This window comes from Streptomyces sp. NPDC046465 (assembly GCF_040646035.1).
GTDB lineage: Bacteria > Actinomycetota > Actinomycetes > Streptomycetales > Streptomycetaceae > Streptomyces.
Genome location: NZ_JBEYZK010000005.1, coordinates 1 through 57,416, shown reverse-complemented (window position 1 = coordinate 57,416; position 57,416 = coordinate 1). Strand labels below are relative to the sequence as shown.

Below are 57,416 nucleotides of genomic sequence, written 5' to 3'. Positions count from 1 at the left end.
TGCTTGCGGTGGGCGAGGGCGCGACGATCGCCGCGGCGGCGGGTCTGCCGCTGGTCATCGGGGACATCCGGGGCCGCGAGAAGATGCTGCGCGGCATCGAGCAGTACCGCGGCGGCTTCCGGCCCTCGCCGTGGCTCGCCGAGCCGTACGTCATGATCGCGGGCACCGTCGCGGTCGCAGAGAGCGAGGAGGCGGCCCGTCGGCTCCTCGTGCCGGAGGCCTGGTCCATGGCGTACTCCCGCACGCACGGCACGTTTCCCCCGCTCCCGCCCGCCGAGCGCGTGGAGGCGCTGGCCATGACGGAGAAGGAGCGCGGCTTCTACGAGGCGGGGCTGCGCGGTCATGTGCACGGCACGGAGGAGCAGGTGGCCGACGAGCTGGAGCGGGTGATCAAGGAGAGCGGGGCGCAGGAGGTGCTGGTCACGACCAGTACGTACGACCGGGCCGGGCTCCTCGACTCCTTCCGGCGGCTGGCCCGTACGGCAGGCCTTGCGCCTGAGGGCCACCCCCAGCAGTCCGCCGGGGTCTCACCCTGAACCGTGCCGCCCCGCGGGTGCCGCCCCGCCCTCACGCCGACGCGGGCGCCTCGGCCGACGGCTGCCGTCCGACCGCGGACGCGACCGCCTGCGCCACCCCCGCCGGGCCGGTCACCGGCGTGCTCACGCGCAGCTCGTCGCAGGCGGCACGCCAGATCCGCGAAGGGGGAGCCATGACCGAGTTCGTCGCTTTGACGGCGCGGATGATCCAGACGCGGCCCTCGGGGTCCTGCGCCGCGTACTCCAGCGTCGGCCGCTGCTGCACGGTGTAGAGCACACCACGCTCCCTCAGTTCGATCTCAAGCGCTTCGACCTGGTCGGAGCTGGGGTGGGCCGGGTGCACGGTCATGCGCGTCGGAGCCTTTCGAGGGGAGATGTCCCATGAAACGTAAAAGACGCGCAAAGCGGGAGGTAGAGGCCCAAAGGCCCCTATGCCCCGGCGGAGGTCTCGACACGCGCCCGGAAACGGGAAACCGCAGGTGAGAGCAGTCTGGGCGGAACAGGGCCGTTGTATCGTGAAGTCTGTCCCCGAGCCGCAGCCGCGTACGGAGCCCCCATGCACAGCCCCCACGATCCCTTCGTACGCGTCCGGGGTGCCCGGGAGCACAATCTCCAGGGCGTCGACGTGGACATCCCGCGCGATGTCCTCGCGGTCTTCACGGGCGTCTCCGGATCCGGGAAGTCCTCGCTCGCGTTCGGGACCGTCTACGCCGAGGCCCAGCGGCGCTACTTCGAGTCCGTCGCCCCGTACGCCCGGCGGCTGATCCACCAGGTGGGCGCCCCGAAGGTCGGCGAGATCACCGGGCTGCCGCCCGCGGTATCGCTCCAGCAGCGCCGCTCGGCGCCGACCTCCCGCTCCTCCGTCGGCACGGTCACCACGCTCTCCAACTCCCTGCGGATGCTCTTCTCCCGCGCGGGCAGCTATCCGGCGGGCGCCGAGCGGCTCGACTCGGACGCCTTCTCGCCGAACACGGCGGCCGGCGCGTGCCCCGAGTGCCACGGTCTCGGCCGTGTCCACCGCACGACGGAAGAGCTGCTCGTGCCCGACCCCGCGCTGTCCATCCGCGAGGGCGCCGTCGCCGCCTGGCCCGGCGCCTGGCAGGGCAAGAACCTGCGGGACGTCCTCGACGCCCTGGGCCACGACGTGGACCGGCCCTGGCGCGAGCTGCCGCAGCGGGACCGCGACTGGATCCTGTTCACGGACGAGCAGCCGGTGGTGACCGTGCACCCGGTGCGGGAGGCAGGGCGGATCCACCGCCCCTACCAGGGCACCTACATGAGCGCCCGCCGCTATGTGCTCAAGACCTTCTCGGACTCCAAGAGTCAGACGCTGCGCGCCAAGGCCGAGCGGTTCCTGGCGAGCGCTCCGTGCCCGGCGTGCGGCGGGAGCAGGCTGCGGCCTGAGGCGATGGCGGTCACGTTCGCGGGCCACACCATCGCCGAGCTCGCCGCGCTGCCGCTGTCCGACCTCGCCGACGCCCTCGCGGGCGCCGCGGACACCTCGGAGACGGCCCGCGTCCTGACCGGGGACCTGCTCGCCCGCATCGCGACCGTCACCGAGCTCGGCCTCGGCTATCTCAGCCCGGACCGCGCCACGCCCACCCTGTCGGCGGGCGAACTACAGCGCCTGCGCCTCGCGACCCAGCTGCGCTCGGGGCTCTTCGGCGTGGTGTACGTCCTGGACGAGCCGTCGGCGGGACTGCACCCGGCGGACACGGAAGCCCTGTTGACGGTCCTCGACCGGCTGAAGGCGGCGGGCAACTCCGTCTTCGTCGTGGAGCACCATCTCGATGTCGTGCGCCACGCGGACTGGCTCGTCGACGTCGGCCCGCACGCGGGCGAGCACGGCGGGCGGGTGCTGCACAGCGGTCCGGTGGCGGAGCTCGAAGGGGTCCACGAGTCGGCGACGGCCCGCTTCCTGTTCGACCGGGAGGCCGCCCCGGCGCGTGAGGTGCGCGCCGCGAAGGGCTGGTTGAAGGTCGGCCCGGTCACCCGGCACAACCTCCGCGGAGTGACGGCGGAGATCCCACTCGGCGCCTTCACCGCCGTCACGGGCGTGTCGGGCTCAGGGAAGTCCACGCTCGTCGGCGAGATCACCGAGGACCTCGCGGGCGTCGGCAGGCTGGTCTGCGTCGACCAGAAGCCGATCGGGCGTACGCCCCGCTCCAATCTGGCCACCTACACCGGCCTCTTCGACGTCGTGCGCAAGGTCTTCGCGGCCACGGACACGGCGAAGGAGCGTGGCTACGGCGTGGGCCGCTTCTCCTTCAATGTGGCGGGCGGCCGCTGCGAGACCTGCCAGGGCGAAGGCTTCGTCAGCGTCGAACTGCTCTTCCTGCCGAGCACCTACGCGCCCTGCCCGGACTGCGCGGGCGCCCGCTACAACCCCGCGACGCTCGAAGTGACGTACCGGGGGAGGAACATCGCGGACGTGCTCGATCTGACCGTCGAGGCCGCCGCCGAATTCTTCGCCGACACGCCTCCCGTCGTACGGAGCCTTCGCACGCTCCTCGACGTCGGCCTCGGCTATCTGCGGCTCGGCCAGCCGGCCACGGAGCTGTCGGGCGGCGAGGCCCAACGCATCAAACTGGCCAGCGAGTTGCAGCGGGTCGGGCGGGGCCACACGCTCTACCTCCTCGACGAGCCGACGACCGGCCTGCACCCGGCCGACATCGAGGTCCTCACGCGCCGCCTGCACGAACTGGTCGACGGCGGCAACTCCGTGGTCGTCGTCGAGCACGACATGGCGGTCGCGGCGGGCGCGGACTGGGTCGTCGACCTCGGCCCCGGCGGCGGCGACCGGGGCGGCCTGATCGTGGCGGCAGGCACCCCGGCGGAGGTCGCGGGCGCCGAGGGCAGCCGGACCGCGCCGTATCTGGCCCGCGCGAGGCGCGGCGGCCGCTGATCAGAGGCGCGGCGGTCGCTGATCACCCCCGCCGGTAGGCCTCCCGCAGCCGGGCCTTCGCCAGCTTGCCGGTGGGCGTGCGCGGCAGGCGGTCGGTGAAGTCGACGGTGCGCGGCGCCTTGTAGTGCGCGAGCCGCTCCCGTACGAAGTCGATGAGTTCCCGTTCGAGGCCGGGTCCTGCCGCGATCCCCTCCTCGACCTGGACGACGGCCTTGACCGCCTCGCCCATCTCGGCGTCCGGCACTCCCACGACGGCCACGTCGGCGACGGCGGGATGCAGCACGAGCACGTCCTCGGTCTCCTGCGGGTAGACGTTCACGCCACCCGAGATGATCATGAAGGCCTTGCGGTCGGTGAGGAAGAGGTAGCCGTCCTCGTCGACGTGGCCGATGTCGCCGGTGGTCGTCCAGTTCGGGTGGTCGGGGTGCTGGGCCTCGCGGGTGCGGGCCTCGTCCCCGTGGTAGCGGAAGGGCGGCTCGTCGCGCTCGAAGTAGACCGTCCCGGTCTCGCCCGGCCCCAGGACGCGCCCCTCCTCGTCACAGATCCGCAAGATCCCGAGGAAGCCGTCGCGGCCGACGGAACCGGGCTTGCGCAGCCATTCCTCCGGGGAGATGAACGTGATGCCGTTGCCTTCAGTCGACGAGTAGTACTCGTACAGGATCGGCCCCCACCACTCCATCATCCGCCGCTTCACCTCGACGGGGCAGGGCGCGGCCGCATGGATGGCGGTCCTCATCGACGACAGGTCGTACCGCTCGCGCACCTCGGCGGGCAGTTTCAGCATGCGCACGAACATCGTCGGCACCCACTGGCTGTGCGTCACCCGGTGGCGCTCGACGGCCGCGAGAGCTCCCTCGGCCTCGAAGGCGTCCATCAGGACGACAGTGCCGCCGAGTGCGGTCACCACGGCGCAGAAGCGCAGGGGGGCGGCGTGGTAGATCGGCGCGGGTGAGAGGTAGACGGTGTCCTCGCCGAAGCCGTACATGGTCTGGAAGACGGCGGTGTACGTCGTGGGCCGGTCGCGCACGTCCCCCTCGGGGAGCACGGGCCGCACCCCTTTGGGGCGGCCGGTGGTCCCGGAGGAGTAGAGCATGTCGGCCCCGAGCGGCTGCCGGTCCGGCGGCAGAGCGGGGGCGTCGGCCAGCGCCTTCTCGTACGTCCCGTCGTCGAGCCCGAGCAGGAGCGCGGGCCCACCCGCCAATTCCCTTACTCTCTCGCCCAGTTCTGTCAGCGCACCGGAGACGATCAGTACGCCCGCACCGCAGTCGCGCACGATGTAGGCGGCCTCGTCATCGCTCAGATGGTGGTTGACGGCGGTGAGGTAGAGCCCGGAGCGCATGGCCGCCCAGTAGATCTCCAGGGCGCGCGGGTCGTTGTCGCAGAGCAGGGCGAGATGGTCGCCCCGACGCAGACCCGCGGCCCGCAGATGATCCGCGAGCCGCAGGGAGCGTTCTTCGAGTTGTCCGTAGCTGAGGGCCCGTGTGCCGTCGGCGGTGACGACGGCCGGCCTGTCGGGGTCGTACGCTCCGGGATACATGCCGGGAAGCTACGCGCCCCACAGGGGCGCGGGGAACTGCGCGACCAGCCATAGCCGTCCCGCACACAACCGCGCAGCGGCTACCGGCTGACCTTACGCGTGGCCCTCAACCACTCCTTGTTCATCGCCGCGATGGAGGGCAACGGAATCCCCTTCGGACAGGCAGAGGCGCAGGCGCCAGTAAGCGTGCACCCGCCGAACCCCTCCGCGTCCATCTGCGTGACCATGTCGAGAACCCGTGTCTCCCGCTCGGGAGCCCCCTGCGGCAGCACGTTCAGATGGTTGACCTTGGCCGAGGTGAAGAGCATGGCCGACCCGTTGGGGCAGGCCGCGACGCACGCCCCGCAGCCGATGCATTCGGCGTGCTCGAACGCCGAGTCGGCCTCCGGCTTGGGCACGGGCGTGGCGTGCGCCTCGGGTGCCGCGCCGGTCGGGGCGCTGATGTAGCCGCCTGACTGGATGATCCGGTCGAAGGCCGAGCGGTCGACCACCAGGTCCTTGACGACAGGGAAGGCGGCGGCACGCCACGGCTCGATGTCGATGGTGTCGCCGTCCTCGAAGGACCGCATGTGGAGCTGACAGGTCGTGGTGCGCTCGGGGCCGTGCGCGTCGCCGTTGATGACGAGCGAGCAGGCTCCGCAGATGCCCTCGCGGCAGTCGTGGTCGAAGGCGACCGGGTCGTCACCCTTGACGATGAGTTCTTCGTTGAGGGTGTCGAGCATCTCCAGGAACGACATGTCGGAGGAGATGCCGTCCACTTCGTACGTGGACATCGCGCCGTCGGCTTCGGCGTTCTTCTGGCGCCAGACGCGCAGGGTGAGCTTCATGCGTAGCTCCGCTGAGTGGGGTGGACGTACTCGAAGACGAGGTCTTCTTTATGAAGGACGGGGGCGGCGCCGGTGTCGGTGAACTCCCAGGCGGCCGCGTAGGAGAACTCCTCGTCGACGCGGGCGGCCTCGCCGTCGGGAGTCTGGGACTCCTCGCGGAAGTGGCCGCCGCAGGACTCGGCGCGGTGCAGCGCGTCGAGGCACATCAGCTCGGCGAGTTCGAGGTAGTCGACGATGCGGTTGGCCTTCTCCAGGGACTGGTTGAACTCCTCGCCGGTGCCCGGCACCTTGATGCGGCGCCAGAACTCCTCGCGGATCTGCGGGATGCGCTCCAGGGCCTTGCGCAGTCCGGTCTCCGTACGGGCCATGCCGCAGAACTCCCACATGACTTCGCCGAGTTCGCGGTGGAAGGAGTCGGGGGTGCGGTCGCCGTCGACGGACAGGAGCAGGTTGAGCCGGTCCTCGGTCTCGGCGAGCACTTCCTGCACGGCGGGGTGGTCGTCGCCCACCTCGTCCTTGTGCGGGTGGCGCGCGAGGTAGTCGTTGATGGTGGACGGCAGGACGAAGTAGCCGTCGGCGAGGCCCTGCATGAGGGCGCTGGCGCCGAGCCGGTTGGCGCCGTGGTCGGAGAAGTTGGCCTCGCCGACCGCGAAGAGCCCGGGGACGGTGGTCTGCAGGTCGTAGTCGACCCAGAGGCCGCCCATCGTGTAGTGCACGGCGGGGTAGATCCGCATCGGCACCTCGTACGGGTTCTCCGCGGTGATCCGCTCGTACATGTCGAAGAGGTTGCCGTACTTCTCCTCGACGTTCTTCTTGCCCAGGCGCTGGATGGCGTCGGCGAAGTCGAGGTAGACGCCCTGGCCGCCGGGGCCCACGCCGCGGCCCTCGTCGCACACGTTCTTGGCGGCGCGCGAGGCGATGTCGCGGGGCACGAGGTTGCCGAAGGCGGGGTAGATGCGCTCCAGGTAGTAGTCGCGTTCGTCCTCGGGGATCTGATGCGGCGGACGGTCGTCGCCCTTCGCCTTCGGTACCCAGATCCGGCCGTCGTTGCGCAGCGACTCGCTCATCAGCGTCAGCTTGGACTGGTGGTCGCCGGTGCGCGGGATGCAGGTGGGGTGGATCTGCGTGAAGCAGGGGTTGGCGAAGTACGCGCCGCGCCGATGGGCCCGCCAGACGGCCGTGGCGTTGGAGTTCATGGCGTTGGTCGACAGGTAGAAGACATTGCCGTAGCCGCCGGAGGCGAGGACCACCGCGTCGGCGAAGTAGGTGTCGATCTTGCCGGTGACCAGGTCGCGGGCGACGATGCCGCGGGCCCGCCCGTCGACCACGATGACGTCGAGCATCTCGGTACGGGGATGCATCTCCACGTTCCCGGCGGCGATCTGGCGGCTGAGTGCCTGGTAGGCGCCGAGCAGCAGTTGCTGGCCCGTCTGGCCGCGCGCGTAGAACGTCCTGGAGACCTGCACGCCGCCGAAGGAGCGGGTGTCGAGGAGTCCGCCGTACTCGCGGGCGAAGGGCACGCCCTGGGCGACGCACTGGTCGATGATCTCGACGGAGATCTGTGCGAGGCGGTGCACGTTGGACTCGCGGGCGCGAAAGTCGCCGCCCTTGACGGTGTCGTAGAAGAGACGGTGGACGGAGTCCCCGTCGTTGCGGTAGTTCTTCGCCGCGTTGATGCCGCCCTGCGCGGCGATCGAGTGGGCGCGGCGCGGCGAGTCCTGGTAGCAGAACTGCACGACGTGGTAGCCCTGTTCGGCGAGGGTGGCCCCGGCGGAGCCGCCGGCGAGCCCGGTGCCGACGACGATCACGGTGTGCTTGCGCCGGTTGGCGGGGTTCACCAGCTTCGCCTGGAAGCGGCGGGTGTCCCAGCGTTCGGCGACGGGCCCGGAGGGTGCCTTGTCGTCGACGAGCGGCTCCCCCGTCGCGTACGCGGAGTACTCACTGGAGTAGTTCATGGGTCAGCTCACCAGTCCGGTCATGACGGCCACGGGTACGGAGACGAAGCCCAGGGTCAGCACCACGGCGAAGCCGTTGGCGAGGGGCTTGAGGACGCGGTCGCGGGCTGCGGTGCCCACGCCCAGGGTCTGGGCGGCGCTCCACAGTCCGTGCCGCACGTGGAAGCCGACGGCGACCACGGCGACGATGTAGATGACGTTGCCGTACCAGGTCGAGAAGGTGTCGATGATGTTCTGGTACGGGTGCAGGTGCTCATAGCCGCCCGGGTGCACGGTGCCCGTCGTCAGGTCGAGGATGTGCCAGACGATGAACAGGGCGATGATGATGCCGCCCCAGCGCATGGTGCGGGTGGCGAAGCTCGCCTCGCGCTTCTTGTGCACGTACTTCGTGGGGCGCGCCCGGATGTCGCGGCGGCTCAGCTGGTACGCGGAGGTGGCGTGCGCGACAACCGCGGCGACGAGCACCACGCGGATGAGCCAGAGCGTCCACTCGTAGTGCATGAAGGGCTCGCCGACGGTGCGGAGCCAGTGCGCGTAGTGGTTGATCTCCGCGGGGCCGAAGAAGATCTTCAGGTTCCCGATCATGTGCACGACCAGGTAGAGCAGCATGATCACGCCGCTCACCGCCATGACCGTCTTCTTGCCGATGGTCGAGTCCCACAGCGTGCGGGTCATGGACGGCCGTTTGTCCGTCCGCGTTGCCAGAGCCATGTCAGAGACGCTACGGCCGAAAGTCCCGATCGGTCCAAGAGATGGTTCAGCTCATCTCCATAGCCAGAGCCTATTGACCATCGTATCGTTCGACCATGCAATTCCAGCAGCTGCAGTATTTCGTCGCGGTCGCCGAGGCCCGGCACTTCACCCGGGCCGCGGAAGAGGTGCACGTATCCCAGCCCTCCCTCTCCCAGCAGATCAGGGCCCTCGAGAAGGAACTGGGCGCCGAACTCTTCAGCCGGGCGCGCGGCAACATCACCCTCACCGACGCGGGCGAGGCGCTGCTGCCGCTGGCCCGCCGGATCCTCGCCGACGCCGACACCGCCCGGATCGAGGTGCAGGAACTGGCGCAGCTGCGCCGCGGCCGCATCCGCCTGGGCGCGACGCCGAGCGTGTGCACGGGGCTGCTCCCGGACGTGCTCCGCGCCTTCCACGACCGCCACCCCGGCATCCAGCTCCTCATCGAGGAGGGCGGCTCCCACGACCTCGTACGCGAACTGGCGCGCGGCGCACTGGACCTGGCCCTGGTCGTACTCCCGCTGCCCAGCCCCTCACCGGCCCTGACCACCGTCGAGCTGCTGCGCGAGGACCTGGTCGTGGTGTCGTCACCGGAGTCGCGGAGCCTGGGCCGCTCGGTACGGATCGCGGATCTGCAGGGCGAACGCCTCGTGATGTTCCGGCACGGCTACGACCTGCGGGAGCTCACCGTCAACGCCTGCCGCGCCGAGGGGTTCGAGCCCGAGTTCGCGGTGGAGGGCGGCGAGATGGACGCGGTGCTCGGATTCGTACGGGCCGGGCTCGGGGTGGCGGTCGTGCCGCGCATGGTCGCGGAGCGCTCGGGCGCCGACCTCAGGATGACCCCCCTGGCGACCCCGAGCCTGCACCGCACGATCGCGCTCGCCCACCGCAGCGATGTGGCGCCGCCGCGGGCGGCGCGGGAACTTCAGCGGATGCTCGTCGAGCGCTGAGTCTCCCCGCGGTGGTGGGGTGGTCCTACAGTGGCCCTTCCGGTGGCGGGAGGGTAGGGCGCCCATGCCGATGGTGCGACGCGTGGCCGGTGCGGTGGTGCGTGCCCTCGCGCTCCTCGTGCTGTGTGCGGTGGTGGTGGGGTGCGCGGTGTGGGGAGCGGACCGGTGGGGGGATGCGGCGCGACGGCAGACCCTGGCGGAGTCGCGCGCCGAGGTGGCGGCCCCGGTACCCACGGACGAGTCGGACGCCACCGACTTCCCGAACGGTCCGGAAGACATCGTGCCGCTGCTCCCCGACCGGGACGCCGTCGGAGACATCTCCGTCCGTGTCCGCCGCGTCGGCGCGGGCGACGACTGGCGGATCACGTCCGTGTACCGGTTGAGCCTGAACGCGAAGGACCCGCTCGTCCCGCAGCTCAGGGCCGATCCCGCTCGCATCGCCGAGGTGCTGTACATCGTGCCGGGCGGATACGCGACCGCCGAGCCGGTCGGCCGGCTGGCCGCCCTCCGGCGGGACGGGCCGCGCAATCTGGCCGGGCTCCCCACGTGGTGCACCGTCAGCCAGCCAGCCGGGAACGGGCGCGTGCGCGTCAGCGCGGAACAGCGCACCATCGCCCGCGACGCGCCGCCCGGCGCCTCTCTGGCGCAGTACAACCTCGCCCAGCGGGTCCCGGACGGCGCCGAGGGCATCGTGCCGCGCCTGCCGGGCCGCTGGACCTGGCACCTGGACGTCCCCCGGGAATGGGGACTCAGCGTCGACGGCCGACCGGACCGGCAGACCGCGGGCTCGGTCCGCTTCCACCTCACCCCGAGCCGGGGGACCGCTGCCGTGACCGCCTCATTCCTCGAGGTCGCCGAGGCGGGCCCGGAGGCGTCCACCGACGACACGGCCGTCGCGGGCTCACGGCACCAGGCGCTGCTCTGCCTGCTCGTCCTGTTCCTCGCCGCGGGCGGCACCCTCACCGGACTGCGCCGCGCCCCGGGCGACGCGGCCGGGACCCGGCGGCGCCGGCGGACCGTCGTCCTCGGCACGTGGCTGCTCCTGTCCACGGCGCTGGGGGCCCTGCTGTGGGACCTCTACCAGCCCAACTGGAGCGTGCTCGGCTGGATGACGGCGTCGATCGTGTTCGACAGCGACAACCTGAGGGGGCAGACCCTGCCGATAGAGGCACGGGTCCAGGGCGTGCTCCTGGGTGTCCTGCTCTTCGCCCTCCCCGTCCTCGTCACCGCCGCCGGGTACCGCTCGCGCACCTCGCTGCCGCCCCCCGTGGGCACCGTCCTCGCCGTCGCCGCTCCCGCTCCGGCACTCGTGCTCCTGGCCTGGATCATGGGGGGCCGCGACTGGACAGGGCCGGTCGTCACCTGTCTGGTGTGCGCCTCGCTGGCCGCGGCCGCCACTTTCGGCTTCCTGCAACTCCTCACCTCAGGACAGCAGTTGCGCCCCTGGGCCGCCCTCCTCGCCGTCACGGTCTGGGCCGGGGTCGCCTCGGCCGTCGTACTGCAGGCCCTGCCCCGGAACCTGCAGAGGCCGTTCCCCGACGAGACCCTCACCCACCTCGCCCTGATCGCGAGCTGGGCCGCCGTCTTCGTGGCGCTCATCCCCTGGGTGGCGGCCGTGCTCCTGCTGGGCGGCGGGCCGCTCCCCCCGGCAGCCGCGACGGGGCCGCGCCGCGTCGTAATCGGCGCCGTGCTCCTCACCGCACTGGTGCCCTGGTGGACTCCGCTGCAGGGGCTCCTCGCGGACGGCTCGCCCGCCGTCACAGGTCTGCTGATACAGCTGACGGGCCAGAGCCCCGGCGACCAGATCATCCTCGGCCTCCGCGTCATGGCGCCCGCCCTCCAGACCGGCTGGCTCGCCTGCACCGCCCTCCTGCTGCTCCGCCTGCGCAACACCGGTACAGAATCGGGCACTTGGGCTCCCACCGCACGCGGAAGGTGCGCCGGACTCCTCGTGCTCGCCGCGGCCGCGACCGTCATCGGCGCCCCCGAGGCCTGGATGCCCCACTGGACCACCGCCGCCGCCCTGTGCACGGCCTGGGCAGGCGGTCTCCTGCTGCTGCCGCCGGGCCGTGCCGAGCAGGCCGCACGGCTGCACGCCCTGTCGGGCGCCGACCACGCCCGTCTGGTGACCTCGCTGGCCCGCGCCCTGCTCTTCGCCGAGGGCCGGCACCGCTTCCTGACCTCGTCCCGGGCCACGCTCGCCGACGCCTCACTGCCCGCGGACAGCTGGGAGGAGAAATGGCGCAGCCTCAAAGACCCCACGTCCGAGGACACGGCACGCGAGACCACATCACTGCGGGCCGCCGCACTCGGCGGATCGGCCGGCCGCTCCGCCTGGAGCAACGGCCTCACGGCCGCGGCGGCCACCGCACTGCTCACGCTGCCCTGGACCACCCGGTCCGCCTGGCAGGCGCACGGCTACAGCGGGCTCCCCGAAGCCGTCACCGTCGCGGGCGGGCCGACCTGCGTATGGCTCGCGCACGGCTTCACCTACGGCTATCTGTATCCCTGGCTGCGGGGCAACGGGCCTGTGGCGAAGGCGGGTTGGATGTGGGTCGCGCTGACGCCCGTACAGCTCCTGCTGCTCGTGCCGAAGCTGCAGATACCGTCCGAGCCGAACACCCTGACGGTGTTCCTGCTGCTCGCCCAGAGCGCGGTCATGGCACTCGGCCTCGGCCTTTACTGGGAGATCCGGCTCGTCCGCAGAGCGGATCTCCTCTGGGGGCACATCCGGAACTTCCGGCGGCTCTCCTCGCTCGCCACCCCGGTCAGCGCCGTCCTCGTCGCGGCGATCGCCGCGGCGGTGACCGTCCTCGCGACCGCCTGGGCGAACAACGTCACCGCTCCCGTCGAGACGCCGAGTCCTTCCTCGTCGGCCCCGTCGGCCACACCCGCACCCGACGCTCCCCCGTGAGCCCCTCGGGGCCACGCGCCGTCAGCTGATCGCGTCCGCGAGGGCCAGCTCGTGCAGCTGGTCCGGCGGGCCGGGCCGCGCGTAGTACCAGCCCTGCGCCGTGTCGCAGCCGAGCTCCCGCAGCTGGTCCGCCTGCGCGCCCGTCTCGACGCCCTCGACGGTGACCGCGAGGTCGAGGCTGTGGGCGAGCGCGACGATCCCCTCGACGATCTTCAGGTCGACCGGGTCCGCGGGGAAGTGCTGCATGCCCTGGGTGAACGAGCGGTCCAGCTTGAGCACGCTCACCGGCAGGCGACGCAGATTGGCGAGGTTCGAGTAGCCCGTGCCGAAGTCGTCGAGCGCGATGTCGACGCCCATCTCGGCGAGCCTGCGCAGCGGCTTGAGCAGATCGTCGTCGGCGCCTATCAGCGCGGACTCGGTGACCTCCAGGCAGAGCGCGCCGGGCTCCAGGCCCTCGCGCTCCAGGATGTCGACCGTGTCGGAGACGAGGCCGGGGTGGGTGAGCTGCATGGGCGAGAGGTTGACGTTGACGCGCAGCGGTCCGGCGTCGGTGTGCCGGGCCTCCCACAGGCGGGCCTGGCGTACGGACTCCTCGAGGACCCAGCGGCCGAGCGGCACGATCAGGCCGGTGTGCTCGGCGAGCGGAATGAAGCGGTCCGGGCCGATGACACCGTGCTGCGGGTGCAGCCAGCGCACCAGCGCCTCGGCGCCGCGCACGCTGCCGTCGCCGAGGTGCACCAGCGGCTGGTACTCGATGAAGAACTCGCCGCGCTCCAGGGCGGCGGGCAGCGCGGTGGTCAGCCCGTGCCGGGTGATGGCGCGGGCGTCGGCCTCGGGGTCGGCCAGCTCGTAGCGGTTGCCGCCCGCGGACTTGGCGCGGTACATCGTGATGTCGGCGCTGCGCAGGACCTCCGCGGCGCCGCGCTCGCCCGCCGGGCCCTCCACGATGCCGATGCTGCCGCGCACGGTCAGCTCGCGTCCGTCGACGCGGATCGGGGTGGCGAGCGCGTTCATGATGCGGCCCGCGAGCTCGTCCACCTCCGTCTCGGTGTCGGGGCCTGTGGTGAGCGCCACGAACTCGTCGCCGCCGAGCCGGGCCACCATCTCGCCGGGGGCGGTCGCGCAGGACTGCAGCCGGTCGGCGACCTCGACGAGGAGCCGGTCGCCCGCCGCGTGTCCGAGGCTGTCGTTGACGGTCTTGAAGCCGTCGAGGTCGAGGTAGCAGAGGCCGAACCGGGCGGTGGTGCCCGCCGCGAGGGCCTTGTCCAGGCGCTCGAAGAACAGGGTGCGGTTGGGCAGCCCGGTGAGCGCGTCGTGCGTGGCCTCGTACCGCAGGCGGAGGTTGAGCAGCCGTCGCTCGGTGGTGTCCTCCATCAGCGCGAGCTGGTACTGCGGCTGGCCGTCCGCGTCGCGCAGCAGGGAGACGGTCAGGTTGGTCCACAGGACCGTGCCGTCGGGGCGGTAGAAGGCCTTCTCGACGCGGTAGTGCTCACGGTCGCCGCGTACGAGTTCCTCGTAGAGCTTCCAGACGTGGGGCGAGTCGTCGGGGTGCGTCCACTCCCCCACGTTGCGCCCGCGCAGCTGGTGTTCCAGGCCGCCGAACATGCGGATCAGCGCGTCGTTGACTTCAAGGACCGTGCCGTCGAGGGCCGCGATCCCGATGCCGATCGCGGCGCCGTGGAAGACGGCGCGGAACCGCGCCTCGCTGGCGTGCAGGGCCTCGGCGACGGCGCTGCGCGCGCTCAGCGCGGCCCGGGAGATCGCCTCCTGCTCGGCGAGGGTGCGCTCCCGCAGGGCCTGGGCGAAGCCTGCGGCCATCGCGTGCTGGATGCGTGCGGAGCGGGCGCGCAGCTCTTCCTGGGGGCCGTCGCCGCCGCAGTAAAGGACGAGGTAGGCGTCGACGCAGTCGAGCGTGCGGCTGAGCGCCTCGGGGTCCGTGCAGTGCGTGCCGATGAGCGCGGCGCCGACGGCCTGGCTCTCCGCCGCGTCGAAGATACGTGCCTGCAACGCACCGCTCAACCGCCGCGCGAGCGGCACCAGTTGCTGCTCGAACTCGGGACGGGTCAGCGAGGTCGCCGTCACGGGAAAGATCGCGCGGCTCCAGATGGTGGCGAACCGGCGGATTCTTCCCTCGGGTCCGTCCTGCTCGCCGCTCAACGCTTCCGTCCCACGCCGGCGAATCCCGAGAAGGAGTAGGGATCCTCCTCCTCGGGCGCGGTGTCGGGCCGCCAGTGCGGCATCGGCACCAGACCGGGTTCCACCATGTCGTATCCCTCGAAGAACCGCGCGACCTGGTCGCGCGAGCGCATGATCAGTGGATTGCGGATGTCCTTGTATACACCGACCGTCCGGCCGGCCTGCTCGGGGGGAACCGGGATCCCTTCGTACGAGGCGTGGCTGACGATCACGAGGCTGCCGGACGCGGTTGCGTCCCGCAGTTCGGCAACCGCCGCGTAAGGATCGTACGCGTCCTCGACGAAGTGCAGTACGGCGACGAGGAGAACGGCGACCGGGCGGTCCAGGTCGAGGACGTCGGCGACCTCCGAACTGCCCAGAATGTCCCGGGGCTTGCGCAGGTCCCCGGTGACGGCCGAGGTCCCTTCGGTGCCTTCGAGCACGGCCTGGCTGTGCGCCACGGCGACCGGGTCGTGGTCCACGTAGACGACGCGGGCGTCGGGGCTGGCCTGCCGCGCCACCTCGTGGACGTTGCCGAACGTCGGGATGCCGGAGCCGATGTCGAGGAACTGCGTGACGCCCTGCGCGACGGCGTGCCGCACCGCACGCCGCATGAAGGCCCGGTTCGCCTGCATGATCTTCGGCAGTCCCGGCATGGAGTCCATCGCCCGGCGGGCCGCCTCCCGGTCCACCTCGAAGTTGTGCGAGCCGCCCAGGTAATAGTCGTAGATGCGGGACACGCTGGGCATCGAGATGTCGATGCCGAGCGGGGCCCAGGCGGGACGCTCCATCAAGACTCCAAGGCGTAGGGGGTGGCGCAGGCGATCCGGTGTTCGAGGGTGAGGCTACTGATCGTCCGCCAAGGGAGCGAGTCAAAACGGAAATTGGTCGTCCGTTCTCGGTCACTGCCTTTGGCAAGTGCCTTGTCGCACACCAGGCACCGGCCCGCCCCCTCCCTGTGATATGGGAGGAGACGGGCCGGTCTGTCCGTACGCCCCGCGGACTACTTCGCGGCACCCACCGGCTTCCCCTGCGGGCTCGCGGCATACCAAGTACCGCCCACGCCCTGGCCGTTGGTGTCGCCGGGCTTCTTGTCCCCGGCGAAGGTATACAGCGGCCAGCAGTCGATCGTCTGCTGCTTCGCGCCATCCGGCCGGTTGAAGACGATGAAGCCCTTCTCGAGGATTCCTCGAGTGTCGTTCTTGGCCACCGGCGCCACGACCGGCCACTTGTCGAGGCAGGCGCCGGTGCACGCCGACTTCATCGGCCAGGCCGAGTCCTTCGTGAAGCGGTAGACGGTCATGCCGTTCTTGTCGACGACGATCTCGCCGAGCTTGGCATCCTTGCGGGTGGACAGTCCCGCCCGGTCGACGGGGGCCGGGTCGGCCGCCGCGGGCGCCGCCTTCTTGCCGTCGGGGGCCGCGGCGTACCAAGTGCCGCCCACACCCTGCCCCTTGGCGTCGCCGGGATCGGCGTCCTGCGCGTACCGGTACATCGGCCAGCCGTCGATGGTCAGCTGCTTGGTGCCGTCGGCTGCGGTGACCTCGCCGAGCAGGGACTCGTCGACGCCCGGCGCGGCCTTGGCGCCGTCGGCGACGACGGTGGGCCAGGTCTTCAGGCAGGCGGCGTCGCAGTTGGACTTGGGCGGCTGGGCGGTGTCCTTGTCGAACCGGTAGAGGGTGAAGCCCGCGCTGTCGGTGACGACCTTGCCGAGCTTCTTGCTGTCCCACACCGCGAGCTGGCCCGCGGGCTTCGCCTTGGCCCCGGCGCCCTTGTCCGCGGCATCGGAATCCGATCCGTAACCGTCGTCCGAGCCGTAGTCGCCGTCCTTCGCGGGCGCCTGGTTGCCCACGTTCTGCCCGTTCGGGGACTGGTCACCCTTCTCCTGGCCGCACGCCGCCGTCAGCGCCAGCAGGGCCGCAGCCGTCGCTACGAGCGAGGCGCTCCGCCAGGCCCGGGGGGAAACCCCACTATGATGCCGCATCCTTGACTCCCACTGTCCGCAGAGGTGTTGTGGCGCCCGATCGCGTCACACATGGCCCTAGGTACGGGCGGGAGCGGCCGCCGCGTTCAACCGCGCCGCAAGTTTTTTTGCCGGAGCGGACGCGGCCGGCAGGTGACCGCGCGGCGTCGAACCCCCGACCGGACAGCTCCCTCCTTCGGGTCATTCCTGCGCCTCTCCGGCGTGGCAGGCGAGTTCACTGCCCATGCTCCCCGTCGTGCACGGAACTTCACGGGCCTTGTCACCCTGGGCCATACGCGTGTGGGCGTTCATCGCGCTTGCCCTGCTGCTCGGCGCCTCGTCAGCCGTCGGCGCGGCCTCCGCCGACGACTGCGCGTACGCCTCGATCAGTCAGGACGGCGGCACTTCGGGCGGTGGCGCGGTGGCCGTCGCGGGCGACGGCGACTGCCACGCCGGACCCACGCACCATCCCAAGCCTCCGAAACCGAAGCCGCCGAAACCGACGCCCCCGCCCTCGGCTCCCCCACCACCGCCGCCGCCTCCACCGCCACCGCCGCCACCGCCGCCGCCCGCTCCGGAGCCGCCCGCCCCGGAGCCGCCGCCCGCGCCCGCGCCGCCCGTCCGGCCCGCGCCGCCCCCACCACCGCCGCCCGCGCCGGCCCCCGAACCGCCGAAACCGAAGAAGCCGAAACCTTCCGTCACCCCCCGGCCCACCCCGTCCGTCACCTACCCGGCGTACCACGCCCGGCCGCACCGGCAGCAGCCGCGCGGCGGCCCGTCCCTCGTCTCGCTCACCCTGCTCATCACAGCGCCCGCGGTGCTCGCCGTCGCCGCGCTCCGCCCGCGCTGACCGCCGGAGGTCTTCATGTCGGAATGGCTTGTTCTCACCCTCGCGATGGTCGCGGCATGCGGTGTCGTACTCATCGTGACGCTGCTGCGGCACCGCAGGACCGGCGCGGACTACGACGCGTCCGAGACCCCCGACGTCATCGAGTACATGACGATGATGATCGGCGTCGTGTACGCCATCGTCCTCGGCCTGGCCATCGCGGGCGTCTGGGAGGCGCGGGGCACCGCCCAGGAACACGTGCGGCTCGAGGCCCAGGCGCTGCACGAGGTCTCCGAGCGGGCGCGGGTCTACCCGAACGACGTCCGGGACCGGATCCGCGCCGACGTCCGCACCTATGCCACCCACGTCGTCACCACCGAGTGGGACTCGATGAAGGAGAAGGGCGAACTCACCGATCGCGGAGCGGAGTTGCTGGCCCGCGTGCGGCACGACGTGACCGACTACCAGCCGAAGTCGGACTTCGAGGCGCAGGCCTATCAGCCGCTGGTCGACGCGGTGGCTGCCGCGGACGACGCGCGCAGCGCCCGCGCGGACAGTACGGGGGCGACCATGCCCGGCGTGGTCTGGTTCGGCCTCATCATCGGAGGGCTCATCACCATTGGCATGATCTTCGCCCTGCAGATCCGCCGCACCGTGCGCGAACTGGTCCTCGCGGGCATCTTCTCCGCCCTGTTCGCCTTTCTGCTCTTCCTCATCTGGGACTTCGACGCGCCCTACAGCCGCGGCATCGCCGCGACGGCGGAACCCTTCCGCGCGCTGTTCCCCGGACTGGGGGGCTGACCCGGCCCTTCCCGCGGCGCGGGGAGCCCGTCAGCTCCCCCCGCCCCGGCGGCCGAACCGCAGCCTCCACGGCGTGATCGCCGACTCGGCCTGCACCCGCAGGCTGAGCTTCGACTCGCCGTTGACGCGCTCCTCGAAGGTGATCGGCACCTCGACGATGCGCAGGCCGCGGCGGATCGCGCGGTAGTTCATCTCCACCTGGAACGAGTAGCCGTTGCTCCGCACCGACGGCAGGTCGATCGCCCGCAGCGCGGCTCCCCGCCAGGCCTTGAAACCGGCCGTGGCGTCCTTGACGCCGAGCCGCAGGACCGCGTTGACGTAGAAGTTCGCCCAGGCGGAGAGCGCCTTGCGGTGCCAGGCCCACTCGGTGGCGAGCGCACCGCCCGCCACATAGCGCGAGCCGAGGACGACCGCCACGCCGTCGGCGTTGTCGTCGGCGTCGTTGTCGTCGGCGGTGCCGTCGGGGACGTCGCCGAGAAGCGTGCGCACCATCAGCGGCAGCGCCTGCGCGGGGTGCGAGAGGTCGGCGTCCATCTGCACCACCACGTCCGCGCCGTCGGCGAGGGCGCGCGTCATCCCGGCGACGTAGGCACAGCCGAGGCCGTCCTTCTCGGTGCGGTGCAGGACGGTGACTCGCCCGGCGGACGCCTCCGCGAGCTCGTCCGCGACGGCGCCCGTACCGTCGGGAGAATTGTCGTCGACGACGAGGACGTGCAGGTTCGCCAGGTCCACATCGGCCAGCAGCGCGACGAGGAGGGGCAGGTTCTCCCGTTCGTCGTACGTGGGGACGACCACCACGATCTTCGGGGAGGCCGCGTCGGCAGCCCGGGACGCCTGTTCCACGATCATTCCCCCGTGTGGTTCGCCGTGCGGTCGGCACCACAGTACGGCCAGGGTGCGACGGTTTCCGGCCGGAGCCCGCCCCGATCCCGCCTTGACCGTGAACCGCGCTGCGCCGCGCTGCCGTACGGCGCACCCTGGTGCCATGCCCTGGCAGACACCGATCGTCGTCCACCCGCCCGCCGCCGACGGCGGACGGCGGGTCACCGTGCGCGGGCAGGACGTCGGCGTCGCCCACAGCGACGGGGAGCTGACGGAGCTGCTGCGGCGTGCGGGCATCGGTGCGGCCGACATCGCGCTCGACGATCCGCACCTCGTCGAGTGGCGCGGCACAGCGCACGCGTGGACGGACGCCTGAGGGCACCGCACCCCTCGACGGGGGACGGGTGACGGGTGACGGGCCGGGCGGGCTCCCGCCCCGTGAACAGTTTCGCCCGATTTGCCAGACTCGTCCCCCTTGTTATGGTTTTTTTCGGGCCGTGTCACAGGGGCCGTGTCACTGGGGCCGGGTCACAGGGGCCGTGTCACACGGAACCGAACGGAACGGGGACGCGCGTGGAGCGGGTGCCGATGGCCACCGGGCCGCTGGAGTGGTCACTGGTCGACGGGGCTTTCCCGCTCGCCGTGCGAGTCCTCGGCTGCCTGGCCCTCGCCGCCCTGCTCTTCTCCCGCGACCGCCGCTGGTGGACCCGGCTGCTCCCGCTCGCCGTGGTCACAGCCGCGCTCCTGACCCTCCTGGTCAAGGTCACCGTCGACGACTGGTGGCAACCCTTCCCCGACAAGCTCCCCGATGACGTGGTGGGGTGGATCGGCGTCACCCTCCTCGGGGTGTGCCTCGCCCTCTTCCGGCTGCCGACCCTGCGGTGGCGCGGCCGCGCGGGCGCCCTGCTGTCGGGGCTCCTCGTCGTCGTGCTCGGGCTCTCCGAGGTGAACATCCACTACGACAACTACCCGACCCTGCGGACCATGCTCGGCCCCCAGGACACCGTCAGCCTCAAGGACGCCACCGGCAAGAAGGAGCCGACCCTCGACGTGCCCAAGGGCAAGGCGCTGTCCCAGGTGTGGAAGGCGCCGGCCGGGCTGCCCGCCAAGGGCACCGTGTCGACCGCCTCGATCCCGGGCACGAGGTCCGGGTTCAAGGCCCGCGACGCCTACGTCTACCTGCCCCCGGCCTACCGGGCCTCGCCACGGCCGCCGCTGCCCGTGCTCGTCCTGATGGCCGGTCAGCCGGGCGCCCCGCAGGACTGGATCACCTCGGGTCAGCTGCCGGACATGATGGACGGCTTCGCCGCCCGGCACGCCGGTCTCGCGCCGGTCGTCCTGGTGGTCGACCCGCTGGGCTCCTCCTTCGACAATCCGCTGTGCATGGACTCCAGGCTCGGCAAGGTGCAGACGTATCTCGCCGAGGACGTCCCCGACTGGGCCGCCGGCCATCTCCAGACGGCCACGGACCGGGCGCACTGGTCGGTCTCCGGCCTCTCCAACGGCGGCACATGCGCCCTACAGATGGCGGTCAACGCGCCGCAGCGCTACGGCACCTTCCTGGACATCTCCGGCCAGGACGAGCCGACGCTCGGGAGCCGCGAGAAGACCGTGGACGCGGCGTTCGGCGGGGACGAGGCGGCGTTCGAGAAGGTCAACCCGGTGGACGTGCTGGCGCGGAAGAAGTTTCCCGACACGGCAGGGGCGTTCGTCGCGGGGACCGATGACTCGACGTACCGCCCGCAGGCCCGCACGGTGTACGGAGCGGCGAAGAAGGCCGGGATGACGGCCGAGCTCGTCCAGCTGCCGGGCGGGCACAGCTGGCAGGTGTGGCGCCCCGGCCTGGAGAAGCAGCTTCCGTGGCTGGCGTCGCACATCGGCCTGACGCCGTGACACCCCGACGCCTTGACGCCCTGACGCCCTGACGGCTCCCGCCGTCACGACTTCGCGCGGACACCCCCGCGCCCTGCCACACCCCCGGCCGCCACCCGGACCGCCACGCCGCCGCGTTCGCCCGACCGGCCCACACGATTGCCCCGTTCGCGCGACACGGATCGCGGCACCCTGGGTCCGTACCTAGCGTTTCGGTCATCGAGGTGCATTTCAGGCGTCAGCGGAAGAAGAGTCCGCAGCTGCTCCTCGGAGGACCCGGAGGAACATCATGCGCGCGATACGCGTCGCTTCGGCCGCTCTGCTCACCGCTTCCGCGCTTGCCGTGTCGGTCCCGGCCGCGGCCGCGGCCGCGGCCGTCCTCGACGAGGAGAACGTGACCGCGTTCGGTTTCAGCATCACTCCCACGACGATCGCCGCGGGCGGCCAGATCACCCTGAACGTCGACGGCTGCGACGGCGAAACGAAGGTCACCTCCGGCGTCTTCGACGACACCACCATCCCCAAGGGGCAGCAGTCCGCCACCGCCCAGGTGTTCTGGGACGCCAAACCGGGCGCGATGTACGAGGTGACGTTCACCTGCAACGGCAGCAACCCCGGCAGCGACAAGACCGACCTCACCATCGCCACCGGCCGCCCCGACAACAACAGCCACCACCCCGACCACAACACCCACCGCCCGGACCACGGCGTGCACAAGGGCGTCAAGGCCGGCACCGGCGGCAGCTTCGGCGGGTTCGACGCGCACGAGATCGCCCTCGGCGGCGCCCTGATCCTGGGCACCATCGGCACCGCGTACTACAAGGTGCGCCGCCGCACCGGCGGGGACCACTCCTGACCCACGCCCGGCAGCACTTCGCCCCCGGGACGTCTCCAGGTCCCAGGGACGAAGCGCTGCCACCCGTGGTGCGGAACGGGCACGCCGGGCGCGGAGCGGAAGGGGGTCGCGCCGGCCCGGCAGGACTTCTAGACCCGGTTCTCGGACCGGCGACGCATCCAGAAGACCCCGCCGCCGACCAGCGCGGCGGCGACCAGCGCACCGCCGATCGCCATGTCCGTGCCGGTGGCCCCGGAGTGCGTGCTGCCGCCCAGACCACCGCGGACACCGCCGTGGATGACGGTGAACGCGGCCGGGCGGGTCAGGGTCTTGCCCCCGCAGTGGGCCGTGATGTCGTACGCGCCGGGGCGGGCGTGCTCGTGGACGATCGCTGTGGCGCTCACCGCGCTGCCGCCCGGAATGCCGCGCAGCTCCGTGTCCGGGAAGGCGGGCGACGTGATCTTGCTGCCGGAAGACTGGCAGGACGATCCGTCGACGGTGACCGTCAGGTGGCCCCCTCGCGGGATCACGCTGGGCATCGCCACGATGTTGGTCGGGTCGGCCCAGGCGGACGCGGCCGGGGCGGCGAGCCCGACGACCCCGACGGTCGCGACGGCGACCGCTAGGGAGCGAGTGGTCCGCATACGGGATGTACGCATGGCAATCCTCCGCGGAAGACGCCCCGGGGATACCGTCCCCGGTCCATCGGCGAGAGCGCCTCCCAGACTGACCCTCAGATGTCATGCGCAGGGCCGCATTTCGGCGCTCGGCCGTCCTGGTGAGACGACACGCCGGGACAGGTCCGCGCAACCCGACATCGCCGCAGGTCACGGACCGTCAGAAATTTCCTGCCCGGGGCGACTCGGATGGCGCACCCCGCCCCTCGTGCCACCCGTTCGCTCCCGCCCTTTCGCATGCCGCGCGCCCCGCGCTTAGCGTGCTGGTACGCGCAACGGACGCGGCTCGTACGCCGCGTTGAGAGGGGATAGAGAATGCCTTCGTCCCATCCGGCCGACGATTTCGAGTTCCAGGACGTCCAGGAGGACGAAAAGCCGAAGAAGCGCGCCCCCTGGGGTGTGATGGCGCTTGTCCTGCTGACCGGCCTCGCGCTGATCCGCAATGGTTCCGGGGAATTCGACGTGGGCCCGCCGCAGCCCGCGTCCGCCGCGGCCGCGGACTCCACGCCCGACGCGTTGCCCGGCGCCCCGACCCCCCTGACGTTCTCGCCGGCCGAGCGTGTGCGCATCAAGGGAATCCAGGTGGACGCGCCGGTCATGCAGGTGGGACTGGACGACGAGGGCTGGGTCGACGCCCCGCCGGCCGACGACCCGAACCTCGCGGGCTGGTTCACCGGCGCCGTCTCCCCCGGCGAGGAGGGCACCGCCGTGGTCGTCGGCCACGTGGACAATCAGCAGGGCCCCGCCGTCTTCTACGGCCTGGGATCGCTGAAGAAGGGCAATCAAGTCGAGGTCAGGCGCAAGGACAAGAAGACGGCCATTTTCAAGATCTACGGAATCGAGGTCTTCGACAAGGCGAAATTCCCGGGCGAGCGGGTCTACGGGAACAGCGGAACTCCGGAATTGCGCGTCATCACATGCGGCGGCGGCTTTTCGAAGAAGGCCGGGTACGACGGCAACGTCGTCGTCTTCGCCCGACTGGTCGCCGTGCGCTGAGAGCCACGACTCGGGCACGGGAACCAGCCGGGTGAGCGGTCACGTCAGGTAGTGGCTCGGCAGAGTGATGCGGTAGCCGGAGTCGAGGAGTTCAGGAAGGTAGCTTCGCAGCGCCTCGACGCTGGCCGAGCGGTCGCCCCCCGCGTCGTGCGAGAGCACCACGACGCCCGGCCCCGCGCCCGCGCGCACGCGCCGCTCGATGGTCCGCGCGCCGGGTTCGGTCCAGTCGAGGGTGTCGACGGTCCAGGCCAGCGGCTCCATGCCGAACGCGGCTCCCAGTTGGAAGGCGTTGCGGTTCCACGCGCCGTAGGGGGCCCGGAACCAGGCGGGGTACTCGCCGGTCGCGTCCTCGATGACGTCGCAGGTGCGCTCGATCTCCTCGCGCATCGGCGCCCGGCCGAGGCGGGTCAGCAGCGGATGGCTCCAGGTGTGGTTGCCGATCAGATGCCCGTCGTCGGCCATCTCGCGCAGCAGGTCCTTGTTGTCGACGGCCATCTCTCCGCAGACGAAGAACACCGCGCGGACGTCGTGCTTGCGCAGCGTCCGCAGGATGCGCGGCGTGTAGCGCGGGTCGGGCCCGTCGTCGAAGGTCAGCACCATCGACCGGTCGCGCCCCGGCATGCGCAGGATGGGCGCCTTGCGCACCCGGGGCAGGGCCCGTGCGGCGCGCGGGGGCCCGTATCCCGCCATGGGCTGCAGACGGTACGCGGAGGGCCTGTGGGCCCGAGCGGCCTGCGGGCCCCCGGCGGGCGTGCCCGCGGAGGCGGTGGGCCGCGGGGCGTCGGACCGGCCCGTGTCCGCGCATCCCGAGGCCGCGCCCAGGCCGAGAACCGCGGCGGCACGGAGCAGGACCCGGCGCCCCGGCGTCAGCTGATCATCTTTCATGACCAATCCGTCGCATGGCCGAAGGCCCGCGCGGAACACCAACACCGGGGCGGCCGCCGAAAGCACCCGATCAGACGCGGCGGACGAGGGGGAAGGGCAGCGTCTCCCGGATGGTGAGGCCGGTGAGGAACATGACGAGCCGGTCGACGCCGATGCCGAGGCCGCCGGTGGGCGGCATCGCGTACTCCAGGGCGTCGAGGAAGTCCTCGTCGAGCTCCATGGCCTCGGGGTCTCCCCCGGCGGCGAGCAGCGACTGCGCGGTGAGCCGCCGACGCTGCTCCACGGGGTCGGTCAACTCGCTGTAGGCGGTGCCCAGTTCGGTGCCGAAGGCGACGAGGTCCCAGCGCTCGGCGAGCCGCGGGTCGGTGCGGTGCTGCCGGGTGAGCGGGGAGACGTCGGTCGGGAAGTCCTTGTAGAAGGTGGGCAGCGTCGTCTTCTCCTCGACGAGCCGTTCGTACATCTCCAGGACGACGTCGCCGCGGCCGTCGTCCGCGGTGTACGGGACGGCGGCCCGGTCGCAGTGCCGGTGCAGGGCCCCCAACGGGGTGTCCGCGGCCAGCTCTTCGCCGAGCGCCTCGGAGATCGCGCCGTACACGGTCTTGACCGGCCAGGGCCCGGAGATGTCGTGCTCGACGAGCCTGCCCCCGGCGTCGGCCTTGCGGGCGACGGGGGAGCCGAACGCGGCGGTCGCGGCGCTTTGGATGAGTTCGCGGGTGAGGTCGAGCATGACGTCGTAGTCGGCGAAGGCCTGGTAGGCCTCCAGCATCGTGAACTCGGGGTTGTGCTTGTAGGAGACGCCTTCGTTGCGGAAGGTGCGGCCCATCTCGAAGACCTTCTCCATGCCGCCGACGCAGAGCCGCTTGAGGTACAGCTCGGGGGCGATGCGCAGGTAGAGGTCGAGGTCGTAGGCGTTGATGTGGGTGGTGAAGGGCCGGGCGTTGGCGCCGCCGTGGATCTGCTGGAGCATCGGCGTCTCGACCTCGAGGTAGCCGCGGTCGAGGAGCCCCTGACGCAGGGCCTGTACGGCGGTGGAGCGGGCCCGCACCACATCGCGTGCGCCGGGGCTCGCGACCAGGTCGAGGTAGCGGCGGCGGACCTTGGCCTCGGGGTCGGTCAGGCCGCGGCGCTTGTCGGGCAGCGGGCGCAGGCACTTGCCGGTGAGCCGCCAGTCGGTGACGAAGACGGTGAGTTCGCCGCGGTCGCTGGTGCCGACCGTGCCGGTGGCGGTGATGTGGTCGCCGATGTCGGTGCCCGCGGTGAAGCGGTCCAGGACGACGGGGCCCGAGGCGTCGCGGGAGAGGGCGAGCTGCAGGTCGCCCGACCAGTCGCGCAGTACGGCGAAGACGATGCCGCCGAAGTCGCGCAGGAGCATGACGCGGCCCGCGACGGTGACCCGCAGCCCCGTCGTGTCCCGGGTGACGGCGGCCAGCTCGTGGGTGCGCGGGGGCAGGCCGACCGGGTAGGGGTCGATGCCCTCGGCGCGCAGCCGGTCGAGCTTGTGGTGGCGGACGCGGATCTGTTCCGGCAGCTTCGACATGGGGTCGGCGGCGGCTTCGTCCCGGCCCGCGAGGCCGAGCGCCGCGATCGACGGCAGGCCCTCGGTGGTCGTGGGCTGGCTGACGCCGCGGGGCTTGTGGCCCTTGCCCCACAGCTTGCGCAGGGACGGTACGGAGACGAAGCCCTCGGCGATGCCCGACGCCAGGCTGATGCGGGCGAGGGCGCCGCTGTCGCCGTAGCAGATGAAGCGCGGGTACCACTCGGGGTGGTACTTGGCGTTGGAGCGGTAGAGGGCTTCGAGCTGCCACCACTTGGAGAAGAACAGGAGCAGCTTGCGCCACAGCCGCAGTACAGGTCCCGCGCCGATGCGGCCGCCCTCCTCGAAAACCGAGCGGAACACCGCGAAGTTCAGGGAGATGCGGCGCACCCCGAAGCGGGGCGCCGCGGCGCAGAGCTCGGCGACCATGAACTCCATGACGCCGTTGGGCGCGCTGCGGTCGCGGCGCATCAGGTCCAGGGAGACGCCGTCCCTGCCCCAGGGGACGAGCGAGAGCAGCGCGAGGAGCTTGCCGTCCTCGCCCAGGGCCTCGACCAGGAGGCAGCCGCCGTCCTCGGGGTCGCCGAGCCGGTCGAGCGCCATCGAGAAGCCGCGCTCGGTCTCGGTGTCGCGCCAGGCGTCGGCCCGGTCGATGATCTCCTCCATCTCCTCGTCGGTGAGGGTGGAGTGGCGGCGGACCCGGGCGGTGGCTCCGGTGCGGCGGACCCGGTTCACGGCCTGCCGGGTGACGCGCATGTCGCGGCCGTCCAGGTCGAAGTCGGCGACCTGGAGGATCGCCTCGTCGCCGAGTTGCAGCGCGCCGAGCCCGGCGCGGGCGTAGGCGGTCGCGCCGTCCTCGGACGCGCCCATGACGGCGGGCTGCCAGGCGTACTGCCGGGCCACGGCCAGCCAGGCGCCGATCGCGTGCGGCCAGGCCTCGCGGTCGCCCACGGGATCGCCGCTGGCCAGGCAGACGCCGGTCTCGACGCGGTAGGTGACGGCGGCCTTGCCGCTGGGCGAGAAGACGACGGCCTTGTCGCGCCGGGTGGCGAAGTAACCGAGCGAGTCCTGCGCTCCGTAGGCGCCGAGGAGTGCGCGGATCCGGGGTTCCTCGTCGCCGTGCAGGGCGGCTTCCATGCGCTGGGAGCGGAAGAGGGTGGCGGCCGCGTTCAGCAGGGCGAGGGCGCCGAACAGGCCGAGCCAGAAGTAGAGGCCGCGGGGCGGTGCGCCGTCGAAGTAGTCGTGGCCGTGGATCAGTCCGCCACAGACGCGGTTCGCGGCCCACAGCAGCCGCTCCTCGCGCACCAGCGTGCCCGGGAACAGCTCCACCAGGCCCCAGCCGAGCAGGATCGCGGCGCCGAGGCCCGCCACCAGGACCGCGAGGGCCCGCCGGAGGGCGGCGCGCCGGGAGTCCGCGGAGAACTCCTTGCGGGCGAGGATCAGCAGCACGAAGGCGATGCCGCAGACGACGAAGGAGGGCAGCGACTCGGCCCAGAAGCCGAGGGCGGCGCCGAGCACGTCGAAGGCGAGGAGCAGGCCCAGGTAGCTGATGACGAGCCACCACGCGACCTTCTTGCGGGCGGCGGTCGCGGCGGCGAGCAGGAAGAGGAAGACGGCGTACGCGAGGTTCGGGCTGACCGGGACCGTGACGAGGTCGAGGGCGCGGATGACCGGCATGAGGAGGCGGCGCAGCGGGGCGATCACCGCGAGGACCGCGCAGAAGACGCCGAGGGTGCCGAAGAAGGCGGCGAACCCTTCCGGGACGCGGCCGAGGAAGCCGTGCCGGGTGCGCGTCCGCTCGCCGGCCTCGGGCTCCTCCGTACTGACCGTCATGGTCACGACTGTAGGAAGAGCTGGGCCGCCGCGCGCGTCGAGCGGGGCGTGCCGCGGTCACGGACGCCCGGAGCACATGCGGTATGACTGCCTCCGCTAACCTCTCGGCGTGAGTGAAGATCAGTCCCAGCAGTTCGAACGTGGCACCGACGGGCCCAAGGTGATCGTCGTCGGAGTCGACGGCTCCGATTCCTCCTTGCGGGCGGCGGCCTACGCCGGGGGCCTGGCCCGGCGGCAGCGGGCCCTGCTCGCCGTCGTGTACATCCAGCCGGTGCTCGCGGCGGGCGCGGCGTTCGGCGCCCCGGTCGCCGAGACCACCGACGAGATCGCCGAGGGGCTGATCGCGGAGATCCGGTCCGCGACCGAGCGGGTGAGGGGGATATTCGACGTCCGGTGGGAGTTCCACACGTTCCGCGGTGACCCCTACACCGGTCTGGTCACCGCCGCCGACGACCTCAAGGCCGACGCCGTGATCGTCGGCGCGTCCGAGCAGGCGGGCCACCGCATCGTCGGCTCGGTCGCCGTGCGGCTGGTGAAGGCGGGCCGGTGGCCGGTCACCGTGGTGCCGTGACCGGCCGACGAGCCGCGCTAGCCAGTGGCTGCTGACGTGGCGGCCTCCCCCGCGTCCGCCGGGGCGGGCTGACCCGGCACCTCCGGCCGGCGCCCGGTGGAGGGCCGCGTCAGCCAGAGCACGCACCCGGCGCCCGCCAGCGCCACGGCCCCCGCGGTGAGCGCCAGCGTGTTGTGGCCGGTGGCGAACACGGCGTGCAGCGTGTGCTCGAACGACGCCCGCTGCCCCGCGGGGACGGCCCCGGCCAGCGTGTCGGCCCCGCCGCCGGACAGGCTCTGGGCCGCTCCGTGCGGATCGGTGACCTCGTCGTCCAGGGAGCGGGTCATGGTGGAGACGGCAAGGGTGCCGAAGGCGGCGACCCCGAAGGCGTAACCGAGTTGCTCGAAGGTGCTGTACGTGCCGCTCGCCATCCCGGCGCGTTCGGGCGGCACCGAGCCGAGCGCGAGCGAGGCGGCGACCTGGAAGACGAGCCCCATGCCGAGGCCGCTCAGGGCCAGGCCGCCGACCAGGACGGGCCACCCGGAGTCGGCGCCGAGGAAGCCCTCGGAGGCCACGCCCAGACCGGCCAGGGTCAGGCCGAGGGTGGCGCCCACGCGCGGCGAGGGCCTGGGCATCCACCTGCCGCTCACCACCGCCACGAGTGCGGCGGCCGCCGCGTGCGGAAGGATGACGAGCCCCGCGCCGACGGGCGAGAGCCCCTGGACGGACTGCAGCCACATCGAGGTGTACGGCAGGATTCCGTACACCGCGCCCTCCCCCACCGCGATCGTGATCATCGCCGCGGTGAAGGCCGGGCGGCGGAACAGGGCGAGGTCGAGCAGCGGATGCGTCCCGCGCCGCTGCACGGCCAGGAAGACCACGAGGGCCACGAGCGCGCCCGCGAGCGGCAGCAGGGTCGTCGCCGAGGTCCAGCCGTGGGCGTGCGACTCGGTCAGCGCGTAGACGAAGCCGCCCGCGGTGAGGGCGAAGAGCACCACTCCGGGCAGGTCCAGGCGGCGCGCCCCGTCCCGTACGCGGGGCGAGCGGGGGATGTAGCGGTACGTCATCGCCAGCGCGAGCACGGTGACGGGCACGTTGACGTAGAAGATCCACCGCCAGTCGAGTGCCTCGGTGAGCAGGCCGCCAAGGACCGGCCCGAGCGCCGCCGCACTGGAGGCCACCGCCGCCCACACCCCGAACGCCATGCCGAGGCGGCGGCCCGAGTATAGGGTGCTGATGAGGGACAGCGTGGTGGCGAACATCGCCGCCGCGCCCAGGCCCTGGACAAGGCGGGCGGCGATCAGCCAGGCCATGCCGGGGGCGAGCGCGCACGCCACCGAGGCGAGGGCGAAGACGACGAGGCCGACCACGTACACGCGGCGCCGCCCGTGCAGGTCGGCGAGCATCCCGGCGCCGAGCAGCGCGGCGGCCACCGCGAGTGCGTAGCCGTCGGCGACCCACTGCAGTTGTGACAGCGAGGAGCCCAGCGACTCCGACATGGACGGCAGCGCCACAAGAACGATGGTGACGTCGATGAGCAGCATGAAACTGCCCAGACAGACGGCGGCCAGCGGCCCCCAGATACGCATGACACGGACTCCCGGAGAGCAGGGGAAGGAGCAGGACCCGGTCACTTTCGAGGCGCCGCCGGTCACCGTCCAAGCCGTACGCTGCGTTGTGGAGGATTCCGGCACCGAGGAGAGGCGACGCGGTGGATTCCAGCGCTCTGGCAGAGTTCGACCACCGGCTGCTCGAAGCCCTGCAGCACGACGGCCGGGCTCCCCTCAGCCGTCTCGCCCGGCGGTTCGACGTCTCCGAGCGCACCCTGGCCCGGCGCTACCAGCGGCTGCGAGGCCTCGGCCTGCGCATCGTGGGGCACCCCAACCCCGTGCGCCTCGGCCTCGTCCGCTGGCTGCTGCGGCTGCACTGCACCCCGGACGCGGCGAGCACGATCGCCGAGGCACTGGCCCGCCGCCCCGACACCAGCTGGGTCACCCTCGCCTCCGGCGGCACCGAGATCACCTGCGCCGTGAACACCCGCAGCGCCGACGAGCGCAACGCCCTGCTGCTGCAGAAGCTGCCCCGTACGCCCAAGGTGCTCTCCGTGAGCGCGCACTGCATGCTGCGGATCTTCATGGGCACCACGAGCACCTGGCACGCGACCCGGTTCCGCACCCCGGAGTCGGCGGCGGTGGATTCCGGCACCCCGGACGCGCCACCCCTGTCCCTGGACGCCACCGACCGCGCCCTCTTCGCCGAGCTGGCCCGCGACGGCCGCGCCACCCTGCCCGACCTCGGCAAGGCCACCGGGCGCTCACCGTCCAGCGTGCAGCGCCACCTCGAACGGCTGCGCGCCGAGGGCGCCTTGAGCTTCGGCGTCGACTTCGACCCCCAGCTCCTCGGCTACCACATGACCACCCAGCTCTGGCTGAAGGTCTCCCCCGCCCATCTGCGCACCGTCGGCGAGAGCCTCGCCGCGCACCCCTCGACGGCGTTCGCCGCCGCCGTCACCGGCACCTCGAACCTCGTGGCCAGCGGGGTCTTCCGCACGCCCGTCGAGTTGTACGACTACATCGACCGGAGCATCGGCCCGCTGCCCGGCATCCAGAGCATCGAGACCTCCCCCACCCTGCGCGAGGTCAAGCGGCTGGCCCCCGCACTGCCCTGAGAGCCTGTCTTTGAACGACGGCCCGCCGCAAGAACCCCCGGGCGCCCGGGGTGTGGCGTCTTCCGTACCGGCCCGAGCTGGGCCATCATGATCCGCCATCAGCCGACGCCGTCTGCGAAGAGGTGGAGCTCATGTCGGGACTCCGGATGGGACAGGGCGTACTGCGCCGCAAGCCCATCGAGCACATCGAGGAGACGGAGGCGGGCGGCGGTCTCGCCAAGTCGCTCGGGCTCTGGCAGCTCACGGCGATCGGTGTCGGCGGCATCATCGGTGCGGGCATCTTCAGCCTGGCCGGCGCCGTCGCCAACGGCACCGCGGGGCCCGCGGTACTGATCTCCTTCCTGATCGCGGGCGTGGCGAGCGCCGCCGCCGCCTTCTCGTACGCCGAGTTCGCGGGCATGATCCCGAAGGCGGGCTCGGCGTACACCTACGGCTATGTGGTGCTCGGCGAGCTGACCGGCTGGTTCATCGGCTGGGACCTGCTCCTCGAGTACACCGCGATCGTCGCGGTCGTCGCGATCGGCATCTCCGGCTACTTCGGCTTCCTGGTCGAGGAGCTGGGGGCCGAGCTGCCGAACTGGATGATGGGCGCGCCGGGCACCGGCGACGGGCACAAGGTCGACCTGTTCGCCGCGGTGCTGTGCCTCTTCATCGCGTATCTGCTCACCCTCGGCATCAAGAACGCCGCGCGCTTCGAGATGATCGTGGTCGTGCTGAAGGTGATCGTGGTGATCGTCGTCATCGCGGTCGGGTTCTTCCACATCGAGACCGGCAACTACGATCCGTTCTTCCCCTACGGGGTCAGCGGCGCGTTCACGGGCGCGGCCACCGTCTTCTTCGCCGTGTTCGGCTACGACGCCATGTCCACGGCGGCCGAGGAGTCCAAGGACGCCCAGCGGCACATGCCGAAGGCGATCCTCTACTCCCTCGCCATCTCGATGGTCCTCTACGTGCTCGCCTGCCTGGTCCTGACGGGCATGCAGAGCTACAAGGACGTCGACCCGGAGAGCGGCTTCGCCACGGCCTTCAAGTCGGTGGGCCTCGGCGGGCTCGCGGACGTCATCGCGGTGGGCGCGATCATCGGCATCCTCACCGTGATGTTCACGTTCATGCTCGGCGCCACACGTGTGTGGTTCTCGATGAGCCGGGACGGCCTCCTGCCCAAGTGGTTCGCCAAGACACACCCGACGCGGCACGTGCCGACACGTGTGACGTGGATCGTCGGGGTCGCGTCGGCCGCCATCGCCGGTTTCCTGCCGATCGGCGAGGCGGCCGAACTGACCAACATCGGGATCCTGTTGGCCTTCGTGGTCGTGTGTATCGCGGTGATCGTGTTGCGCTACAAGCAGCCGGAGCTGCCGCGCACCTTCCGCTGCCCGGGGATGCCGGTGGTGCCGGCGCTCGGGGTGGTCTTCTCGATCTGGCTGATCACGTTCTTGCAGTGGCAGACCTGGGTGCGGTTCGCGGTGTGGTTCCTGCTCGGTCTCGTCGTGTACTTCGGGTACTCGTACCGCAGGTCGGAGCTGGCGAAGACGGACCGGGCGCCGGGGGCCTGACGACCGTCAGGCGCTCCGCTCGATCGACTTCTGGAACTCGCGGGCCATCTGCTCAAGGCCCTTGTTCTTCCACTCGGCCCAGAACGGCTTCCACTCGCTGAGCTTCTTGCGGCCGCTGACGATGTCGTTGACCAGGTCGGTCGCCTCGGTCGACATGCGCCCGTAGTGCTGGGTGTACGCGTCCGAGTAGTGGCCGACCGTGGGATTGCGCACGGCGGTCTTCAGGAGCTTCTGCTCGGCGGCGTAGACGTCCTTGACGTCCTGGACGCGCCGCGTGCCGGGGAAGCTCGACGCGATGAGCGCGAACGGTGCGGTCGTCGCGGTCGCAAGGCCGCTGTAGAGCCCCTCGACCTGCTGCTTGCCCTGCTTGGTGCGCTCCGGGAAGCCGTTCTTGTCGTACGTGAAGTCCTCGCCCTCGGTGCCGTACTCCAGGAACTCGCGCTCCTTGCTGCCGAACGGCGCGGCCAGGTAGTCGAGGACGCGGAGCAGCATGCGCACCCGCTTCTCGTCGCCCTTCCTGATGGCGGTGTAGCCGATGGTGCCCAGGTGGTAGTGGTGGTTGGGCCGGTGCCCGCCCGCGCCGAACGGGATCATGATCTCGGCGGCGAGGCCGGGGTCCTGGACGCGGATCTCGTTGCGCGCGTTGAAGGGGTTGGCGTGGACGGTGGCGCCGATCGTGCCCTGCGCCATCTTGATGTACGCGTCGGCCATCTTGGGGTTGCCCGGGTAGAAGACGCCCGCCTTCTTCAGCTTCAGGATGAAGTCGAGGGTCGCCTCGTACTCGTCGGTCTCCTGGAACCAGGTGAGCGAACCGTCCTTGTTCTGCCGCCACTTGTTGGGCGCGCCGAAGCACTGGCTGAGCACGCTGGCCGTGTTGACGTAGATCGGCTCAAGCGCCCAGGTCTTGCCGCCCGTGACCTCCTTGCACTTGGCGAGGAACTCCTCCGGGCTGCTCGCCTGGATGCCGTCGGCCTTCTCCCAGACCTTCGGATTGCCGGCGTAGACCTGGCCGAACGCCGGGTAGGGCACGGGCGCGCCCCAGATCTTGCCGTTGACGACCGCCGTCTTCCAGTGGGCGGGCGTCATCGCGGCGAGGTTCGGGTACTTCTTCACGGCGTCACCCGAGACGTACTGGGTGATGTCCGCGCACTTGGCTTCCAGGAGCTCGGCGATGTGCTGGATGCCCTGGTTGGGCGGTATCCACAGCAGGTCGGGCAGGTCGCCGCCCGCGATGGTCGCGGAGAACTTCTCCTCGTAGCCGGGGTCGGTGCCGAGGATGGCGGTCAGGTCGACGCCGAGTTCCTTGTTGAGCCTGCTCCAGTGGCCGTTGGAGTCCTTGGGGGTGGGCGGCTGGGTCCAGATCTCCGTGAGCACGGTGATCTTCGAGCCGTCGCCGGGGGTCTTGGCGACGCTGCGGACCAGGTCCTTGGGGTAGGAGAGGAAGCCCGCCGAGAGGCCCTTGGCGTTCGGCGCGAGGTCGGGCTTGATCTTGTCGAAGGGGACGTGCGTGGGCAGCTTCACCTTCGACGACGCCGCCTCGCCCGTCTTCTTCGCCGACGAGCCGCAGCCCGTCAGGGAGGTGGCGGCGGCGCCCGCGGCGACGGCGGTGGACAGGCTCAGGAAGGTGCGTCGGTTCATGCCAGGCATGCGAGTTCTCCGCGGATGAGGTCGTGTGGGGACGGGTCAGAGCCTGTGTCATATCCCCGGTCGGATCAGCGGGCGGCGTCTGGTGCGTGCGATCGCAAGGCGCCGGGAAGTCCTCGTAGCGGAGCTACTAGGGCTTTTCGGCAACGCGGCGAGCGTGCGTGCCAGACGCCGCCCGCCCGGCCGGGGATATGACACAGGCTCTCAACCCTTGATGGCGCCGGTGAGTACGCCTTTGGTGAAGTACTTCTGCAGGAACGGGAAGAGCGCCAGGATCGGCAGCAGCGCGATCATGACCACGGCCATGGACAGGGACTGCTGCGGCGGCATGTGGGCGATGCCGAGCTGGTCGCTCGTCATGGACTTGTTCTGCACGACGTAGGTGCGCAGGACCAGTTGGACGGGCCACTTACCGGAGTCGTTGAGGTAAAGCATCGCGTTGAAGAAGGCGTTCCAGTACGTCACCGCGTAGAAGAGGCCGACGACGGCGACGACTCCCTTGGAGAGCGGGAGCGCGATGCGGGTGAGGATGCGCCAGTCCCCCGCGCCGTCGATGCGGGCCGCCTGGTAGAGCTCGTCGGGGATGTTCATGAAGAACGCCCGCAGGACGACGAGGTTGAAGGCGTTGATGAGGACGGGGAGGATCAGCGACCAGTAGGAGTCGAGGAGTCCGAGCTCCTTGACCACCACGTACATCGGGACCATGCCCGGCGCGAAGAGCAGCGTGAAGAGGACCATCAGGAGGACGGGCTTGCTGCCCGGGACGCCGCGCTTGCTCAGGGCGTACGCGAGGGCGATCGTCGTCAGGAGCGAGAGCGCGGTGCCGACGGCGGTGATCAGGACGCTCACGACCACCGCGCGGGTCACGATGCCGCCGGACAGGATCGTGCGGTACGCCTCCAGGGTCGGTTCCGTGGGGAAGAGGACGAAGCCGCCGGACTCGGTGATCTCCTTGCGGGACGCGAGGCTGGTGGAGAGGACCGTGAGGAACGGCAGGATCATCACGGCGCAGATGACCGTGATGACCACGGCCTTGGCCGCCGAGCCGATCTTCGTCGGGGGCTCCTCCCAGGCCGGGCGCTCCTCGCGGGTGCGCCGTCCCTGGGTGCGCAGGGGGAATCCGAAGCTGCTCATTTGCTGTACACCCCGTGCTCTCCGAAGGCGTGGGCGACCTTGTTGGCGCCCCAGATCATCAGGGCGCCGATGACGCCCTTGACCAGTCCTGCCGCGGCGCCGACGCCCCAGTCGCCGTACACGACGCCGTGGTAGTAGATGTATGTGTCGAGGACTTCCGCCGCGCGGGCGCCGACCGCGTCGCGCTGGAGCAGGAACTGCTCGAAGCCGACCGAGAGCACGTCGCCGAGGCGGAGCACGAGCAGCATGATCGTGACGCCGCGGACGGCGGGCAGCGTGATGTGCCACATGCGGCGCCAGCGTCCGGCACCGTCGACGGCCGCCGACTCGTACAGGCTCTGGTCGACACTGGCGAGCGCCGCCAGATAGATGATCATCCCCCAGCCGATGTCCTTCCAGATCACCTGGCCCGTGATGAGCAGCGAGAAGGTGCTGGGGTCGCTCATCACGTCGAGCGGGGCCATGCCGTGGTCCCGCAGGTAGTTGCTGAACAGGCCCGCTCCACCGAGCACTTGCTGGAAGAGCGCGACGACCAGGACCCACGAGATGAAGTGCGGCAGGTACACGATGCTCTGCACGAACTTCTTGACGCGCGGGCTGACCAGACTGTTGATCAGCAGGGCCAGGGCGAGCGGGGCCGGGAAGAAGAAGATCAGCTGGAGCGTGGCGAAGGCCAGGGTGTTGCGGACCGCCTCCCAGAACGCCGGGTCGGCGAACAGCTCCTGGAAATTGGCGAGGCCGACCAGCGGGCTTTCCTTGAAGCCGATGAAGGGCTGGTAGTCCTGGAAGGCGATCACGTTGCCCAGCATCGGCAGGTAGAAGAACCCGATGAAGAACAGCACGCCCGGCGCCATGAGGGCGAGCATCACCCAGTTGTTGCGCAGGCGGACGCGGAGCGGAGCGCGCAGGCGCACCTTCGAACCGGGTTTCCCGGGCGGGGACTTCGGCGACGAGGTCGGCGCGGACGCGGGTGGTGACGCGGCCTGTGGCCTGCGTCGCGTTGCAGGGGATGTCACTCGTTCTCCCTGGCCTGGCGGCATGACGGCATGGAGGGGCAGCGGCCATGGCTTCTCGGGTGTCCTCGGGCGGACTTAATTAAGAAGCCAACTTGCCGAAAGTGAGCCACATCATGGAAGGGTCGCTGGCGCCCGTCAACCACCTGCGGGAATTAAGAGGTTGGACTTTTCTGCGCGGCGCGTTCGGTCTGCTCCATCTGTTCCAAGTGGTCCAGTGCGAGACGAGCTGCCCCGATTGCGGTGGATTCCGCACCGAGCACAGACGTGCGCACTTCGGGCGCGTACGGGCTGCGCTCGGCGAGGCGCCGGGCGAACGGTTCGCTCAGCAGGGCACCCGCCCGGGAGATGCCGCCGCCGAGCACGACCGCGCGCGGGTCGAGCACGGCGACATGGCGGGTGAGGCTGTCGGCGAGGCACTCGGCGAAGGCGCGCAGGGTGTAGCGGGCGCCTCCGTCGCCCGCGGCCGCGGCCGTGACGACCGCGCGCGCCGCGTTCTCACGGGTGGGCCGGTCGGCACCCTGATGCCCGGCGAACCAGTCGAGAAGCCGCTGGTAGGAGAGCTCCCAGCCGTCTCCCGCGACCATCTCGCCCGCCGCGCCGTGCCGACCGCGGTGCAGTTCGCCGCGCAGCCACAGACCGATGCCGAGGCGGTTGCCGACGTACAGGTACACGCAGTCGCGCACGTCGACGCTGACGCCGCCGGTGCACTCCGCGAGAGTGGCGAGCTGGATGTCGTTGCCGACGACCACGGGACCGTGGACGGCGTCGGCCAGTTCCCTGGCGAGGTCGCGGCCGGTCCACTCGGGCAGCGAGTCGCTCACCGAGACGCGCCCCTCGGTGTCGACCATGCCGCTGGTGCCGATGCCGGTGGCGAGCGGGCGCACCCCGGCCGCCTCCGGCCTGGCCAGACAGCCCGCGATCGCGGTGCGCACGGCGTCGAGCCGGTCGTGCGCGGAGAGTTCCGGCGTGACGGCGACGCGCTGCGCGACGACCGTGCGGCCGAGCAGGTCGGCGGCGAGCACGAGGATCTTGTGCGCGCCGATGTCCACGCCGAGGACGTGCCCGGCCTCGGCGCGGAACCGGAATCTGCGGGCCGGCCTGCCCACGCCGCCGTTGCCCGGCGGCAGTTCCACGAGGCGTCCCTCGCGCAGGAGCTGGGCCGTCAGGTCCTGGGCCGTCGGCCGGGAGACGCCGATCAGGGCGGCCAGCTCGGGCACGGTGATCTCGTCGCGCTCGCGCAGCACACGCAGGGCGGCCGCGGCGTTCAGCCGCCGCAGCAGTGACGGATCGCCACTCAACGGGTCGCCACTCATGGGTCCCTCCCCCTTGACAGCAAGATCGGTTGCTCTCAGGGTGACCCGGAGCGATTGAGAAACTTACCTAACAAACAGCGCCCTTGGGAGCACAGATGGGTGAGACAGAACCGCGAACCGGCCATCCCGAGCTGGAGTGCGGTGTCGGCATCTGGGACCAGGACGTCTACGGCAATCATCGCCTGCTGGTGGATGTCACGGCCGCGGCCCCCGCCGTCGCGGCCGAACTGCCGTGGCGCCGCCAGGGTTTGAGCGTACGTTCCGTCACCGGCGCCGTGGACGTGATCGTGCTCGCCCCGTCCGGCCTGCGGGTGCACAACACCGTGGCCGTGGAGGTGACCGAGGAGCGCGGCCGCATCGCCTTCGAGCCGGTGGAGGGCCCGGGGGCGTACGCGGTGCACTATCTGCCGTACGCCCACACGGGCAAGCCGTACTACCCGCAGGCCGCCTACCGCCCGCTGACGAGGACCGCGGACCCGGGCTGGGCGCACCGCTGCGGTCTCGACGGGTCCGGCCTCGACGGGAGCGGTCTCGCCGGGAGCGGCGACGCCTTGGCCGCGCTCCCCCGCGCCGAGGCCTTCCGCTATGAAGCGGCGAGCGCGGTCGACTCGTTCGCGCCGCTGGGCTTCGCCGCCACCGGCGCCGAGTGCCTGACGCTCCGAGAGGCCCACCGAGGCGAGCCGTTCCTGCTCTTCGGGGAGGACCGTGCGCATCCGCTCGGCCGCTACGGCAGGCTGCCCGCGCGCTGGGCACACGCCGTACCGGGGGCGCCCTTCACCGGCACGGCCGACCGCGGGGAGTTCTACGCGGTGCAGGTCGGCGTGTACGCGCTCACCGGCCTGACGGACGTCCGCGCCGAGGTCCGCGGGCTGCCGTTCCCCGTGCGGTGCCTGAGCACGGACGGCACCGACGCACGCGGCGACGCCTTCCGGCGGCACGTCGAGGTGGCCGAGGACGGCGTGGCCGCGCTGTGGCTCGGCATCGACGTGCCCGAACAGGCCCCGCCCGGCCGGTACGAGGGAGAGATCGCCGTCCGTGCGGAGGGCTCGGCGGAGCGCACCCTGCCCCTGCGGCTCACCGTTCGCGAGAGTGCCGTCGCCGGGCACGGCGCCGGTGATCCGGCACGCCTGGCCCGGCTCCGCTGGCTCGACTCGACGTTGGCGCAGGACGACGAGGTGGTCCCCCCGTTCACCCCCGTGCGGGTCGACGGGCACCGGCTCACCATCCTCGGCCGCACCGCCGAACTCGGCCCCGAAGGCCTCCCCCAACAGCTCTTCTCCGCCTTCACGCCGTCCGTGACCCGCGCCGACGGACCCGACCGCGCCCTGCTGGCCGCGCCGGTCGCGCTCGGGATCGGCCGCGGTCTCCGACACGGGCCGCTCTCTCTCGACCAGCCGGGCCCGGCACGGGTGCGCTGGTCGACGACGGCGACCGGGCAGGACGTAATCCTGCGTACAGAGGGCGAGTTGGAGGCCGACGGCTTCCTCGTCCTGCACGCCACCGTCGAGGCCACCGACGACACCGAGCTCGACGTGACACTGGACGTGCCGGTGCGGGAGGACGTCGCGCGGTACGCGATGGGGCTCGGCCTGACGGGCCGCGCGTGCCCGGCGACGTACGACTGGACGTGGGACACCCCCACCCGGAACCAGGACGCCTTCTGGCTCGGCGAGCCGTCCGCGGGCCTACAGCTCTCGCTGCGCGACGAGCAGTACGCACGGCCGCTCAACACCAACTACTACCGTGAGAAGCCCCTGGTCACGCCCCGTTCCTGGGCGGGTGACGGGGACGGCGGGGTGCGGCTGCGCACGGTCGGCGGAGTGCGCGGACTCACCGCGTACAGCGGGCCACTGCGGCTGCGCGCGGGCGAGAGCCGCCGTTTCGAGTTCCGTCTCCTTCTCACCCCGTTCAAGCCGCTGGACCCGGCCCGTCAGCTCACCGACCGGTACTACCACGCGTACGCCACACCCGCCGAGGTCGCGGAGTACGGCGCGAACGTCGTCAATCTGCACCACGCGACGCCACCCAACCCGTACATCAACGACCCCCTGCTCGCCGCGGAGACCCTGCGCGCCTACACCGACGAGGCACACCGGCTCGGCGTGCGCGTGAAGGTCTACGACACGGTGCGCGAACTCACCCGGTACACACCCGAGTTGCCGGTGCTCGCCGCGCTCGGCGACGAGATCTTCGCGCCAGGACCCGGCGGTGGGCACGCCTGGCTGCAGGAGCACCTGGGCGACGACTACGTGCCGGGCTGGGTGGCGTCCGACATCGGCGACGTCGCGGTGGTCACCTCCGGCGACTCGCGGTGGCACAACTCCTACGTGTGCGGCATCGAGCGGCTGCGCCGGGTGGCCGGCGCGGACGGGCTCTACCTGGACGACGTGGCGTACGACCGGACCACCATGAAACGGGTCAGCAAGGCGCTCGCCCGCTCCGGCGCTTCCGCGCCCCTGGTCGACCTGCACTCGTGCAACCAGTTCCGGGAGGCGGACGGGTTCGCCTCCAGCGCCAACCTCTACGCGGAGCTCCTGCCGTACGTCGACCGGCTCTGGCTCGGCGAACTCTTCGACTACGACGGCGCGGACGGGTCCGACCCCGCCTACTGGCTGGTCGAGATCTCGGGCATCCCCTTCGGTCTGATGGGCGAGATGCTGGAGGGCGGCGGCAACCCCTGGCGCGGTCTGGTCTTCGGGATGACGGCGCGGGCCCCCATGACCGACGTACGGCCGCTGTGGCAGGCCTTCGACCGGCTGCGGCTCCCGGAGGCGGAGATGACCGGCTGGTGGGCGGGTGAGCCGCCGGTGCGGACCGGTCGGGACGACGTCCTGGCGACGACGTGGCGGGGGCCGGGCGGGACGGTGACCGCGCTTGCGTCCTGGGCCGCGGAGCCCGTGGAGGTGGTGCCGGTCATGGCGTCCGGTCCGGTGGCCGCGTACGCGCCCCCGATCGAGGGGTTCCAGCCGGAGCGGTCGTTCGCCGCGGGCGAGCCGGTCCCGGTGCCGCCGGGACGCGGCTGGCTGCTGGGGATCGCGCCGCCCGGGGACGGGCCTACTTCCCCATGACGAGACCGGCCTTGCCGCCCTCCCGGCTGAGGGCCACCCGGCGGATCCGGTCGCGGACGTCGCCCAGCTCGGCGCCGCGGTCCAGCGCCTTGTTGAGGTTGACGACCCGGCCGGCGTCCGTGTCGAACAGCATCGGCAGGAACTCGGCCTTCTTCACCAGCCAGCGGGTGCCTGGGCGCTCGGGCGGCGCGAAGGTGAAGCGGCCGATGGTGCCCTGGTTGCCGCGCGGGTCGTGCGCGCCCTCGTGGTTGATCATGTCTCCGGCGATCTGGTCACCCATGCCGTAGATGGCCCAGGTGCCGTTCACCTTCTCGTAGGCCTGCGGCACGTGCGCGTGCGTTCCGAGCAGCAGGTCGATGTCGGGGCGCCCGCCGGTGCGGGACGCCGTGAGCTGCTTGCCGAGCCGCAACTGCCGGCGGTCGGGCTCGTCCTGCCACTCCGTGCCCCAGTGCAGGCTGACGACCACCACGTCGGCGCCCGCCTTCCGGGCCGCCCGCGCGTCGGCGACGATCTTGCCGCGGTCGATGAGGTCGACCGTCCACGGCTTGCCCTTCGGCAGCGGGTAGCCGTTCGTGCCGTAGGTGTAGGCGAGCTGCGCGACCTTCGCGCCGCCCGCCCGCAGCCAGGCCGGGCTCTTGTCCTCGGCCGCCGAACGGGCCGATCCCGCGTGCTTCACACCCGCCTTGTCCAGCGCGTCCAGGGTGCGGCGCACTCCTGCCGAACCGTCGTCCAGCGTGTGGTTGGACGCGGTGGAGCAGGAGTCGTACCCGGTGGCCTTGAGGGCGCGGGCCACTTGGGGCGGGGACTTGAAGCTGGGATAGCCGGTGTAGTCGCCGTCGGCTCCGTAGACCGTCTCCATGTGACAGATCGCCAGATCCGCCCGGGAGACGACCGGCTTGGCGCCCGCGAGCATCGGCGCGAAGTCGTAGCCGTCGCCGTCCGCGTCGGCGTTGGCCTGGCGGATGATCGAGGCGTGCGGCAGGACGTCGCCGGAAGCGACGAGCGTGAAGGGGTGCCACGCGGCCGTGGAACCACCGGCCGGGGAGCGCTGTCCGCCCGTCAGGAGCTGGGCCGAGCACGCGGCGGTGGCCGCGATGCCCACGAGCAGAAGGGCCGCCGCCGCTGCCGTCGCGGGGCGCGAACGCCCCGCCCGTCGGATGGCTTGCGAGGTGAAAGGGGTTCTTGTGTGCCGTGAGATGTGCCGTGAGATCCGTACGCGCTGCGTCATCGATCGAGCTCCGTGGCTGGGGCGATATTCGGCCAGACGAATACACGTACGGAAATAACATCAAATCAAGGATCATTGCCGTCATAGTCCCTGAAACGGAGTCAAACGCAGTGGCCTGTGACGCGAACAACACGAGGCGGCTCACCTGCGGTGAAACCGTAGGCCGGGTCAAGGCTCCGTAAAGCGCCTTGCTCGGCACCCCTCTCGGGTAATCGGCTGTTCCTCACCGTGTGCCGGATTGGGGGGCCAGAGGCCGGTGACGCACACGGACCGGAGGAAGGCGGAGCGGATGCGGCACGAGAGCAGAGGGAACACCGACGACCCCCAGGACGGCGAACTGGCCGTCCCCATGGCCTGGTTGTATGCCGAGTACATCGCCGACGAGCTGCTGCGCACCGGCGATCTGATGCCGCCCACCTCCTTCGAGTACCGGGCGGGGCGCGACGCCCTCGCGCTGACGATCTTCCTGTCGGACACCCGGGGCGAGCTGTCCGGGATCCGGGTGATCTCGCAACTGGAGACCTGGCTGACCCTCACCGCGTACGGGCAGCCGTGGCAGGACTGGGTACGGGAGCGGCTCACCCAGCTCACGGCGGAGGCCGTCGCGGCCAGTGGGCCCCGGCCCGACCTGGAGCTCGCCGACCTCGCGTGGCGCTGGTTGCAGGAGACCGAACTCCTCGCGCCGGACCTGGACGCGGTGCCCGGCCGTGCCGTCCTCGGCGAGGAGGACGGGCCGAAGGTGTGGACTCCGGCCTGGCGCCTCGGGCTGCCGCTCGGCCATCTGGCGATCCATCTGTTCTGAGCCCGGGTTCTGAGCCCGGGTTCTCAGCCCCGCACGGCCGGACGGGGGGGGCGGGGGCTACTTCAGCAGTCGCGACATCCGTCTGTCCGCGAGCAGTCTGCCGCCCGTCTGGCACGTCGGGCAGTACTGCAGCGAGGAGTCGGCGAAGGAGACCTCGCGGACCGTGTCGCCGCACACCGGGCACGGCTCGCCGGTACGGCCGTGCACCCGCAGGCCGCCCTTCTTCTCCGCCTTGAGGCGGCCCGCCGCGACACCGTGCGAGCGCTCCACCGCGCCGTTCAGCGTATCCAGCAACGCCACATGCAACCCATGGACTTCCTCCTTCGTGAGACTCGACGTGAGCCGGAACGGCGACATGCGGGCCGCGTGCAGGATCTCGTCGCTGTAGGCGTTCCCGATGCCCGCGATGAGGCTCTGGTCGCGCAACGCCCCCTTGATCTGGCGCCGTTCGCCCGCCAGGAGGCCCGCGAACCGCTCCTCGTCGAAGTCGGCGGCCAGCGGGTCGGGGCCGAGGCGCGCGATGCCCGGGATCTGCTCGGGCGACTCGGTGACGTACACCGCCAGACGCTTCTGGGTGCCCGCTTCCGTGAGGTCGAAGCCCTCCCCCGTCTCCAGGGCGACACGCAGCGCCAGCGGGCCCTTGCCGGGGCGCGGTACGCCGTCGGGGAGCCGGTCGTGCCACCGCAGCCAGCCCGCGCGGGCCAGATGGGTGACCAGGTGCGGTCCGCCGGTGTCGATGTCCAGAAACTTGCCGTGCCGGTGCACGGCGGTGACGGTGCGGCCTTCGAGGGCGGTGAGCGGCGGATCATACGTCTTGAGGACGCTGATCGCCACGGGCAGCACGCGCACGATCTCACTGCCGACCAGATGGCCCGTCAGGAAGCCCCTCAGTGCCTCGACTTCAGGAAGTTCAGGCATCGCTCTCCCTCAGTTCCTTGGCTCCGCGCCCCCGTGTCTCCGCGACGGGCACGACGAACTCGCACCACACGCATTTGCCGCTGCCGCGCGCCTCCACGCCCCACTCGTCCGCGAGCCGGTCCACCAGGAGCAGGCCGCGGCCCGAAACGCCGGAGTCGCCCGCGTCGCGGCGGCGCGGCAGGGCGCTCGACGCGTCCTCGACGTCGACGCGCAGCCGCCGGTCGGTGCCGCTCAGGACGCGCAGGGTCACGACCGCGGAGCCGTCGGTGTGCATCAGGGCGTTGGTGATCACCTCGTCGGCGACCAGCTCGATCTCGTCGGCCCGTTCGCCCGCGCCCCAGGCCCGTACCGCGGCCCTGATCATGTGCCGGGCGTCGGCGAGCGCCTCCGGGTCGCTCGGCGCGACGTGCTGCCGCAGGCGCCCGCCCGAGCGCGGTGTGTCGGCCATACGGCGGCGCATCAGGAGCAGCGCCGCGTCGTCTTCACCGCTGCGGCCGTCGATGAGGCCGCAGAGCCGGTCGGCGAGCCGCTGCAGGTCCCGGGGGCCGACCGCGGCGAGCTCCGCCAGTGCCCGCATGCCGTCGTCCAGGTCGGCGCCCGGCTCCTCGACGAGGCCGTCGGTACAGAGCAACAGGGTCTGACCCGGGTCGAGTTCGAGGGTGGTGACGGGATAGTCGAGCTGCCCGAACTCGGCGGAGAGGCCCAGCGGCAGACCGCCGTCCACCGGCACCCGGCGGCAGGTGCCGTCGGCGAGCTGGACGAGCGGATCCAGATGGCCGGCCCGGACGAACTGCACCACCCCGGTCGAGAGGTCCGCCTCCGCGTAGAGGCAGGTCGCGAAGCGGTCGGTGTCCAGTTCGTGCAGGAAGCCGGAGGCGCGGGCCATGACGGTGGCGGGCATGTGTCCCTCGGTGGCGTAGGCGCGCAGCACGATGCGGAGCTGGCCCATGACGGCCGCCGCGTGCGTGTCGTGGCCCTGGACGTCGCCGATGACGGCGCCGACGCGGCTGCCGGACAGCGGGATCACGTCGTACCAGTCGCCGCCGATGTCCCGGCCGAGCGCCGCCGAGCGGTATCTGACGGCGATCTCCGCGCCGGGGACGCCGGGGATGCTGCGCGGCAGCATGGCCTGCTGGAGGCCTTGGGCGAGGTCCTTCTCCTGCTCGTAGAACATGGCGCGCTGCAAGCTCTGCGCGATGCTGCTGCCAAGCGCGACGAGGACGTTGCGCTCCTCCGCGGTGAAGCCGGTCTTGTTCTGGTAGAGCAGGCCGAGGGCGCCGACGGCGCGGCCCTGCGCGATCAACGGCAGATACGCGGCGGCGGAGATGCCGAGTTCGTCGATGTGCGGCCAGAGCAGCGGGTAGGACTCCGCGAAGTCGTCCGCGGTGTCGATGTAGCGCGGGGCGAGGGTGCGGACGACCTCGCTCATCGGGTAGTTCTCGTCGACGCCCGTAAGACGGGTGCCGGGGACGAAGCTGCCCGCGGGACCCTCCGCCACGAGCCGGATCCGCCCGGCCTCGACGAGGCCCATGACGAGGTTCGACGCGCCCAGGTGCGCGAGACCGTGGGTGTCCCGGAGCACGTCGATGACGTCCCGCACCGTGCGGGCGTGCGCCAGCGCCGCCGTGGTGCCCTGGACGAGGCTTGTCGTGCGGCGCCGCTCGGCCTCGTCGTCGGCGCGCTCGCGCAGCGCGGCCGGGCTGTCGCCGAGCTCCTGGGTGGCGTCCCTGACGAGTCCCACGATGCGGTGCGGGCGGCCGGTGCGGTCCCGTTCGATGCGGCCCTGCGTGTGCGTCCAGCGCAGCGCGCCGGTGCGGCAGCGGATCCGGAAGTACGCGCCGTACGTCTCGCTGCCGTCCTTCAGGGCGTGCGAGACGGCCTGGTCCAGGCGGTGCGCCTCGACGGTGGGGACGCGGAAGGCGAGGGACTCGGGCCGGTTGTCGTACTCCTCGGGGCGTACGTCGAAGACTTCGTGGGCGGTGGCGTCCATCGTCATCCGGCCCGTGTCCAGGTCCCAGTCGAAGCGGCCCATGCGCAGCGCGGCCCCGTGCAGCGAGAGGAAGCAGCCGTCCGACTCCCCGGCCGGCTGCCCGCAGTGGCAGTGCCCCGCCGGGTCGTGCTCCATGGGCCCACGCTAGGCGGAGCCCCGCGCGGGCGCATTCGGGGACGCGGGTGCGGAAGCGTCAGGTGTCGAAGGTGTCGGGGCCGCTGTCGGAGAACGGGTTCTCCGACGGGTAGGGGTCATCGGCACCAGGTCGTCCTCCTCCTGGGAGGGGCCTTCGGTCGGGGGCGTCGGGGGCGGTTCACGAGGGCCCAGGGGTCTCGCCCGAGATGGAGCGGGTGCCCCGCGGTGTCGTGGAGCCGGTGGGCGACGGCTGAGGCGAACGGGTGACGGGCGGCGGGGGCCCGGCGTTCTCCGCGGTGGACTCGGTGAAGGGGTCAGGGCCGCGGATATCGCGAGGACGATCGCGTGGGTCCTGGTGGGTGCGCGCACCGGTTCTCCCGCCGTTGCCGTGCCGTGCGCCCCCGGCCTCCGGAGGCGTTCCGCCATGGTCCGCAGGGGCTCCGGCGGGCCCGCAAGCGGACGGAGATCCCCCGGCGCCCGCCCGGCGTCCCTGCCGAAACCCCTGACCAGCGGCACAATGGGGCCCGTGCAGTGGTTCACGGCGGACGCGTACTGGATGAGCCGGATGATCTTCCAGCGAGCCCTGGCCGCGGTCTATCTCGTGGCGTTCCTTGGGGCCGCCCTGCAGTTCCGGGCGCTCCTCGGTGAGCGCGGGATGCTGCCGGTGCCGCGATACGTCGCCCAGGTGCCGTTCCGGCGGGCGCCGAGCCTGTTCCAGCTGCACTACTCGGACCGGTTCTTCGCACTGTGCGCGTGGACGGGATGCGGGGTCGCGGTGGGGCTGCTCGCCGGTCTGGACGGGCGCCTGCCGCTGTGGGGCGCGATGCTGCTGTGGCTGGTCCCGTGGGCGCTGTACGTCTCGATCGTGAACGTGGGACAGACCTGGTACGGCTTCGGCTGGGAGTCGCTGCTCCTGGAGGTGGGCTTCCTCGCGGTCTTCCTCGGCAACGACCGCGTCGCACCGCCCGTTCTGGTGCTCTTCCTCCTGCGGTGGGTGCTGTTCCGTGTGGAGTTCGGCGCCGGGCTGATCAAGATGCGCGGGGACGCGTGCTGGCGCGCGCTCACCTGTCTGGACTTCCACCACGAGACCCAGCCGATGCCGGGACCGCTGAGCTGGTTCTTCCACCATCTGCCGAAGCCGGTGCACCGGGTGGAGGTCGCGGCCAACCACGTCACCCAACTCGCCGTCCCCTTCCTGCTGTTCACACCCGGTCCGGTGGCGACGGGAGCGGCCTGCCTGATGATCGTGACCCAGCTGTGGCTGGTCCTGTCGGGCAACTTCTCGTGGCTGAACTGGCTCACCATCGTGCTCGCCGCGTCCGCCCTCGACCTGTCCCCCTGGCACACGGCGCCGGAGGTCGCGGGCCCGCCGCTCTGGTACGAGGTGGTGGTCACCGCCGTCGCCGCGGGGCTCTTCGCGCTGAGCTACCGCCCGGTGCGCAATCTGCTGTCCCGGCGGCAGGTCATGAACCGCTCGTTCGATCCGTTGCACCTCGTCAACGCGTACGGCGCGTTCGGGAGCGTCAGCCGGGTCCGCCAGGAGGTCGTCATCGAGGGCACGGCGGATCCGGTGCCGCGTGAGGACTCCGACTGGCGGGCGTACGAGTTCAGGGGCAAGCCGGGCGACGTGCGGCGGTGGCCGCGCCAGTTCGCGCCGTACCACCTGCGGCTCGACTGGATGATGTGGTTCGCGGGGCTCTCCCCCGCGTACGCCGGATCGTGGTTCGGACCGCTGGTGGAGCGCCTCCTGGACGACGACCGCGACACCCTGCGGCTGCTGCGGAGTTCGCCGTTCCCGCCCGGCGCCCCGCCCGCGTACATCCGCGCCCGGCTCTACCGCTACCGGTACACCACCTGGCGGGAGCTGCGCGAGACGGGCGCCTGCTGGGAGCGCACGTACGTCCGTGAATTCCTGCCACCGACGCGGCTCGCCCCGCCCGCTCAGAGCCCGTAGACGCGGCGGGCCGTGCCGCCGAAGACCTCGCCCTTCTCCTCCGTGTCGAGCGAACCGGTCAGCAGCCGTGCGGCATCGAGGACTTCGGTGTACGAGGCGGCCAGCGTGCTGACCGGCCAGTCGGAGCCGAACATCAGCCGTCCGGGGCCGAAGGCGGTCAGGACGGTGTCCGCGTAGGGCCGCAGGTCGTCCACCGTCCACGTCTTGTGGTCGGCCTCGGTGACCAGGCCGGAGAGTTTGCACACCGTATTGGGGCGGGCGGCGAGAGCACGGACCGCCGAGGCCCAGGGTTCGAGGGCTCCCGTGACGACGGGCGGCTTGCCCAAGTGGTCCAGGACGAGGGTGAGTTCGGACAGCTCCGCCGCGATCTTGGCGCAGGCGGGCAGCTGGTGGGGCAGGACCACGAGGTCGTGGGCGAGGCCCGCCTCTGCGAGTGCCGTGAGACCTTTGCGGACGTCGGGGCGCAGCAGCCACTCGGGGTCCGGCTCGCCCTGGACCTGGTGGCGGATGCCCACCAGGTGCTGTCCGCCCGGGAGTTCGCGGAGCGCGGCCAGTGTGTCGGCCACGTCCGGGCGGGTGAGGTCGGTCCAGCCGACGACCCCCGCGACCAGTTCGCTGCCATCCGCGAGGGCCAGGAGCTCCGGGGTCTCCTCGGGGACGGTGACCGTCTGTACGAGAACGGTGGCGGTGACGCCTGCCGCGCGGGCCTCGGGTGCGAGATCGGCCAGGGAGAAGTCCCTGCGGAGCCCCGCGAGGGCCTCGCCGGTGATCCACTCCTGGTCGCGCACGGACAGGTCCCACACGTGGTGGTGGGCGTCGACGAGGGACGGCGCGGTCCCGGCGGGCCCGGTCACGGCAGCTCCCACACGACGGGCAGCCCGGCCTCGGTGCCCTCGGCGGAGTAGTCGTGGACGACGTCGAGGAGCTCGCCCATCCGCGCCTGCCAGGCGACGTTGACCGGCAGCTTCTCCAGCTCGGCGAGCAGCAGGGTGTAGTCCTCGCACTCCAGGACGTGGAACAGGTCCGTTCCGCTGCGCCAGATAGTCCAGGAGGAGGCGCCCGCGGCGCGGATCGCGGTGGTGAGTTCGCCGGGCACCTCGCGGTGCACGGCGTCGTACTCCTCGACGCGGTCGGCGCGGACCTTGGTGTGCAGCGCGACTCTCACAGCCGGTCCCTTCCCCGTACGACCGCCGGTATGTCCGCCGGTATGTCCGCCGGTATGTCCGCCCGCACCGTTCCGGGCACCGGCACGTCCTGCGGCAGCAGCCCGGCCTCGCGTGCCTCCTGCCAGAAGTCGTCCGGCACATCGGCGGCGAACTGTTCTGCCGCATCGGTGACCTGCTCCGGTGCGTGGATGCCGACAAGGACGCTGGCGACGGCGGGGTGGCCGAACGGGAAGGCGAGCGCGGCGGCGCGCAGCGTGGTGCCGTGCCGCTCGGCGAGGGCCCGCAGGGCCACGGCGCGCGCGAGCAGTTCGGGCGGTGCCTCGCTGTAGTCGAAACGCGCGCCCGGCCTGGGGTCGGCGAGCAGGCCGGAGTTGAAGACGCCACCGATGACGATCGACGCGCCCCGCTCGCTCGCCGCGGGCAGCAGCTCGGTGAGGGCCGTGTGGTCGAGGAGTGTGTAGCGGCCCGCGCAGAGCACGGCGTCGACGTCCGTGTCGCGGACGAAGCGGGTCAGCATCCCGGCCTGGTTCATGCCCGCGCCTATCGCGCCGACGACCCCTTCGGAGCGGAGTTTCTCCAGGGCGGGGTAACCGTCGCGGAAGGCTTCCTCCGCATGGTGGTCGGGGTCGTGCAGGAAGACGATGTCGACGCGGTCGGCCCCGAGGCGGGTGAGGCTGGCCTCGATCGAGCGGCGCACGCCGTCCGCGCTGAAGTCCCAGACCCTGCGGTGCGTCCTCGGCACGGCGAAGCCGCCGTCGGCGAGGTCGTCGCCCGTGACCTCGCCGACCGGTTCCAGGAGCCTGCCGACCTTCGTCGAGATGGCGTACGAGGAGCGGTCCCGGCCGCGGAGCGCCTCACCCAGCCTGCGTTCGGAGAGGCCGAGGCCGTAGTGCGGGGCGGTGTCGAAGTAGCGGATGCCCGCGTTCCAGGCGTGGTCGAGGGCGGTGGCCGCCTGCTCGTCGCTGATCGGCGCGTAGAGGTTGCCGATGCCCGCGGCGCCGAAGGACAGCTCGGTCACCTCGACGCCGCCGGAGCCGAGAGGGCGGCGCGGGAGGCCGCTCCGGGAGTCCGGGAGGCCGCTCACGGAGTCCCGATCGCCGCTCACGGGGTCGCCGGGCGGAGCCGCAGGCCCTGCATGCCGCCGTCGACGGCGAGCGCGGTGCCGGTGGTGGCGCCGGACAGAGGGCTCGCCAAGTAAGCGATGGCGCCCGCGACTTCGGCCGCGGTGACCAGGCGTCCGGTGGGCTGGCGGGCGGCGAGTGCGGCGCGCTCGGCGGCCGGGTCGGGGGCGGCGTCCAGGAGGCGGCCGATCCACGGGGTGTCGACGGTGCCGGGGGTGACGCAGTTGACGCGGATGCCCTCGCGTACGTGGTCGGCGGCCATCGCGAGGGTGAGGGAGAGCACCGCGCCCTTGGACGCCGAGTACAGGGCGCGCTGCGGGAGGCCCGCGGTCGCGGCTATGGAGCAGGTGTTCACGATCGCCGCGCTTGAGGACCTGCGCAGATGGGGCAGGGCGGCGCGGGTGGTGCGTACGACGCCGAGGACGTTGACGTCGAGGACGGTGTGCCACTGGGTTTCGTCGTTGTCCTCGACGGTGCCCTGGGCGCCGATGCCCGCGTTGTTGACCAGTACGTCGAGCCCGCCGAGGTCGGCGGCGGCCGACGCGACGGCCGCCCGTACGGAGACGTCGTCGGTGACGTCGGCGGCGTACGGGTGGAGGGGCTTGTCGACGCCGCTCGGGTCGAGGTCGAGCACGGCGACGCGGGCGCCGCGCGCGGCGAGGAGGTCGGCGGTGGCCCGTCCGATGCCGGAGGCGCCGCCGGTGACGAGGACCGTGAGCCCCTGGAAGTCGGTCATGCGGCTGCTCCCTTGTCGTGCGCGAGGTGGTCGTGCGCGAGGTCTGCGTGCGCGAGGTCCGCGGCCCAGAACGTGCCGTCCGGATAGGTGAATTCGGCGATGGACTCGGCCCGCATGGTCGCCGAGAAGCCGGGCGCGGTCGGCGCCGTGTAGTGGCCCGCGCGCATCACGACAGGGTCGGTGAAGTGTTCGTGGAGGTGGTCGACGTACTCGATGACACGGTTCTCGGTGGTGCCCGCGAGCGCCACGTAGTCGAACATCGACAGGTGCTGGACGAGCTCGCACAGGCCGACGCCGCCCGCGTGCGGGCAGACGGGTACGCCGAACTTCGCGGCGAGCAGCAGGATCGCGAGGTTCTCGTTGACGCCGCCGACCCGGGCCGCGTCGATCTGGAGGATGTCGATGGCGCGGGCCTGGAGGAGCTGTTTGAAGACGATGCGGTTCTGCACGTGTTCGCCGGTGGCGACCTTGACCGGGGCGACGGCGGTGCGGATCGCGGCGTGGCCGAGGACGTCGTCGGGGCTGGTGGGCTCCTCGACCCAGTAGGGGTCGAATTCGGCGAGCGCGCGGGTCCACCGCACCGCCTCGTCGACGTTCCAGCGCTGGTTGGCGTCGACGGCCATGCGGATGTCCGGTCCGATCGCCTCGCGGGCGGTGCGGCAGCGGCGGATGTCGTCGGCGAGGTCCGCGCCGACCTTCAGCTTGATCTGGGTGAAGCCGTCGGCGACGGCCTGCCGGGCGAGCCGGGTGAGCTTCTCGTCGCTGTAGCCGAGCCAGCCGGGCGAGGTGGTGTAGCCGGGGAAGCCGTGCTCCTGGAGCGCGGCGGTGCGGTCCGCCGCGCCCTCGCGCCCCGTCCGCAGCAGGCCGAGGGCCTCGTCGGGGGTGAGGGCGTCGGCGATGTAGCGGAAGTCGACCTGGGAGACGAGCCACTCGGGGGTGGCGTCGGCGAGCAGCCGCCACAGCGGTTTGCCGGCGCGCTTGGCGGCGAGGTCCCAGGCGGCGTTGACGACGGCGCCGATGGCCATGTGCATCACGCCCTTCTCGGGGCCGAGCCAGCGCAGTTGGCTGTCGCCGACCAGGGCGCGGTTGACGGTGCCGGGGTCGGCGCAGAGCTCGTCGACGGGGCGGCCCATGACGTGGTGCCGCAGGGATCGGATCGCGGCGACCTGGACGTCGTTGCCGCGGCCGATGGTGAAGGTGAAGCCGTGCCCTTCCAGGCCGTCGTCGGCGTCCGTGCGCAGCACCACGTAGGCGGCGGAGTAGTCGGGGTCCGGGTTCATCGCGTCGGATCCGTCGAGCTCCCGCGAGGTCGGGAACCGTATGTCGTAGGTGTCGACCGCGGTGATGCGGGCGGGGGTCGGGGACACGGGAGGCCTTTCCGGCAGGGGACGGGGGCGCGGGAGGAACCGTCGGCCAGGTCAGTCCTGCGCGCGGCCCGTGGTGACGCGCGCGATCATCAGGGCGACCAGGATGATTCCGCCGTAGATGGCCTGGATCCAGAAGGACGGCACCTGGGCGAGGGTGAGCAGGTTCTGTACGACGCCGAGCAGCAGGACGCCGGTGAGGGCGCCGAACATGGTGCCCTTGCCGCCGTCGAGGCTGATGCCTCCGATGACGGCGGCGGCGAACACCGTGAAGATCATGTTCTGGCCCTGGTTGGCGTTGATGGCGCCGACGTAGCCGGTCTGCATGAGCCCGCCGACCGCGGCGAGGGCTCCGGCGACCACGAACACGCCGAGCATGACGCGGTCGACGCGGATACCGGCGGCGCGCGCCGCGTCCGGGTTGCCGCCGATCGCGTACAGGGCGCGGCCCACACGGTGGTACTTGAGGACGAACCCCGCGAGGCCGAAGGCGGCCGCCGCGAGCCACACGGACATGGGGACGTGCAGGAACGTGGTGGTGGCGAGGGTGTAGAAGGCGTCGGACATGCCGAAGAGGGTCTTGCCCTCGGTGGCGCCGACGAGCAGGCCGCGCAGCACGATCAGCATGGCGAGCGTCACGATGAACGCGTTGAGCTTGAGCTTCACGACGAGGATGCCGTTGAAGGCGCCGATGGCCGCGCCGACGAGCAGGATGGCGAGGATGCCGACGGCCGCGGGCAGGTCCGTGCCGAAGCCGGCCTGTGCGGCGGGCAGGACGAGGAGCGCGCCGACGGCGGGCGCGATGCCGACGACCGACTCCAGGGACAGGTCGAACTTGCCGGTGATGAGGACGAGCGACTCGGCGAGGACGACCATCGCGAGGGCGGCGGACGCGCCGAGGATGGAGATGAGGTTCCGCTCGGTCAGGAAGGTGTCGTTCACCAGCGTGCCGAGCAGCATGAGCAGCAACAGGGCGGGCACGAGGGCGAGTTCGCGGGCGCGGCGCAGCAGCACGGTCTTCGCCGCCGCCTTGTCGCGTACCGCCCGTACGGGAGTCGTGGTCGAGGCCGACGGGGCCTTCAGGTCAGCCATGGTCCACTCCTTCGATGGCGGCGATCAGCTCGTGGTCGGTGAAGCCCGCCTCGTACTCCGCGACGACGCGCCCGTGGAAGAGGACGAGCACGCGGTCGCAGCGGCGCAGGTCGTCCAGTTCGTCGGAGACGACGAGTACCGCGGTGCCGTCCTCGCGGGCGTGGTCCATGCGGGCGAGCAGGGACTCCTTGGACTTCACGTCGACGCCCGCGGTCGGGTTGATGAGGACCAGCAGGCGCGGGTCGGAGGCGAGCGCGCGGGCCATGACGACCTTCTGGGCGTTGCCGCCGGAGAGGTCGGAGACGGGCTGGTCGGGGCCTTCGGCGTGGATGTCGAGGCGGTCGATGAGATCGTCGGCGAAGCGGCGTCTGGCGTCGGTGCCGACGAAGCCGTAGCGGCCGAGCCGGTCCAGGACGCTCATGGTGGCGTTGTCGCCGATGGTCATGGAGTGGACGAGGCCCTGGCTGTGCCGGTCGCGCGGGACGCAGCCCACTCCGGCGCGCAGGGCGGCCGTCACATCGCCGAACGGCAGTTCCTTGCCGTCGAGCCGGGCAGTGCCGCCGGTCGGCGTGTGCAGTCCGGCGAAGCTCTCCGCGAGGTTGATCTTGCCGCTACCGGAGGAACCCGCGAGGCCGACGACCTCGCCCCTGCGGACGGTCAGGTCGATGTCGGCGTAGGACTCGCTGGTGAGCCCCTCGACGGCGAGCAGCACGGGGGCGTCGCCGGGGACCTCGGTCCTTGCCACGGCCCGCTCGGCCTGGGCCTGCTCGGCGATGACCTCGCCCGCCATGGCCTCCACCAGGGCACCGTGCGGCAGTTCGGCGACGGGGGCGCTGGTGATCCAGCGGGCGTCGCGAAGGACGGTGACGGTCTGGCACACCTCGTACACCTCCTGGAGGTGGTGCGAGATGAACAGGAAGGTGACGCCGGACTTCTGGAGTGCGCGCATGCGGGTGAAGAGGCGCTCGATCTCGCGGTTGTCGAGCTGCGCGGTCGGCTCGTCGAGGACGATGAAACGCGCGCCGAAGCTCAACGCCCGTGCGATCTCGACCATTTGGCGGTCTTCGACCTTGAGGTCGGCTGTGCGCGCCTCGGGGTCGACGCGCACGTCCCAGGTGCCGAGGACCTCCGCGGCCTCGGCCCGCAGTCTGCGCCAGCTGATGAGACCGCCGCGGCCCTGGGGCTGGCGGTTGATGAAGAGGTTCTCGGCGACGGTCAGTTCGGGGACGACGGTGGGTTTCTGGTAGACGCAGGCCACCTTGCGGCGCCAGGCGTCGCGGTCGGTGAGCGGCGGCGCGGGTTCGCCGTCGAAGTGGACGGTGCCCGCGTCGGGCGCCTGGAGTCCGGTGAGGACGGTGACGAGAGTGGACTTGCCCGCGCCGTTGCGGCCGACGACGGCGTGCGACTCGCCCGGCAGAACGGTCAGGCGGCCGTCCCGCAGGGCGACGGTGGGTCCGTACCGCTTGACGATGCCGATCGCCTCGACGAGCGGCGGTGCGGCGGCCAGGGCGGTGGGGGGCTTGGTCATCGGATCGCTCATTTGACCGTGTTGCCCCACAGCTTGGAATCGTCGACGTTCCCCTTGGTGACCAGCGGGGCGGGCAGCTGGTCCTCGAGGATGCCGCTGGGCAGCTCGACGATCTCGGAGTCGTGGTCGGTCGGTCCGGGCTTGAACTTCTTCCCGTTCATCGCGGCCTTGATGTAGTACATGCCGTACTTGGCGTAGGCGTCGGCGGGCTGCGAGACGGTCGCGTCGATCTGGCCCTTGCGGATCGCGTCGAACTCCTGCGGGATGCCGTCGTTGGAGATGACGGTGATGTGGCCCTTCTCCCCCGGCTTCTTGAGTATCCCCTTGGACTTGAGGGTCTGCAGGGTGGGTGCGAGATAGACGCCGCCCGCCTGCATGTAGATGCCCTTGAGGTCGGGGTGGGAGTTGAGGAGGGTGTCGAGTTTGGAGGCGGCCGTGTCGGACTCCCACTTGGCGGGGATCTCCAGGACCTTCAGCTTCGGGTACTTCTTCTTGACGCAGTCGCGGAACGCCTTGGAGCGCTCGCGGCCGTTGACGGAGGCCAGGTCGCCCATGATCTGCACGACCTTGCCGGTCCTGACCTGCTTGCCGAGGTAGTCGCAGGCCTTCTCGCCGTACGCCACGTTGTCGGCCCGCACCACCATCGCGACCTTGCCCTTCTCGGGCGCGACGTCCACGGCGACCACGGGCACGCCCTTGCGTTCGGCCTGGTCGAGGCCCGCGGAGATCGCGGCGCTGTCGAGCGGCGCGACGACGAGGCCCTTCACGCCCTGGTTGAGCTGGTTGTTGATGTCGGTGATCTGCTGCGAGGGGTCACTGTTGGAGTTGACGGCCTTCATCGCGTCGACGTCCTCGGACTTCGCCATCTTCGGCACGTAGTCGTTGTACGACTGCCAGAACGGCGAGGTCAGCAGGGGCAGGACCACCCCGACCTTGCCCTCTCCGCCGCCCTCGCCACCGGGCGACGCGGTGTCCTTGGTACTGCCGCACGCCGCGAGCACGAGGGAGACGCAGGCGGTCGCGGCTGCGGCGCGCACCGCCCGCGAAGTCCGGCTGCTGCCGAGCCTGTTGCGCACATTCCTGCCGGCCATCTTGACGGCTCCTCATCGAGGGGGATCGAACGGGAACGGGGAATCCAGGATCCGATGACGCGAATATTTATCAGACCACTTGAGGCTCACAACACCCCTCGTCGTCAACTTTTCGCACTTTCCGGCCGTAGTGGTCGGACCACATCTCTGGCTAGACTGCGGCGCACTCGGCTAGTGGAGGAGCGTTACGTGGACAAGCCAGACCAGTCCGCCCCGCAGAAGGGCACCGTGACGCAGCGGGCCATCGAGCAGATCAAGGCGATGATCGGCGAGGGCCGTCTGGAGCCGGGCCAACGCCTGCCCACGGAACGGGACTTGGCGGTGCAGCTGGGCATATCGCGCTCCTCGATGCGGGAGGCGATCCGCGCGATGACGGTGCTCGGCGTCCTGGAGGCCCGGCACGGCTCCGGCATCTACGTGACGCAGCTGGAGGCCGGCGACCTCCTCGAGACCTTCGGGGTGGTGGCGGACCTGTCCCGCGGGCCGCGCCTGGTCGAACTCCTCGAAGTGCGCCGGGTCCTGGAGTCCACCGCGACCGCGCTGGCGGCCGCACGGATCTCACCCGACCAACTGGCCGACGTGGAGAAGCACTTGGAGGCCATGAACGCCACGGACGACCCGGAGGAGATCATCTCCCACGACCTGGCGTTCCACCGCACGATCTCCCTCGCCGCGGGCAACGACACGATGGCCGCGATACTGGAGGGCCTCTCGTCCCGCACGTTCCGCGCCCGGGTGTGGCGCGGCTACCAGGAGGAGGACGCCTTTGAGCGCACCCGCCGCGAGCACGCCCGCATCCACCGGGCCCTCGTGGCCCGGGACCCGGAGGCGGCCAGGGCCGCGGCGGCGGCGCATGTGGGCGAGGTGGAGGAGTGGCTGCGGGGGCAGTTGGAGGGGTGAGGGGTCGGTTGAGAGGTGAGAGGTCAGTTGAGAGGTGAGAGGTCGAATGAGAGGTGAGGGGTCGGTCGAGGAGCGAGCGAGCGAGGACGGTGCGGGAAACGCGAGTGACGGGCCGGGACGGTTCTGACACCATCCCCGACGTGATCACCGACCCGCGCAACACAGCACCCCTGGCCTCGGCCGTACGCAACAACGCCGCGTGGTGCGACGCCGTCTGCCGCTCCCACGGGGTGGCGGGAACCGTCGAAGGGGAGTCGTGGGCCAGTCCCCGTCGCACTCCCCCGCTGTATCCCGACGCCGTGACGCTCGCGCCCGGCGTGACACCCGAGGACGTGGTGGCCCGTATCGATCTGGCCTCTCCGGGTGCCTCCGTCAAGGACAGCTTCGGCACGCTGGACCTTGCCGCGGCAGGCTTCGAGGTGCTGTTCGAGGCGGAGTGGGTGCACCGTGCGGCGAGCGGCTCCGAGCGGGGGGCGGGAGGCCGGGGGGCGGGAGGCCGGGGGCCGGGAAGCTGGGGGCCGGTCGACGTCGACCGGCTCGCGCACTGGGAGGCCGCGTGGAGCGGGGACGGGACGAGTGGCGGCCTTTTCCTGCCCGCGCTGCTCGACGACGGCGCGGTCTTCCTCGCGGAGACGGCCGACGGCGGCATCACGGCGGGCGCCATCGCCTACCCCGGTGCCGGTGTCATCGGCGTCTCCAACCTCTTCACCTCCGACGACGACCCGGACACCGCCTGGCGCTCCTGCCTGGCGGCCACGGACCGACTCTGCGCGAACGGCGCCCTGCGCCAGGCGAGCACCCCGCCCGCCAGTACTCCGGCGGGCCTGGCCCACCCCGCGAAGTCCTGCCCCTCGGTGAGCGCGC

At 71.5% G+C, this 57,416-nt stretch carries 45 protein-coding genes and 1 pseudogene (1 of these 46 running past the window's edge); 17 read left to right on the top strand and 29 right to left on the bottom strand.

Annotation, left to right across the window (positions count from 1 at the left end; translation table 11 throughout):
- Positions 1 to 536 carry the 3' portion of an LLM class flavin-dependent oxidoreductase gene (locus tag ABZ953_RS09555; RefSeq protein WP_361719405.1) on the top strand. Its footprint begins 505 nt before the window's first position, so only the last 536 of its 1,041 coding nucleotides appear in the window; its start codon lies off the left edge, out of view; the stop codon is at positions 534 to 536.
- A gap of 31 nt (positions 537 to 567) precedes the next feature.
- Here ABZ953_RS09555 and ABZ953_RS09550 read toward each other — a convergent pair whose 3' ends face one another.
- Positions 568 to 885, bottom strand: coding sequence for a hypothetical protein (locus ABZ953_RS09550; RefSeq protein ID WP_361719402.1), 318 nt, complete (start codon positions 883 to 885; stop codon positions 568 to 570).
- A 207-nt stretch (positions 886 to 1,092) separates the two neighbouring features.
- Between ABZ953_RS09550 and ABZ953_RS09545 the strand changes: the two genes are divergently transcribed.
- A complete protein-coding gene (locus ABZ953_RS09545) occupies positions 1,093 to 3,441 on the top strand; it encodes an excinuclease ABC subunit UvrA (RefSeq protein ID WP_361719399.1) in 2,349 nt (782 codons plus the stop codon).
- Positions 3,442 to 3,463: 22 nt separating this feature from the next.
- On the opposite strand, the gene ABZ953_RS09540 is transcribed toward ABZ953_RS09545, so the two are convergent.
- From ABZ953_RS09540 to ABZ953_RS09525, 4 genes are all read right to left on the bottom strand, one after another.
- The gene (locus ABZ953_RS09540) at positions 3,464 to 4,978 is read right to left on the bottom strand and encodes an acyl-CoA synthetase (RefSeq protein ID WP_361719396.1); all 1,515 of its coding nucleotides are present in this window, start codon (positions 4,976 to 4,978) and stop codon (positions 3,464 to 3,466) included.
- An 80-nt stretch (positions 4,979 to 5,058) separates the two neighbouring features.
- On the bottom strand, positions 5,059 to 5,805 hold the full coding sequence (locus ABZ953_RS09535) for a succinate dehydrogenase/fumarate reductase iron-sulfur subunit (protein WP_361719393.1): 747 nt from the start codon (positions 5,803 to 5,805) through the stop codon (positions 5,059 to 5,061).
- Entirely contained in the window at positions 5,802 to 7,760 is a 1,959-nt protein-coding gene (locus ABZ953_RS09530; protein ID WP_361719390.1) for a fumarate reductase/succinate dehydrogenase flavoprotein subunit, read from the bottom strand. The genes ABZ953_RS09535 and ABZ953_RS09530 overlap by 4 nt, the downstream gene beginning before the upstream one ends.
- Positions 7,761 to 7,763: 3 nt before the next feature.
- On the bottom strand, positions 7,764 to 8,471 hold the full coding sequence (locus tag ABZ953_RS09525; protein WP_361719387.1) for a succinate dehydrogenase: 708 nt from the start codon (positions 8,469 to 8,471) through the stop codon (positions 7,764 to 7,766).
- Positions 8,472 to 8,566: 95 nt separating this feature from the next.
- On the opposite strand from ABZ953_RS09525, the gene ABZ953_RS09520 reads away from it, so the two are divergent.
- A complete protein-coding gene (locus tag ABZ953_RS09520) occupies positions 8,567 to 9,442 on the top strand; it encodes a LysR substrate-binding domain-containing protein (RefSeq protein WP_361719384.1) in 876 nt (291 codons plus the stop codon).
- Positions 9,443 to 9,506: 64 nt separating this feature from the next.
- The gene (locus ABZ953_RS09515) at positions 9,507 to 12,356 is read left to right on the top strand and encodes a hypothetical protein (RefSeq protein ID WP_361719381.1); all 2,850 of its coding nucleotides are present in this window, start codon (positions 9,507 to 9,509) and stop codon (positions 12,354 to 12,356) included.
- Positions 12,357 to 12,377: 21 nt separating this feature from the next.
- Here ABZ953_RS09515 and ABZ953_RS09510 read toward each other — a convergent pair whose 3' ends face one another.
- The 3 genes from ABZ953_RS09510 to ABZ953_RS09500 form a co-directional block, all read right to left on the bottom strand.
- Positions 12,378 to 14,513: an EAL domain-containing protein gene (locus ABZ953_RS09510; RefSeq protein WP_361719378.1), complete on the bottom strand. Its 2,136-nt coding sequence runs from the start codon at positions 14,511 to 14,513 to the stop codon at positions 12,378 to 12,380.
- Entirely contained in the window at positions 14,510 to 15,322 is an 813-nt protein-coding gene (locus tag ABZ953_RS09505) for an SAM-dependent methyltransferase (protein WP_361719375.1), read from the bottom strand. Before ABZ953_RS09505 ends, ABZ953_RS09510 begins: the two co-directional genes overlap by 4 nt.
- A 212-nt stretch (positions 15,323 to 15,534) precedes the next feature.
- Positions 15,535 to 16,515, bottom strand: a complete 981-nt coding sequence (locus ABZ953_RS09500; protein WP_361719372.1) for an SCO0930 family lipoprotein — start codon at positions 16,513 to 16,515, stop codon at positions 15,535 to 15,537.
- Positions 16,516 to 16,750: 235 nt separating this feature from the next.
- On the opposite strand from ABZ953_RS09500, the gene ABZ953_RS09495 reads away from it, so the two are divergent.
- Together ABZ953_RS09495 and ABZ953_RS09490 are read left to right on the top strand one after the other, a co-directional pair.
- Positions 16,751 to 17,344, top strand: coding sequence for a hypothetical protein (locus ABZ953_RS09495; protein ID WP_361719369.1), 594 nt, complete (start codon positions 16,751 to 16,753; stop codon positions 17,342 to 17,344).
- A 15-nt stretch (positions 17,345 to 17,359) separates the two neighbouring features.
- Positions 17,360 to 18,124 carry a hypothetical protein gene (locus ABZ953_RS09490; protein ID WP_361719366.1) on the top strand — a complete coding sequence of 255 codons (765 nt, stop codon included), beginning with the start codon at positions 17,360 to 17,362 and terminating at the stop codon, positions 18,122 to 18,124.
- 30 nt (positions 18,125 to 18,154) lie between these two features.
- On the opposite strand, the gene ABZ953_RS09485 is transcribed toward ABZ953_RS09490, so the two are convergent.
- Positions 18,155 to 18,973: a polyprenol monophosphomannose synthase gene (locus ABZ953_RS09485; protein ID WP_361719363.1), complete on the bottom strand. Its 819-nt coding sequence runs from the start codon at positions 18,971 to 18,973 to the stop codon at positions 18,155 to 18,157.
- Between the two features lie 136 nt (positions 18,974 to 19,109).
- Here ABZ953_RS09485 and ABZ953_RS09480 point away from each other — a divergent pair, with 136 nt between their 5' ends.
- The 3 genes from ABZ953_RS09480 (at position 19,110) to ABZ953_RS09470 (ending at position 21,674) form a co-directional block, all read left to right on the top strand.
- On the top strand, positions 19,110 to 19,322 hold the full coding sequence (locus ABZ953_RS09480) for a hypothetical protein (protein WP_361719360.1): 213 nt from the start codon (positions 19,110 to 19,112) through the stop codon (positions 19,320 to 19,322).
- A 212-nt stretch (positions 19,323 to 19,534) separates the two neighbouring features.
- A complete protein-coding gene (locus ABZ953_RS09475; protein ID WP_361719357.1) occupies positions 19,535 to 20,839 on the top strand; it encodes an alpha/beta hydrolase-fold protein in 1,305 nt (434 codons plus the stop codon).
- Between the two features lie 268 nt (positions 20,840 to 21,107).
- Positions 21,108 to 21,674 (top strand): hypothetical protein, encoded by a 567-nt coding sequence (locus ABZ953_RS09470; protein ID WP_361719354.1) that lies wholly within the window; start codon positions 21,108 to 21,110, stop codon positions 21,672 to 21,674.
- 128 nt (positions 21,675 to 21,802) lie between these two features.
- Here ABZ953_RS09470 and ABZ953_RS09465 read toward each other — a convergent pair whose 3' ends face one another.
- A complete protein-coding gene (locus ABZ953_RS09465; RefSeq protein WP_361720131.1) occupies positions 21,803 to 22,297 on the bottom strand; it encodes a hypothetical protein in 495 nt (164 codons plus the stop codon).
- 348 nt (positions 22,298 to 22,645) lie between these two features.
- Between ABZ953_RS09465 and ABZ953_RS09460 the strand changes: the two genes are divergently transcribed.
- Entirely contained in the window at positions 22,646 to 23,326 is a 681-nt protein-coding gene (locus ABZ953_RS09460; protein ID WP_361719351.1) for a class F sortase, read from the top strand.
- A gap of 39 nt (positions 23,327 to 23,365) precedes the next feature.
- On the opposite strand, the gene ABZ953_RS09455 is transcribed toward ABZ953_RS09460, so the two are convergent.
- Positions 23,366 to 24,211: a polysaccharide deacetylase family protein gene (locus ABZ953_RS09455; RefSeq protein ID WP_361719348.1), complete on the bottom strand. Its 846-nt coding sequence runs from the start codon at positions 24,209 to 24,211 to the stop codon at positions 23,366 to 23,368.
- A gap of 70 nt (positions 24,212 to 24,281) precedes the next feature.
- Complete coding sequence (gene lysX, locus ABZ953_RS09450; protein ID WP_361719345.1) at positions 24,282 to 27,578, bottom strand: bifunctional lysylphosphatidylglycerol synthetase/lysine--tRNA ligase LysX; 3,297 nt, start codon at positions 27,576 to 27,578, stop codon at positions 24,282 to 24,284.
- Between the two features lie 109 nt (positions 27,579 to 27,687).
- Here lysX and ABZ953_RS09445 point away from each other — a divergent pair, with 109 nt between their 5' ends.
- Positions 27,688 to 28,149, top strand: a complete 462-nt coding sequence (locus ABZ953_RS09445; protein WP_361719342.1) for a universal stress protein — start codon at positions 27,688 to 27,690, stop codon at positions 28,147 to 28,149.
- Positions 28,150 to 28,166: 17 nt separating this feature from the next.
- Here the strand turns inward: ABZ953_RS09445 and ABZ953_RS09440 are convergent, their stop codons facing one another.
- Positions 28,167 to 29,717: an MFS transporter gene (locus tag ABZ953_RS09440; protein ID WP_361719339.1), complete on the bottom strand. Its 1,551-nt coding sequence runs from the start codon at positions 29,715 to 29,717 to the stop codon at positions 28,167 to 28,169.
- 122 nt (positions 29,718 to 29,839) lie between these two features.
- Between ABZ953_RS09440 and ABZ953_RS09435 the strand changes: the two genes are divergently transcribed.
- Complete coding sequence (locus ABZ953_RS09435; RefSeq protein ID WP_361719336.1) at positions 29,840 to 30,796, top strand: Lrp/AsnC family transcriptional regulator; 957 nt, start codon at positions 29,840 to 29,842, stop codon at positions 30,794 to 30,796.
- 131 nt (positions 30,797 to 30,927) lie between these two features.
- On the top strand, positions 30,928 to 32,352 hold the full coding sequence (locus tag ABZ953_RS09430; RefSeq protein ID WP_361719334.1) for an amino acid permease: 1,425 nt from the start codon (positions 30,928 to 30,930) through the stop codon (positions 32,350 to 32,352).
- A gap of 6 nt (positions 32,353 to 32,358) precedes the next feature.
- On the opposite strand, the gene ABZ953_RS09425 is transcribed toward ABZ953_RS09430, so the two are convergent.
- The 4 genes from ABZ953_RS09425 to ABZ953_RS09410 form a co-directional block, all read right to left on the bottom strand.
- Positions 32,359 to 33,990, bottom strand: a complete 1,632-nt coding sequence (locus ABZ953_RS09425; protein WP_361719331.1) for an extracellular solute-binding protein — start codon at positions 33,988 to 33,990, stop codon at positions 32,359 to 32,361.
- Positions 33,991 to 34,200: 210 nt separating this feature from the next.
- Entirely contained in the window at positions 34,201 to 35,130 is a 930-nt protein-coding gene (locus ABZ953_RS09420; RefSeq protein ID WP_361719328.1) for a carbohydrate ABC transporter permease, read from the bottom strand.
- Positions 35,127 to 36,146, bottom strand: coding sequence for an ABC transporter permease subunit (locus ABZ953_RS09415; RefSeq protein WP_361719325.1), 1,020 nt, complete (start codon positions 36,144 to 36,146; stop codon positions 35,127 to 35,129). The genes ABZ953_RS09420 and ABZ953_RS09415 overlap by 4 nt, the downstream gene beginning before the upstream one ends.
- A 152-nt stretch (positions 36,147 to 36,298) precedes the next feature.
- The gene (locus ABZ953_RS09410) at positions 36,299 to 37,459 is read right to left on the bottom strand and encodes an ROK family protein (RefSeq protein WP_361719322.1); all 1,161 of its coding nucleotides are present in this window, start codon (positions 37,457 to 37,459) and stop codon (positions 36,299 to 36,301) included.
- A 95-nt stretch (positions 37,460 to 37,554) separates the two neighbouring features.
- Between ABZ953_RS09410 and ABZ953_RS09405 the strand changes: the two genes are divergently transcribed.
- Positions 37,555 to 40,527: a glycoside hydrolase domain-containing protein gene (locus tag ABZ953_RS09405; RefSeq protein WP_361719319.1), complete on the top strand. Its 2,973-nt coding sequence runs from the start codon at positions 37,555 to 37,557 to the stop codon at positions 40,525 to 40,527.
- Here ABZ953_RS09405 and ABZ953_RS09400 read toward each other — a convergent pair.
- Positions 40,514 to 41,755, bottom strand: coding sequence for a CapA family protein (locus ABZ953_RS09400; RefSeq protein WP_361719316.1), 1,242 nt, complete (start codon positions 41,753 to 41,755; stop codon positions 40,514 to 40,516). The genes ABZ953_RS09405 and ABZ953_RS09400 overlap by 14 nt on opposite strands.
- A gap of 289 nt (positions 41,756 to 42,044) precedes the next feature.
- Here ABZ953_RS09400 and ABZ953_RS09395 point away from each other — a divergent pair, with 289 nt between their 5' ends.
- Complete coding sequence (locus tag ABZ953_RS09395) at positions 42,045 to 42,557, top strand: hypothetical protein (protein ID WP_361720128.1); 513 nt, start codon at positions 42,045 to 42,047, stop codon at positions 42,555 to 42,557.
- A gap of 57 nt (positions 42,558 to 42,614) precedes the next feature.
- Here the strand turns inward: ABZ953_RS09395 and ABZ953_RS09390 are convergent, their stop codons facing one another.
- On the bottom strand, positions 42,615 to 43,475 hold the full coding sequence (locus ABZ953_RS09390) for a DNA-formamidopyrimidine glycosylase family protein (RefSeq protein WP_361719313.1): 861 nt from the start codon (positions 43,473 to 43,475) through the stop codon (positions 42,615 to 42,617).
- Positions 43,468 to 45,600: a SpoIIE family protein phosphatase gene (locus ABZ953_RS09385; RefSeq protein WP_361719310.1), complete on the bottom strand. Its 2,133-nt coding sequence runs from the start codon at positions 45,598 to 45,600 to the stop codon at positions 43,468 to 43,470. The genes ABZ953_RS09390 and ABZ953_RS09385 overlap by 8 nt, the downstream gene beginning before the upstream one ends.
- A 526-nt stretch (positions 45,601 to 46,126) precedes the next feature.
- On the opposite strand from ABZ953_RS09385, the gene ABZ953_RS09380 reads away from it, so the two are divergent.
- Entirely contained in the window at positions 46,127 to 47,554 is a 1,428-nt protein-coding gene (locus ABZ953_RS09380) for a lipase maturation factor family protein (protein WP_361719307.1), read from the top strand.
- Here the strand turns inward: ABZ953_RS09380 and ABZ953_RS09375 are convergent.
- The 8 genes from ABZ953_RS09375 to ABZ953_RS09340 are packed head-to-tail and all read right to left on the bottom strand — an operon-like array spanning position 47,542 to position 55,652.
- Positions 47,542 to 48,408, bottom strand: coding sequence for an amidohydrolase family protein (locus tag ABZ953_RS09375; protein WP_361719304.1), 867 nt, complete (start codon positions 48,406 to 48,408; stop codon positions 47,542 to 47,544). The genes ABZ953_RS09380 and ABZ953_RS09375 overlap by 13 nt on opposite strands.
- Positions 48,405 to 48,719, bottom strand: coding sequence for an L-rhamnose mutarotase (locus ABZ953_RS09370; RefSeq protein ID WP_361719301.1), 315 nt, complete (start codon positions 48,717 to 48,719; stop codon positions 48,405 to 48,407). The genes ABZ953_RS09375 and ABZ953_RS09370 overlap by 4 nt, the downstream gene beginning before the upstream one ends.
- Positions 48,716 to 49,804 (bottom strand): aldo/keto reductase, encoded by a 1,089-nt coding sequence (locus tag ABZ953_RS09365; RefSeq protein ID WP_361719298.1) that lies wholly within the window; start codon positions 49,802 to 49,804, stop codon positions 48,716 to 48,718. The genes ABZ953_RS09370 and ABZ953_RS09365 overlap by 4 nt, the downstream gene beginning before the upstream one ends.
- 17 nt (positions 49,805 to 49,821) lie before the next feature.
- Complete coding sequence (locus ABZ953_RS09360) at positions 49,822 to 50,577, bottom strand: SDR family oxidoreductase (RefSeq protein WP_361719295.1); 756 nt, start codon at positions 50,575 to 50,577, stop codon at positions 49,822 to 49,824.
- Entirely contained in the window at positions 50,574 to 51,944 is a 1,371-nt protein-coding gene (locus tag ABZ953_RS09355) for an L-fuconate dehydratase (RefSeq protein ID WP_361719293.1), read from the bottom strand. Before ABZ953_RS09355 ends, ABZ953_RS09360 begins: the two co-directional genes overlap by 4 nt.
- Before the next feature lie 51 nt (positions 51,945 to 51,995).
- Positions 51,996 to 53,033 carry an ABC transporter permease gene (locus tag ABZ953_RS09350; RefSeq protein ID WP_361719290.1) on the bottom strand — a complete coding sequence of 346 codons (1,038 nt, stop codon included), beginning with the start codon at positions 53,031 to 53,033 and terminating at the stop codon, positions 51,996 to 51,998.
- Positions 53,026 to 54,561, bottom strand: coding sequence for a sugar ABC transporter ATP-binding protein (locus ABZ953_RS09345; RefSeq protein ID WP_361719287.1), 1,536 nt, complete (start codon positions 54,559 to 54,561; stop codon positions 53,026 to 53,028). The genes ABZ953_RS09350 and ABZ953_RS09345 overlap by 8 nt, the downstream gene beginning before the upstream one ends.
- An 8-nt stretch (positions 54,562 to 54,569) precedes the next feature.
- Positions 54,570 to 55,652 carry a sugar ABC transporter substrate-binding protein gene (locus ABZ953_RS09340; protein WP_361719285.1) on the bottom strand — a complete coding sequence of 361 codons (1,083 nt, stop codon included), beginning with the start codon at positions 55,650 to 55,652 and terminating at the stop codon, positions 54,570 to 54,572.
- A gap of 189 nt (positions 55,653 to 55,841) precedes the next feature.
- Here ABZ953_RS09340 and ABZ953_RS09335 point away from each other — a divergent pair, with 189 nt between their 5' ends.
- Entirely contained in the window at positions 55,842 to 56,552 is a 711-nt protein-coding gene (locus ABZ953_RS09335) for a FadR/GntR family transcriptional regulator (RefSeq protein WP_361719282.1), read from the top strand.
- A 667-nt stretch (positions 56,553 to 57,219) separates the two neighbouring features.
- Here the strand turns inward: ABZ953_RS09335 and ABZ953_RS09330 are convergent.
- A pseudogene (locus tag ABZ953_RS09330) lies at positions 57,220 to 57,416 on the bottom strand (hypothetical protein); the annotation flags it as partial.

Bases quoted from the DNA above. Each gene is read 5' to 3' on its own strand.
- ABZ953_RS09420 (WP_361719328.1), bottom strand. From the start codon at position 35,130: ATGAGCAGCTTCGGATTCCCCCTGCGCACCCAGGGACGGCGCACCCGC.
- ABZ953_RS09385 (WP_361719310.1), bottom strand. From the start codon at position 45,600: ATGGAGCACGACCCGGCGGGGCACTGCCACTGCGGGCAGCCGGCCGGG.
- ABZ953_RS09410 (WP_361719322.1), bottom strand. From the start codon at position 37,459: ATGAGTGGCGACCCGTTGAGTGGCGATCCGTCACTGCTGCGGCGGCTG.
- ABZ953_RS09360 (WP_361719295.1), bottom strand. From the start codon at position 50,577: ATGACCGACTTCCAGGGGCTCACGGTCCTCGTCACCGGCGGCGCCTCC.
- ABZ953_RS09545 (WP_361719399.1), top strand. From the start codon at position 1,093: ATGCACAGCCCCCACGATCCCTTCGTACGCGTCCGGGGTGCCCGGGAG.
- ABZ953_RS09340 (WP_361719285.1), bottom strand. From the start codon at position 55,652: ATGGCCGGCAGGAATGTGCGCAACAGGCTCGGCAGCAGCCGGACTTCG.
- ABZ953_RS09400 (WP_361719316.1), bottom strand. From the start codon at position 41,755: ATGACGCAGCGCGTACGGATCTCACGGCACATCTCACGGCACACAAGA.
- ABZ953_RS09540 (WP_361719396.1), bottom strand. From the start codon at position 4,978: ATGTATCCCGGAGCGTACGACCCCGACAGGCCGGCCGTCGTCACCGCC.
- ABZ953_RS09390 (WP_361719313.1), bottom strand. From the start codon at position 43,475: ATGCCTGAACTTCCTGAAGTCGAGGCACTGAGGGGCTTCCTGACGGGC.
- ABZ953_RS09345 (WP_361719287.1), bottom strand. From the start codon at position 54,561: ATGACCAAGCCCCCCACCGCCCTGGCCGCCGCACCGCCGCTCGTCGAG.
- lysX (WP_361719345.1), bottom strand. From the start codon at position 27,578: ATGACGGTCAGTACGGAGGAGCCCGAGGCCGGCGAGCGGACGCGCACC.
- ABZ953_RS09475 (WP_361719357.1), top strand. From the start codon at position 19,535: ATGGCCACCGGGCCGCTGGAGTGGTCACTGGTCGACGGGGCTTTCCCG.
- ABZ953_RS09470 (WP_361719354.1), top strand. From the start codon at position 21,108: ATGCGCGCGATACGCGTCGCTTCGGCCGCTCTGCTCACCGCTTCCGCG.
- ABZ953_RS09515 (WP_361719381.1), top strand. From the start codon at position 9,507: ATGCCGATGGTGCGACGCGTGGCCGGTGCGGTGGTGCGTGCCCTCGCG.
- ABZ953_RS09500 (WP_361719372.1), bottom strand. From the start codon at position 16,515: ATGCGGCATCATAGTGGGGTTTCCCCCCGGGCCTGGCGGAGCGCCTCG.
- ABZ953_RS09350 (WP_361719290.1), bottom strand. From the start codon at position 53,033: ATGGCTGACCTGAAGGCCCCGTCGGCCTCGACCACGACTCCCGTACGG.
- ABZ953_RS09490 (WP_361719366.1), top strand. From the start codon at position 17,360: ATGTCGGAATGGCTTGTTCTCACCCTCGCGATGGTCGCGGCATGCGGT.
- ABZ953_RS09525 (WP_361719387.1), bottom strand. From the start codon at position 8,471: ATGGCTCTGGCAACGCGGACGGACAAACGGCCGTCCATGACCCGCACG.
- ABZ953_RS09480 (WP_361719360.1), top strand. From the start codon at position 19,110: ATGCCCTGGCAGACACCGATCGTCGTCCACCCGCCCGCCGCCGACGGC.
- ABZ953_RS09535 (WP_361719393.1), bottom strand. From the start codon at position 5,805: ATGAAGCTCACCCTGCGCGTCTGGCGCCAGAAGAACGCCGAAGCCGAC.
- ABZ953_RS09505 (WP_361719375.1), bottom strand. From the start codon at position 15,322: ATGGAGCGTCCCGCCTGGGCCCCGCTCGGCATCGACATCTCGATGCCC.
- ABZ953_RS09425 (WP_361719331.1), bottom strand. From the start codon at position 33,990: ATGAACCGACGCACCTTCCTGAGCCTGTCCACCGCCGTCGCCGCGGGC.
- ABZ953_RS09405 (WP_361719319.1), top strand. From the start codon at position 37,555: ATGGGTGAGACAGAACCGCGAACCGGCCATCCCGAGCTGGAGTGCGGT.
- ABZ953_RS09395 (WP_361720128.1), top strand. From the start codon at position 42,045: ATGCGGCACGAGAGCAGAGGGAACACCGACGACCCCCAGGACGGCGAA.
- ABZ953_RS09520 (WP_361719384.1), top strand. From the start codon at position 8,567: ATGCAATTCCAGCAGCTGCAGTATTTCGTCGCGGTCGCCGAGGCCCGG.
- ABZ953_RS09550 (WP_361719402.1), bottom strand. From the start codon at position 885: ATGACCGTGCACCCGGCCCACCCCAGCTCCGACCAGGTCGAAGCGCTT.
- ABZ953_RS09460 (WP_361719351.1), top strand. From the start codon at position 22,646: ATGCCTTCGTCCCATCCGGCCGACGATTTCGAGTTCCAGGACGTCCAG.
- ABZ953_RS09430 (WP_361719334.1), top strand. From the start codon at position 30,928: ATGTCGGGACTCCGGATGGGACAGGGCGTACTGCGCCGCAAGCCCATC.
- ABZ953_RS09485 (WP_361719363.1), bottom strand. From the start codon at position 18,973: ATGATCGTGGAACAGGCGTCCCGGGCTGCCGACGCGGCCTCCCCGAAG.
- ABZ953_RS09440 (WP_361719339.1), bottom strand. From the start codon at position 29,717: ATGCGTATCTGGGGGCCGCTGGCCGCCGTCTGTCTGGGCAGTTTCATG.
- ABZ953_RS09530 (WP_361719390.1), bottom strand. From the start codon at position 7,760: ATGAACTACTCCAGTGAGTACTCCGCGTACGCGACGGGGGAGCCGCTC.
- ABZ953_RS09465 (WP_361720131.1), bottom strand. From the start codon at position 22,297: ATGCGGACCACTCGCTCCCTAGCGGTCGCCGTCGCGACCGTCGGGGTC.
- ABZ953_RS09455 (WP_361719348.1), bottom strand. From the start codon at position 24,211: ATGAAAGATGATCAGCTGACGCCGGGGCGCCGGGTCCTGCTCCGTGCC.